Origin of the sequence: Kineosporia rhizophila (assembly GCF_021277265.1) — a bacterium.
In the GTDB taxonomy this organism is placed as follows: domain Bacteria; phylum Actinomycetota; class Actinomycetes; order Actinomycetales; family Kineosporiaceae; genus Kineosporia; species Kineosporia rhizophila.
The window spans coordinates 169099-224758 of the sequence record NZ_JAJSOH010000002.1; the positions used below are offsets into that span (position 1 = coordinate 169099).

Here is a 55660-nt window from a genome sequence, read left to right on the forward strand (position 1 = left end):
TTGCACGCTGCGTTGTTAAGCAGATACTCCTAGTCAGGATGTCGTGCAGATACAAGAGGGTTAACCCCTGAACCAGGTGCCCCGGCAGTGCCCTGGAGCCCCGGCAGCCCGAAAGCAGGCTGCGAACAAGCAGAATCAGGCCTGGGCCAGGATCTTCTGCAGGGTGCGGCGGGTCATGTCCGGCGGCTGGCTGTCCACCGTCAGCCGCTCCATGGTCTGCGCGTAGCGCTCCACGTGGTCCGGCTTGTCCAGGTAGTGCGCGCTGGTCAGGTGCTCCACGTAGACCGTGTCGGGCAGCTCCGGCTCGGGGAAGCGCAGGATGGTGAAGGCCCCGCCCTCCCCCACGTGCCCGCCGAAGCGGAACGGCATCACCTGAAGCGTCACGTTCGGTAGCGTCATCAGGTCGAGCAGATGCTCCACCTGCTCGCGCATCACCTTCGCGCCGCCGATCGGCCGGTGCAGGACGGCCTCGTCCACCACCGCCCAGAAGTGCGGCGGGTTCTCGCGGCGCAGGATCGACTGCCGCTGGATGCGGAAGTTCACCCGGCGCTCCACCTCGGCCACCACCGCACTGGGGGCGCCGGCGCTGATCACCGCCCGGGCGTAGGCCTCGGTCTGGAGCAGGCCCGGCAGCAGCTGGATCTCGTAACTGCGGATCAGGCTGGCGGCTTCCTCGAGGCCGACGAACGTCTCGAACCAGTTGGGCAGGACGTCGTCGTAGCTGTGCCACCAGCCCGGGTTGTTGGCCTCCCGGGCCAGGGCGACGAGCGCCTCGCGCTGCGCCTCGTCCTCGACACCGTAGTACTCGAGAAGATCGGCGATGTCGCGGTCCTTGAATCCGACCCGGCCCAGCTCGAGACGGCTTATCTTGGACTCGGACGCACGGATGCGGTACCCCGCCGCCTCCCGGGTCAGGTTCCTCGACTCCCGGAGACGTCGTAACTGGGCGCCCACCAGAATTCGCCGGACCGTCGGTCCACCCGGCGTCGTCACAGTGTGTGCACCTCACAAGAAGTCAAGAGGATCCGATCGCCGATGAGCGTGGCTCTTCGTGTCCGTTTGCCGCGACCCCGTGCCAGTGTGCCACCTCTGAGACGCCAAGTCCTAGCGGAAGCCACTTTCGTCGGATTTCGGACTGCTCACACATTTACGCCCGATGCACGTGCATCCGCACGAACCAATCGGATACTCTCGAGATGCACGTGCATTTGGCGGTAGCATTTGCACCGGCACATTGCGTGGCCTGAGGAGACCGGTCCGGCGAAAGGCCGAGTCTCTGCGGGGTCGGGAACGAGGTATGGGGCCTGTCGTGGTGATTGCACAGCCGCAGTCCGTGAACGTCGCACCGTCGCCTGATCAGGACGGCACCGAGAACGCCGTCGTGCTCGAGGCCGGCTCTGCCACCTGCCTGCTGCCGGCCACACCCCAGGCCGTGCCCCAGGGGCGCGCCATGGTCAGACGTGGTCTGGCCCATCTCGGGGCCGAGTCGGTCGCGGACGACGTGGCCCTGGTGGCCACCGAACTGCTCGCCAACGCGCTGGAACACGGTGTGCGTGATGCCGCCACCCGCGCGGGCGACCCGGACGAACTGCACCGCCGTCGGATCGACGGCGTTCGCATCAGCCTGGTCAGCAGCGGCGCCCACGTCGTCCTCTCGGTCACCGACCCCAGTCCCCGGCCGCCGGTGCGCCGTCCGCGCGACACCGCGGCCGGTGGGGGCCGGGGCATGCAGCTGGTCGAGTCGCTGAGCCTGTGCTGGGGCTGGACGCTGCTCGACGAGCAGGACGGTCAGCGGGCTCCGGGTAAGTCGGTGTGGGCCATGTTTCCCAAGACGGCCGCACACAAGCCCGCCCCCCAGGTCCGGATTCAGGGCGCCGCCTGAGGTCGAGGGCGGGCCTTGAGTCATTGAGGACGTTTGTGGGCACCAGTGCGGGCCCGCTCGCCGACGCGGTTGGTCACCTGGGGCGGGCCGGTCGGCCAGGGTAGGCGTGTTCCTGCGGCAGATCAGCTGATCTGCGCGACCCCGCCGAGAATGCGGACGGGGAGCGGCTTCTCGTTGTTGCGCCACTGCGTCACGTCGACCACGCCGGGCTCGAGCGGCCGGGTGCCGTCGAACAGCTGCTCCACCTGAGAGGCCGAACGGGCCACGAACGGCGTGGTGGAGCCCTGGAACACCTGCTCCAGACGTTCGACCACGCCCGGCGCCGTGCCGTCGGCGCAGACCACCGAGATGGCCAGGTAGCTGCCCTCAGGCAGGAGCCGGCGGTACTGCTCGATCACCTTGACCGCCATCTCCCGCCGCACGAAGTGCAGCACCGCGACCATCAGCAGGCCGATCGGACGGTCGAGGTCGAGGTGGTTGCGCAGCTTCGGCTCGTCGATCAGCGACTGCGGCCGGCGCAGGTCGTGGTCGAGCGCGAGCACCCCGGTGCGGGGCTCGCGCAGGGCCCGGTTGTACGTCATCACGATCGGGTCGTTGTCCACGTAGACCACCCGCGCCCCGGGCCGGAACACCTGGGCCACCTCGTGCACGTTGGGCGAGGTGGGGATACCCGAGCCGAGGTCGATGAACTGGTCGATGCCGAGCTCGGCCATCTCCCGCACCGCGCGGATCAGGAACCCGCGGTTGGCCAGGGCGACCGTGCGGAAGTCGGGCACCAGCCGGGCGACCTCGTGCACCGCCTGCCGGTCGACCTCGTAGTTGTCCTTCCCACCGATCGCGTAGTCGTACATCCGCGCCGCACTGGGCCGGGACGTGTCGATCTCGGGCGGGATCCAGTCGTCGTCGGACGACGTCCAGGACCAGTCGACCTCGATCTGGCCGGCCTGGGAATCGTGGGGCTGCGTCGTCATCGTCGGCGTTCTCTCCGCGGTCGAACCGCCAGGACCAGACCAATCTAATAGCTGGCGCATAACCACCTGAATGGATGAAAACCCCCGCGCGCCGAATCCATCTACGCACTTCCATCCCACTGCGCCGCGGGTGCCGGACCGGTACTACGCTGAGGCCGTGATCACCTCGTTCGTGCTGCTGCAGGCCAGGCCCGACCGGATCCCCGAGGTCGCCACCGAGATCGCCGCCATCGAGGGGGTGCGCGAGGTCTACTCGGTCACCGGCGACGTCGACCTGGTCGCGATCGTCCGGGTGGAGAAGCAGGACGATCTCGCCGACATCATCGCCGACCACCTGGGCAAGGTGGAGGGCGTGGTCTCGACCCGCACCTACCTGGCCTTCCGCACCTACGCCCCGGACGCGGTGGACGACGCGCTCACGTCGGGCTTCGACGTCTAGGTCCCGTCCTGGTTCTGCGCCCGAACCCCACCAGCTACGGACGGGTGGGTCGCCTCGAGTAGGCGGGTCCCCCGTCCATAGTCGGTGACCTGGCACCAAAACGAGCCCGGCACCTGGAGCCGAGCGGTCACGAAAGTCCGGTTCCCTCCGGTTCGTCTGGTTAGCCTGAGGCGTGAGTGACGCGAAGCAACTGCGCGACCAGGCCGAGCGGGTGATCCGGTCGTGGCACGCCTACGAGATCAGCCGGAACGGGCGCCCGGTGATCGACTTCGAGTGCACCCCGCAGACCGAACCGGTCCCGCCGGCCACCAGTCGCATCGAGGTGTACCGCGAACTCACCCGCCTGCGCGCGGTGGCCGCCGAGTCAGGTGCCGCCGCCCGCGACGTAGGCGATGTGGTGCGAGCCCATCGGGCCTACGTCGGGGCTCTACTCGGGCGCCGCGACCCTCTGCAGACCTATCTGCGCGAAACTCAGGGATGCGCGGCGGAGGGCTGGCCGGAGCAGCACATCGGGCAGGTGTACGACCGGGCGGTGTGCGCCCTCGAGGACCTGGGCCTGACCTGGGGGCGGGACCTGAATCGCGAACTGTTCGAGTTGGAAGGGCCGATCAGCGCCGACCAGGCTGCCGAGCTGATCCCGACCATCGCCTCGGAGCTGAAACCGGCTGTGCAGGAACTGGTCCGGACGTCGGCGGACTACGCGCTGCGGGTGGAGCAGACGAGCGTCGACGACTACTGGGCCTACTGGCTCGACGGCTCGGGGACCGATGTACGCCTTCGCCTGAACCGGCGCTCCTCCACCTTCACCGAGGTGCAGGCGCGGCAGTTCGCCCTGCACGAACTGCTCGGCCACGCCCTGCAGTACGCCGCCTACAGCCAGGCCTGTACCGAAGACCCGGATGTGCCCTGGGTGCGGCTGCTTTCGGTACACCTGCCCTACCAGTTCATGCTCGAGGGCCTGGCCCAGGCCCTGCCCCTCGTCACCACCCCGGACGACGCCCAACTGACCGCCCGCGTCCGGCTGGCCCACTACCTGAACCTGGTGCGGGCCGAACTGCACCTGGCGGTGAACGCGGGTGTGCCGCTGGTCGAGTGCGCCAACCACGCCCGGGCCCGGGTGCCCTACTGGACCGACGCCACGATCAGCGACACCCTTTCCGAGCGCAGCACCAATCCCCTGCTGCGCTCGTATCTCTGGGCCTACCCAGCCGGAATCGACTGGTGGGTCTCGCTGGTCGACGACACGGACGTCCAAACTCGTGATCGTGTACTGCAGGCCGCCTATCGCCGACCGCTTACGCCTTCTCAGCTCGACCGCCTTCGTGAGGGCTGAACGCGTGCAGCGCAGCAACGTCGAAGTGGTCGTAGCTCACCGCCAACGCGCAACCCTTCGCGTGGGCGAGGTGTTCCTGAAGGTCGACGGCGACCCGGCCCACGCCGACATCGAGGTGCGGGCGATGGCCTTGGCCCCGATCCCGACCCCGGCGGTTCTCTGGCACCAACCGCCGGTGCTCGCGATCGCCGCCGTGCCCGGCCAGGCGCTCGGCGTGCTCGGTGAACCCTCGCCCGCACCATCCTCGGCCTGGGCAGCCGTGGGTGCTGCCATACGAAAGCTGCACGATGCGCCACTGCCGCCCTGGCCGGGCCCCGAACCGGCCTCGCTGGCAGCCGATCTGGACAAGGAATGCGCCTGGTTGCTCGACAATGCGGTGCTACCGGCCGCAGTTGTCCGGCACAACCGCGAAATCGCCCAGGCGGCACTGCAACCCCGGAAGAAGGTCTTCGTTCACGGCGACCTACAGATCACCCACGTGTTCGTCGACGGCGACGAGGTCACCGGCGTGATCGACTGGTCCGAGGCCGGCCCGGGCGACGCCCTGTCCGACCTCGCCACCCTCACCCTCGGACTCGAGGAACGGCTGGACGATCTCCTCGCCGGCTACGGCCCCGACGCCGACCGGGAGGTGATCCGCGCCTGGTGGTCGCTGCGCAGCCTGCTGGCCTCACGCTGGCTGATCGAGCACGGTTTCGACCCGGACGCCCCGGGCTGCGAGTTCGACGTGCTCCGGGCCCGGATGCCGTGACCGCTCGGCCTCAGGCCACGTCGGCGTCGAAGTACCGCACCGAGTACTTCTTGGTGATCTTCTTCTTGGTCAGGGCGGTGTCGGCCTGGTTCCAGACCCGGATACCGCTGACGGTCACGTCGAGCCGCCGCGAGCGGGTGCCGGTGGGCAGCGCGAAACCCGTTACCTGCCAGACCAGGGCGGGCGAGCCGTAGTTGGGCCGGCCGTGCGCGATGGGCTTGTGGCGGCGCACCTCGAGCGCCTTGCCGTCGGCGGTGCGCACACTGACCTTGGCCCGGGCGAAGTCGATCTTCTCGTTCGAGGCGCTCAGCGACCAGCGCCCGGCCGGATCGAGCTCGTTGGGGAAATAGCCCGGCGTGGGCCAGGAGACCCAGGCCGGGCTCTTCGCCCTGACCCGCTCCCCCGGAATGACCCACAGCGCCCCGGCCCCGCTCGTGATGCCGCTCCCCATCTCGCCGACGAACGGGAACAACAGCCAACGCCGGTGCCCGGCAGCGGTATTGCCGGGCCCTTCATCGGTCATGTACTCCAGCACGGAGGCCGCACCGGTGCAGTCCAGGCACAGGTTGGAACGCCCGGCCGCCTCAGCCCCGGCCTTGCTCCAGCACTTCCAGCTGCGCGGCGGGAAATGGTTCAGCGAGTTCTCGGCGTCCATCATCAGCGCCGCCTTCTGCGCCTTGGCCGAGAGCCCGGCATCGAACGTCACCGGATCGAGCTGGGCCATCGCCCGGAAGAAGTTCACCGCCTTGAGCGTGGCCTGCTGCGTGCTCCGAGCCGGCTTCCCTGCCACGCAGCCGGAGACGGAGCCGCTCCACTTCACCTTGGCGGCCAGGGCCGGGCGCAAGCGCTTGAGCACCGCCTCGCGCACAGCGGCCCGGTCACCGGTGTCGATCGGCCGGAACGCCGCTGCCTCTACCGACGGCGGCCCCGGATCCGCTTGGGCCGGCCCGCCCGGCAGGAACGAGACCAGCGCGACCGTGACCCCCGCCGCGGTCAGGGACAGACCCTGCTTCATCTGCCGCAGGCTACCCCTGCCTAGGCCCTGACCTGCACTAACAAGGTCGGCCGCGCGTCTGCCCGCATCCCGGGCCAGACCCGTCCAGAAACCGCACAGCCAGCACCTGGGGCATCTGCGGTCAAACGACCATTGACATCCGCCCCACCCGCCTCACATCATCGAGCCATGTCCAATCAGTGCCGAATGGATATTCATCCACGGCTGCGTCTCCTCTCGAGGGCGCTGGCGGCCGCCGCAGTCGTCGGGTTGCTGGGTGCCTGCTCGCAGGTGCCCGGCGTGTACACGATCGAGAGCAAGAGCGACGTGCAGGCCGCGGGGGCCAGTCAGGCGTTCGACCCGGCTGCCTACGTGGACGGCATCTGGGAGTCGAAAGTGCTTCCGACGGTGCAGGAACAGGCAACGGACGCCGCGACCCTGGTTCCCGCGGTCGCGGACGACCCGGAGGCGGCGGGCGAGCAGTACGGTCACCGGGCCGGGGTCGGCAGTCCGTTCTCCTACCTGGTCAAGGGGTCCGGCACGGTCACCGAGGTGGACGCGGACAGCCCCACTGCGCCGCTCACCGTGCGGCTCGACGGCAGTGACACCGAGGTCAGCATCAGCACGGGCGAGGTGATCGCCGGGACGGCGCTGCGCGACGGGCTGGGGTTCGTCAGCTTCAACGAGTTCAGCAACCAGCTCGACTACGCCGACGTGGCCACCGAGCTGAACCAGCGGGTGCGCGCTGACGTGCTGGACACCCTACCGGCCGACCGCAAGGAGCTGGAGGGGGCGAAAGTCAGTTTCAGTGGTGCTTTCTCGGCGCTCGTTCCGGGCACCGTGCTGATTGTGCCGGTCACGCTCGAGGTGGCTTCGTGAGCGACGACGTGGTGCTCAGCGCGCAGAACGTGAGCAAGAACTACGGCGGGGTGCACGCCCTGCGCGAGGTCACGTTCAGCGCCTACCGCGGCAAGGTCAACGTGCTGGTCGGGGAGAACGGCGCGGGCAAGTCCACGCTGATGAAGATCCTGTGCGGGGCCGAGCGGCCGAGTTCGGGCACGATCCGGCTGGACGGCGAGCCGGTGGAGATCGACGGCCCGCGGACCGCCATGGCCCACGGCATCGGCATCATCCACCAGGAACTCAGCCTCTTCCCCAATCTCTCGATCGCCGAGAACCTCTTCGCCGGGCGGGAACTGCGCAGCCGCGGGTTCAGCGACCTGCGCACGCAGCGCAGCCGGGCCGCCGAGGTGCTGAACCGGCTCGGCCAGGGCCACCTGAGCCCGAACCGGCTGGTCGGGGACCTGCCGATCGGTCAGCAGCAGCTGGTCGAGATCGCCCGGGTGCTGCTCGCCGACGTGCGCATCCTGATCATGGACGAACCCACCTCGGCGTTGTCGAACCACGAGGTGGACGTGCTGTTCTCGGTGATCGCCGACCTCCTGGCGGACGACGTCACGATCATCTACATCTCGCACAAGCTGGACGAGTTCCGCCGGATCGGCGACCACGTCACCGTGCTGCGCGACGGCCGGCTGGTGGCCCAGGAACGGATGGACCGTACCGACACCGCCTGGATCGTGCGGCAGATGGTCGGGCGCGACCCGGACAGCCTGTTCACCCGCAATCGCAGCGAGGTCGGGGAAACTTTGCTCGCGGTCGAGGGTCTCACCGTGGCCGGCCCCACCCGGCCCCTGGTCGACGACGTCAGCTTCGAGGTGCGGGCCGGCGAGGTGGTCGGCATCTACGGCCTGATGGGGGCCGGGCGCACCGAGCTGATGGAGGCCCTGATGGGCCTGCGGCCCACGGCCTCCGGCACCGTGCGGATCAAAGGACGGGTGGAGGCGGGCGGGACGGTCCGGGCCCGGTTGGCCGCGGGGTTGGCTCTGGTACCGGAGGACCGGCAGCGCGACGGCCTGGTGCAGACCATGTCGGTGGGCGACAACATCGTGCTCTCCACCCTGGGCCGGCTCACCCGCGGAGGGCTCTTCCGGCGCGGGGCCGAACGCCGTACGGCCGAGGGCAAGGTGTCCGAGCTGGCCATCAAGGTCGGCGAACTGGGCCTGGCCATCACCTCGCTGAGCGGTGGCAACCAGCAGAAGGTGGTGCTGGCCCGGGCCCTGCTCACCGATCCGGTGGTGCTGCTGCTGGACGAGCCGACCCGGGGTGTGGACGTGGGCGCCAAGAGCCAGATCGCCGAGGAGATGGCCGGTCTGGCCCAGGCCGGGTTCGGCGTGCTGTTCATCTCCTCGGAACTGGCGGAGGTGACCGCGATCGCCGACCGGGTGCTGGTGATGGCGGTGGGCCGGATGACCGCCGAGTTCGACGCCGACCAGCTGACCGAGGAGGCCCTGGTCGCCGCGTCGGCGTCCGAACCGGCCATGAATGTGGAGGTCAAGTAATGAGCGACACCGACGTCGCCGCTCCGGTGGCCAGGACCGGCCCCACCCCCGGGAAGCCGCCCAGCTCGGCCGCCAGGGCGGCCCTGCTCCTGCTGCGCGGCCGCACCGTGGTGGTGCTGGTCCTCCTGATGATCCTGTTCGGCTCGATCTCCGGCGAGTACCTGAGCTCGAGCAACCTGATCGTGATGACCAAGCACGTGGCGATCAACGCGATCCTGGCGATCGGCGTCACCTTCGTCATCCTGACCGGCGGCATCGACCTGTCGGTCGGCTCGATCGCCGGGCTGGCCAGCATGATCTGCGGCGGTCTGCTGTTCGGCGGTCTGGCCCTGCCGGGCGAGAGCACGCTGTTCTTCTCGGTCGGCATGGTGATCCTGATCGGCATGCTGGTGGGTGGGGCGGTCGGCTGGGTCAACGGGATCCTGGTGACCCGGTTCAAGGTGGCGCCGTTCATCGCCACCCTGGGAATGCTCTACGTGGCCCGTGGTTTCGCCCAGCTGCGCAGCGAGGGCGGCACCTACCCGAACCTGGCCGGCACCCCCGAGCGCGGCAACACCGGCTTCCACGTGATCGGGGTGGACCGCTGGCTGGGCATCCCGGTGGCGGTCTGGATCATGCTCCTGGTGGCCGGGGCGGCGATCGTGGTGACCACCCGCACCCCGTTCGGCCGCCGGGTCTACGCCGTCGGCGGCAACGAGCGGGCGGCCGAACTGGCCGGGATCCGGGTGAACCGGGTGAAGATCGCGGTGTACGTGATCAGCGGGGCCTGCGCCGCGCTGGCCGGGCTGCTGCTCACCTCCGAACTGGGGGCCGCCTACCCGGACACCGCCACCACCTACGAGCTGAATGCCATCGCCGCAGCGGTTCTCGGCGGCACGGCGCTGTCCGGCGGACGCGGCACGATCATCGGCACGGTGCTCGGCGCGTTCGTCATCGGCTTCCTCGCCGACGGCCTGGTCCTGGTCGGTGTCTCGACCTTCTGGCAGTCGGTGGTCAAGGGCGCGGTCATCGTCTTCGCCGTGATCACGGCGACCGCCCAGCAACGCCTGGAAGCCTCGCTGGCCGAGCGCGCCGCCTGAATCCCCCCACTCGCAATGACGCGAAAGGACCCTCCCATGGCCCACAGACGACTCCTGCCGGTGATCTTCGCCGCCACCCTGCTGTTCACCGCGGCCTGCGGCTCGGACTCCGAGGACGAGACGGCCGGCGCCTCGGCCGAGACCAAGGCGAACCTGGTGGTGATCATCACCCCCTCCCCCGACAACGTCTTCTTCAAGGCCGAGCAGGACGCCGCCGACGCCAAGGCCAAGGAACTCGGGTACGAGACCCTGGTGATCAGCCACGACGACGACCCGACCAAGCAGAGCCAGGCGATCGACACCGCCATCTCGCGCAAGGCCGGCGCGATCATCCTGGACAACGCCGGGGCCGACGCCACCGAGGCCGCCGTGCAACGGGCCAAGGACGCCGGCATCCCCTCGTTCCTGATCGACCGGGAGATCAACTCCACCGGTATCGCGGTGGCCCAGATCGTCTCGAACAACGCCCAGGGCGCCGCGCTCGGCGGCCAGGAGTTCGCCACTCTGATGGACGGCAAGGGCCAGTACGCCGAACTGCTGGGCAAGGAGACCGACACCAACGCGGGCGTCCGCTCCAAGGGCTACCACGACATCCTCGACCAGTTCCCCGACCTGGAGATGGTGGCCCAGCAGACGGCCAACTGGGACCAGGCCGAGGCACTCAGCAAGACCCAGACCATCCTGCAGGCGCACCCCAAGATCAAGGGCATCATCGCCGGCAACGACACCATGGCGCTCGGCGCCCAGGCCGCCCTCGACGCGGCCGGCCGCGACGACGTGATCGTGGTCGGGTTCGACGGCAGCCCGGACGTGGTCGAGTCGATCAAGGGCGACCAGATCAAGGCCACCGTGCTGCAGCCGGCCAGCCAGATCGCCGAGATGGCGGTCGAGCAGGCCGACCAGTACATCAGCACCGGCAAGGCGAGCCAGCCCGAGAAGCAGTCGGTCGACTGCGTCCTGGTGAACGCCGAGAACGCCGCTTCGGTCACGAACTTCGCAGTCGCCAACTAGAGCTGGGAGAACATCCATGCTGGTCGCCGACCCCATCGGTGCCGAGAACTGGCGCCGGTTCCGTGCGGAACTGGCCGAGGCCGACGACCCGGGCAAGGCCCACCTGCTGGCCGGCCAGGCCGCCCGCCTGCGGGCCACCGACATCCGCATGATCAACCGGGCCGGGCTCGGGCACGTCGGCGGTGACCTGTCGGTGCTGGACATCCTGACCACCCTGGTGTTCGGCGTGCTACGGATCGACCCCGAGCAGCCTGGGCTGCCCGACCGGGACCGGCTGATCCTCAGCAAGGGCCACAGCGCCGGGGCGCTCTACGCCACGCTGGCCGCGGCCGGGTTCTTCGCCGAGGCCGAACTGGAGAGCTTCGCCCAGCCGCGGTCGGCGCTGAACGGGCATCCGAACCGGACCAAAGTGCCTGGGGTGGAGACGAACACCGGGCCGCTGGGGCACGGTCTGCCGGTCGCGGTCGGGATGGCCGTGGCCGGCGTGCTGGCCGGGTCGGCGCGCCGGGTGTTCGTCGTGCTCGGCGACGGCGAACTGCAGGAGGGCAGCAACTGGGAGGCCGCGATGACCGCGGGGCACCGGAAGCTGGCCAACCTCACCGCCGTGGTCGACCGGAACGGTCTGCAGCAGGGGGCCCGCACCGAGGACACGGTCACGCTGGAACCGCTGGCCGACAAGTGGACGGCGTTCGGCTGGCGGGTGCTGGAGGTGGCGGGGCACGACCATCGGCAGCTGCTGGACGCCTTCACCGTCCCCAGCGACGGGCGCCCGACCTGTGTGATAGCGAACACAGTGAAGGGCAAGGGTGTTTCGTTCATGGAGGACCGGGTGGAATGGCACCACAAGGTGCCCAGCGGTGAGCAGGTCGCCGTCGCGCTGCAGGAACTGGAGGGAACCCCGGCATGAGCGCCGTAGTCGAGACCCCGCAGACGCACGACTGCCGGGTGGCTTTCGCCGAGGAGCTGATCGCGCTCGCCGAGCAGGACCCCCGGATCGTGGCGGTCTGCAACGACTCGGTGGGCTCGAGCAACCTGACCGCCTTCCGGGAGCGCTTCCCGGAGCGGCTGATCAACGTGGGGATCGCCGAGCAGGACATGGTCGGGGTGGGGGCCGGGCTGGCGCTGAGCGGCTACGTGCCGTTCGTCTGCGCGGCGGCGCCGTTCCTGACCGGCCGGGCCCTGGAGCAGATCAAGGCCGACGTGGCCTACAGCCAGGCGCCGGTGGTGCTGTGCGGGATGAGCCCGGGCCTGGCCTACGGCGAGCTCGGCCCCACGCACCACTCGATCGAGGACCTGGCCTGGCTGCGGGCGGTGGCGGGGCTCGGCATCGTGGTTCCGGCCGACCCGGCCCAGACCCGGGAGGCGGTGCGCTGGGCGGCTTCTGCGGCCGTTCCGGTGTTCCTGCGGATCGGGCGGTTCAAGGTTCCGGCGGTCACCCCGCCCGGCCAGAGTTTCCAGTTCGGGGTGGCCCAGGAACTGCGCGACGGAGACGCGGTGACGCTCGTGGCCACCGGCTCGATGGTCTCCCGGGCGCTGCAGGCCGCGGAGATCCTGGCCGGGGAGGGCATCGGGGCCCGGGTAGTGAACATGTCCACGATCGCCCCTCTCGACGAGGAGGCCGTACGGCGGGCGGTTCTACAGACGCGCGGCATCGTCACGGTCGAAGAGGCGACGATCACCGGCGGACTGGGTGCGGCGGTCGGCGAGATCAACCTGCGGCAGCCGCGTCCGGTGCCGATGCGGATGCTGGGTTCGCCCCGCGAGTTCGCCCCCACCGGTGACACCGCCTTCCTGCTGGAGCATTTCGGCCTGACCGCGGAGGGCATCGCCGCCGCGGGGCGTGAGCTGGCCTGATGTCCACCGGCTACGTTCTGGCCATCGACCAGGGCACCAGCGCCACCAAGGGCGTGCTGCTCGACGGGACCGGGCGGATCGTGCGCGCCGCCTCGGCCCCGGTCCCGATCTCCTACCCACAGCCCGGCTGGGTGGAGCAGCGCGCCGAGGACGTGCTGGAAAGTGTCGCTGTCGCTGCGGCTTCAGTGCTTGAAGACGTCGGTGCCGGCGAAGTCTCGGCCGTCGGGTTGAGCACGCAGCGGGAATCGGCACTGCTCTGGGACCTCTCGACCGGCAAACCGGTGGACGCCCTGCTCGGCTGGCAGGACCAGCGCGCGGGTTCGGTCTGTGGTCACCTTCAGGACCGGCGCGAACGCGTACGGCAGATCACCGGGCTGCCGTTGGACCCGATGTTCAGCGCGGCCAAGCTGAGCTGGCTGCTGGACCGGCACGATCCGGACCGGTCGTCGGCCCGGGCCGGGCGGCTGGCGGTGGGCACCGTCGACTCGTGGCTGCTGTGGTCACTCACCGGGCAGCACCGGATCGAGGCCGGGAACGCCTCGCGTACGCAGCTTCTCGACCTGAGGACGGGCAGCTGGAGCCCGGAGCTGCTGGAGATCTTCAACATTCCGGAAGCGGTTCTGCCCGAGATCATCCCGTCCGAGGGTGAGCTGGGCCGGATCACCGGCGGGCCGATGGGCGGGCTGAACCTGCGCGCCGTGCTGGGCGACTCGCACGCTGCCCTGTATGCGCACGGAAACGTGGGCACGGCGGCCAAAGTCACCTACGGCACCGGTTCATCAGTGATGCAGCCCGCCACCGATCCTGAAGGTGACGACCGACCGACTGTCTGCCGCACACTGGCCTGGGCGGACCCACGTCCACAAGTGGCTCTGGAAGGCAACATCCGCTCCAGCGGATCCACCCTGACCTGGCTCGCCGAACTGTTCGGGACCACTCCCGAGAACCTTTCCCGACTGGCCGGTGAGTCGAGCAGCGACGGCGTGCACATCGTCCCTGCTTTCGGGGGTCTGGCCGCCCCCTGGTGGGACGAGAACGCCCAGGGCCTGCTCAGCGGGGTGACCCTGGGCACCCGGCTCCCCCAGCTCGCCCGGGCCGCCGTGGAGTCGATCGCCCTGCAGGTGGACGCGGTGGTGCGGGCGATGGGCGGGGCCGGCTCGATCCTGGCCGACGGCGGCGCCACCAGCAGCGACGTGCTCATGCAGTTGCAGGCCGACATCAGCGGTGTGCCGGTGCGGCGGGCCCGGGAGCGCGACCTCTCTGCCATCGGGGCCGGCCTCCTGGCCGCCCGCTCCGCCTGGGGTGTCCTGCACCCCCTGTCGTACGACGATTTCCACCCGGCCGGGTCGAGTGCCGACCTACGGGCCGCCTGGCTGGGTGCCGTCCGCAGATCCCGACTCGCCCGACTCGATGGAGAGTGACACCTTGACCGCATACCCCCGCTTCGGCGCCGGACTCTGGCACTTCGCCTCCTACCTCGACCGCTACGCGGTGGACGGTTACGGCCCGGCCCGCACCACGCTGGAGGCGATCGAGCTGGCCGGTTCGGTCGGCGAACTGTCGGTGGTCGACCTGAACTACCCCTTCACCCCCGGGGTGACCCTGTCGGAGGTGAAGGACGCGCTCAAGGCGGCCGACCTCACCGCGATCGGCATCACCCCGGAGATCTACCTGCGCAAGCACTCTCGCGGTGCCTTCACCAACCCCGACCCGGCCGTGCGGGCCTCCGCGCTCGACCTGATGCACGAGGCCGCCGGGGTGGTGCGCGAACTCGGGGCCGACTACGTGAAGATCTGGCCCGGCCAGGACGGCTGGGACTACCCGTTCCAGGTGAACCACAAGCAGCTGTGGGCCCTGGCCGTCGACGGCATGCGCGAGCTGGCCGGCGCCCACCCGGACCTGAGGTTCGCGATCGAGTACAAGCCGCGCGAGCCCCGGGTGAAGATGACCTGGGACTCGGCCGCCCGGACCCTGCTCGGGATCGAGCAGATCGGCCTCGACAACGTCGGTGTGCTGCTCGATTTCGGTCACTCGCTGTACGGCGGGGAGTCGCCCGCCGACGCCGCCCAGCTGATCATCGACCACGGCCGGCTGTACGGCATGGACGTCAACGACAACCTCCGGGGCTGGGACGACGACCTGGTGGTGGGCTCGGTGCACCTGATCGAGATCCTGGAGTTCTTCCACGTGCTGCGGCAGAACAACTGGGACGGGGTCTGGCAGCTCGACCAGTTCCCGTTCCGGGAGGACCCGGTGGACGCGGTGAAGACCTCGCTGCGCACCCTGAAGGCCCTGCACCGGGCGCTGGACCGGCTCGACGTGCCGGCCCTGCTCGAGGCTCAGGACCGCCAGGACGCGATGGCCTCGCAACGCATCGTGCAGGATGCGTTGCTCTCCGTCGGTACTGGCGACTGAGCAGTTCAGGGGTGCCCGGGTGGCCTCGGTAACGCTTCGGTTTCACTGTGCGATTACCGAGGCCTGAAGGGGTCTTAGGTACGGAAAGAGGCTCCTGGGGCTGCGATGATCTGGGCGATGAGTACCGTCCAGCCGCCCCTGACCGGGTACTACCGCGCCCTGCTGCGGTCGTACCTGACGACGGCGACCCCCGACCTGGCCGGCACGGTGCACGCCTTCGCCACGCCGGTGGAGAAGGCCGCCGACCCGCAGGAGCGGCTGTGGACGGCCTGGGGCGAGGTGATCCGCCAGGCCAGTGTGCGTGCCCCGGAGGAGCACACCCGCCTGGTCGAGCTGGTGGTGGCGCTGCGCGACCGCGGGTTCAAGCCGAACGCGAGCAACCCGCACATCATCTGGGGCCAGGTGCTGTGGACCGGGCTGCCGATGCTCAACGCCCAGATGCGCGAGGCCTGGAACTGGGCCGCGCCGCCGCAGACCTCGGACTACACCTGGCGCAACGTGAACGGCTTCGCCGCCCGGCTGACCGTGGCCGGGGTGGACTTCTCGCTGCTGGGGCTGTGGACGATCCGCTCCAGCCTGGAGGAGAAGACCCAGGTGACGGCCACCGAACTGATGGCCGCGGCCGAGTGGTTCCGCTACCTGACCCGGTCGCTGGTGCAGTGGTCGGAGGCCGACCGGCAGTTCGACGGCCCGGACGACCCGGCCTCACGCCCGGGCCGGCTGCTGCTGGAGCAGGGGTTCGCCCAGTCCGGCTTCAGCGCCCGCCGGCTGGCCTACTGGCAGCACCGCATCCAGCAGGGCTCGAGCCAGCAAAAGGCCGTCTGAGCACTGGTAGCGGATAATCGGCGCATGCCCTCGCAAGAGCAGTCCGCGCTGATCGTGCCCATCCCCGAGACCGAACCGGTGGTCGGGCCGCTGCGCGCCGAGCTCGACCGCAGCGCCGTCAAGGGCGTCCCGGCCCACGTGACCGTGCTCTACCCGTTCCTGCCGCCGGTGTCCCTGACCGAAGACGTGCGCTCCACCCTGCGCGACCTGTTCGCCACCCAGGCCCCCTTCGCGGTCGACTTCACCGAGGTGCGCTGGTTCGGCAACGCCGTGGCCTGGCTGGCCCCCGAGCCGAGCATGGCCTTCCGGCAGCTCACCACCACCGTGTGGAACAGCTTCCCGGACACCCCGCCCTACGCCGGTGAGCACGACGGCGACCACCCGCACCTGACGCTGGGGCAGGACCACCCGGTGGAGGTGCTGCAGCGCGCCGCCGACGAGGTGAGCGAGCGCCTGCCGATCCCGGCCGCGGTCGGCGCGGTGCACCTGGTGGCCGGCTCGGACGAGCCGGGCTCGTGGCGCACGCTCGAGGTGTTCACCCTGGGCAACCAGGACTGAGCCGTCCGGGCGGTGCTCGTTGAGTAACCGGCCGGGGGACACGATGAAGCAGTCGTGGACCACTCACGCGATCAGCGGGACCGGGGGCGAGGGGGCCCGGTCGCGAAGTTCGTGCTGGCTCTGACGCTGCTCTCCCTCGTCGTCGCCGCGCCGATGCTGGCCTGGAACCTGCCGGGGCAGAAGAAGACCGCGCTCGGGATCAACTACACGTTGCGCAGCGCCGAGCTGGCCAGCGGCAAGAGCACCACCGCACGCTGGAACCCGTGTCAGACCGCGATCACCTGGCAGGCGAACCTCAGCGGCTGGCCGGCCGCCAAGCGGGCGGCCATGCTCAAGCAGATCCAGACCGGGGTGGCCAAGGTGTCGCAGGTGACCGGGATGAAGTACCGGTACGCGGGGAACACCACGTTCACCCCGCGGCAGGAGAACCTGGTCTCGGCACCGGCCGACATCGTCGTGGCGGTGATCAACCCCAAGACGACGAACTTCTCGTTCAGCGAGAACTCGCTGGGCTACGGCGGGGTGCTGTGGGCCACCTGGTACGGCGGGGACGGTGAGGGGGCGGCCGTGGTGCGGGGTTACGCGGTGCTCATCCCGGCCGGGATGAACAAGCTCAAGGCCGGGTTCGGCAAGGGCAACACCCAGGGCAACGTGATCCTGCACGAACTGGCGCACGCGGCCGGGCTGGACCACGTGCGCAGCAACAAGCAGCAGATGTTCCCCGACCTGACCGCCAAGTCGCCCAACGGGCTGGCCTCGGGCGACGTGCAGGGCCTGACCAAGGTGGGCAAGAAGGCCGGCTGCATCACCGTGCCGGAGCGGGTGAACATCCCCGACTACAGCTGACGGCCGGATGAGAGCCCTTTCATGGAGTTCTCCTGGAAGCCTCACGCGCGCTCGGAAAAGTACTCGTCATCGGCACCGAGGAAGTGCCGGACGATCCGAGAACGACGGAGGCACGGAGATCATGAAGGTTCGCAAGAGCTGGGTCGTGGTGGGTACGGCTGCGGTGCTGGGCGTCGGTGCGGTCACCGCGGGCGGTGCGCTGGCCGACGGGGTGGACCTGAACGACCGGGCTTCGGTGAGCTCGACAGTGACGCCGGGCACCGGCTCCGGTGAGTCGGTGCAGAACAGCTCGGACGCCGCTCAGGGCGAAGGCAACGCGGTGAACACCGCCAACACCTCGAACACGGCCGACACGCCGAACGACACCGACAACACGCCGAACACGCCGAACGACACGCCGAACGACACGGACGACGACTCCGACGGCAACGACACGGCCAACACCTCGAACACGGCCGACACCCCGAACGACACCGACAACACCCCGAACACCCCGAACGACACCGACACCGCCGACGACGTGAACACCGCCGACGACTCGGACACGGCCAACGACTCGGACACGGCCAACGACTCGGACACGGCCGACGACCGTGACGAGGACGAGTAGGCCGACCGGCCGCGCAGAAGATCTTCGCCAGGGGTTCAGTCGGATGGCTGAATGCCGATGTCCAGGCCATGGGGGCGAAGTGGCTACGGCTACGGCAGTGGTGGGGATTGCACGCGGGGGCCCGGTTCTTCGTCGGGCTCGCCGTGATCAGCCTGGTCCCGGTACTCGCGCTGGGCACGGTGATGGCCACGCAGTACCGGACCGAGCTGCGCGACCGCGGCGTGGCCCAGGGCCGGCTGCAGGCCGCGCTGATCTCCCGCCTGATCACCGACACCCAGCTCGAGCAGGTCACCCTCAAGAACGGGGTGAGCGTGGTGGAGCGGGCCCGGCTGGACCGGCTGGCCGACACCCAGGTGGACAGCGGGATCATCACCCGGTTCCGGCTGCGCGGGCCCGACCTGCGCATCGTCTACAGCTCCGACGGCTCCGGCCTGCGCTACGGGCCCGCCGTCGGTGACAGCACCGAGCTGACCGGCCAGTCGGCCGCCGACGTGCTGACCGCGCTGCGCGGCGACCCGACCGCGCTGATCATGAAGGTCGCCCAGGGGGACGAGCAGGTCGAGGTCATCGAGGCGTTCGCCCCGATGTACAACGTGCGCACCAACGAGCTGATCGGGGTGCTCCAGGCCGAGCTGCCCTACGGGCCGATCGCCGAGCAGATGAACGCCGGCCTGAACCGGCTCTACGCCGCCCTGGGCACCGGCCTGCTCATCCTGTACCTGGTGCTGGCCTCGCTGGTCTGGTGGTTCACCCGCGAACTGGCCCGCACCGCGGCCCGGTTCGAGCACCAGGCCCTGCACGACGCCCTCACCGACCTGCCCAACAAGGCCCTGTTCGCCGACCGGATCTCGCAGACCGCCACGCTGGTCGAGCGCGGCGGCGGGATCCACCTGGGCCCGGGCCGGCGCGGCGGCGGCGCGGCCGTGGTGCTGCTCGACCTCGACGGCTTCCGCGACATCAACGAGGCGATCGGCCCGGTCAACGGCGACATCGTGCTGACCACCGTGGCCGAGCGGCTGCGCACCACGGTGCGGGCCGTGGACACGGTGGCCGGCCTGGGCGGCGACACCTACGGCCTGATCCTGGCCGGGGTGGAGAAGCAGGACCAGATCGAGGCCGCCGCCGAGCGGATCAACCGCTCGATCGAGGAGGACATCCTGCTCGACGACTTCGACGTGCCGGTGCGGGTCTCCGGGCGGATGGGCGTGGTGTTCATGCCCAGGAACGGCACCAACGCCGAGGTCCTGCTGAACCGCGCGGACGTGGCCCTGAACGTGGCCAAGACCTCGCACAGCAAGCTGGTCTGCTACGACGACGAGCAGAACAACTACAGCCCGGACCGGCTGGCGATGATCGGCCAGCTGCGGGCGGCGATCGACAACAGCGAGCTGCGACTGCACTACCAGCCCAAGGTGGGCCGGCCCGACGGTCACGTGACCTGCGTGGAGGCGCTGGTGCGCTGGCAGCATCCGGACCGGGGACTGCTCTCGCCGGACCAGTTCGTGCCGCTGGCCGAGCAGACCGGGCTGATCGACGACCTGACCCGCTGGGTGCTGACCACCGCGCTGCGCCAGCTCACCGTCTGGCGCCGGGTGCGGCCGGACCTGAGCGTCGCTATCAACATCTCCGAGCGCAGCCTGAACCATCTCGACCTGCCGCAGATGGTGTTCGACGCGCTGAGCGAGACCGGCGCTGCAGCCTCCGCCCTGGTCCTCGAGATCACCGAGGCCGCGCTGGTCTCCGACCAGGAACGGGCCGGGCTGGTGCTGCAGCACCTGTCCGGGGCCGGGGTGCAGCTCAGCCTGGACGACTTCGGCGAGGGGTACACCAGCCTGAGCCAGCTCTCCGGGCTGCCGCTGAACGAGCTGAAGATCGACCGGATCTTCGTGAAGGACGTGCTGAACGGCCCGAACGACGCGGCCATCGTGCGCTCGGTGGTGGAGCTCGGGCACAACCTCAACCTGCAGGTGGTGGCCGAGGGCGTGGAGAACACCGAGGTCCTGGCCGTGCTCGACGAGATGGGCGTCGACGGGGCGCAGGGGTACCTGTTCAGCCCGCCGCTGCCGGCCACCGAGATCATGGACTGGATCGCGGCCAACACACCGGCGAACGATCGCGCGGAACCTCCGGGCGAGCCCCTGTAACAGCCCTGACGGTGCCAAGATGTGACGTATGAGCGACGGCGTCCCCGCAGAACCCATCCGGATCGGTCACGGCGAGCGTCAGGCCGCGGTGGAGGCGCTGAGGCACCACCACGAGGCCGGGCGGATCGACTCGCAGGAGTACGAGGAGCGCTCGGTCCGGGCCGAGGGCGCCCGGTCCCAGGGCGACCTGGACGCGCTGTTCACCGACCTGCCGCAGCCGCACGCGGGCCGGCCCACCCCCACCGCCGTGGTGGGCGAGACGCACAGCACGCTCACCCCCGGCGCACCGGCACCCGAGGCGGTGGCCAAGTCGCAGACGCCCGGGCGGGGAGTGCTCAACATCGGAGAGCCGTGGGGCACGACGATCGTGTCGGTCGCGCCCATCCTGGCCGTGGTGCTGTTCTTCGTCACCGACTCGTGGCTGTGGTTCCTGGCCATCCCGGTGGTGGCGGTGCTGGTCTACGGGCCCGACGGCCGTTACGGCGTGGGCCCGGACTCCCTCAAGGACAAGGACAAGAAGGACAGGAAGAAGGGTTAGCTGCTGCGTTCGCGGTGCGAGGTGAGCCGGTTGCGCAGCGTGCCCGCGAACGACTCGGCGATGCGCAGCTGACCGCGCAGGGCGTCGCACCGGGCGTCGGCGGCCACCCGGTACATGGCCAGGCGCTCCAGGATCTGCTCGTGCCCCTCGGCCGAGGTCTCGTCGTCCAGCTTGTCGAGCACGCCGAGCAGGTCGCGCATCTCGTCGAGGCTGAAGCCGAGCGGCTTCATGTCCTTGACCAGCTGCAACCGGGCCACGTCGGCCTCCAGGTACAGCCGGAAACCACCCTGGCTGCGGGCCGAGGGGGCGATCAGGCCGATCTCCTCGTAGTACCGGATGGTGCGCAGAGACAGTCCGACCCGCTCGGCCACCTCGCCGATGTGCATCGTGGGCTCGGACATCTCTCCCCTTCGCACCGGTCCGCCAGTTGAGTCCAGGCCGAACGGCGCTGGTGCGCGGCCGGTGCACCGGCCGCGACGGGTCAGTTTACGCAGGACGGCCCGGCTCCTGCCGGGCGTATGGCAGAAATGCCCTGAGACGCCGCTGAGAGACACTCACGCGGCGCAACTTCCCCAACGGTCTCACCCCGGAGCTGACCGGGATGGCACCTCACCCACCGGCCCCGGGACGAACGGCAAGGGGCCGGGACCGACCCGTCCAGGTCGATCCCGGCCCCACGTGCGGGCACTGCTGCTCAGGTGGTTCAGGCGGGCTTGCCGAACACCTGCGTCCAGTAGTTGCCGTTGCTGGCGTAGCCCAGGCCCATCTCGGTGTAGGTGCAGTTGAGGATGTTGGCCTTGTGACCGGAGGAGTTCATCCAGCCCTCGACCACCGCGGAGGCCGAACCGTAGCCCTGCGCGATGTTCTCGGCGGCAGCCCCGAACTTGTAGCCGGCGTCGGACATCCGGTCGAACGGGCTGCGGCCGTCCTTGCCGGTGTGGTCGAAGTACTTCTGGGTGGCCATGTCGTCGCTGTGGCCCTGGGCCGCGGCGTTCAGCTTGGAGTTCAGCTTGAGCATGGTGTTGCAGCCTGCGCTCTTGCGCTCCTCGTTGGTGAGCTTCAGCACCTGCTCGGCCTGCGAGCCCCCGCCGGAACCGCCCCCGCTGCTGGGCGGCGTGGTGGTGCTCGGCTTGTCGGCCGGGGTGGTCGGCTTCGGCTTGTCCGGCTTGGGCGAGGCGGTGCCGGTGGGCTTGGCGGTCGGCTGCTTCTTCGGGTTGCTCACCGTCATCGTGTAGGTGGACACGGCGGCCGACTTACCGGCCTTGGAGGTGAGCACGTTGACCGTGTACTTGCCGTTCGGCAGCTTCTTGGTCTTCAGCGAGAGCGCGTAGGGCGCCTTCTCGTCCTTGACCACCTGGCGCTTCTTACCGTCGACGACGAACACCACCAGGCTGCCGGCCTTGACCTTCTTGGGGCCCTTGATGGTGACGGTGCCCTTGACCGTGCCCAGGTCCTTCGGCGCCTTGGCGACGGCGGAGGGGGTGGGCGCGGCGGTGGGGGTGACCTCGGCCGGCGGCGCGGTGGTGGCCGAGGTGGGCGGCGTGGTCTTCGAGGAGTTGAAGTTGGCCGAGGCCAGCTTCGTCTCGTCGGTGGAGGGTGAGGAGGACCCGAACAGCGACGGCCCGACGAAGACGGCCAGGAGCGCGATCAGGGTCAGCGGAGCCAGGACGAGGATGGCGTTCCGTGTCCAGTTCGTTGACTGACTGGGCATGAGGACAAGACTCCCGAAAGTGCTCGCAGTGGCCGATTCCGATATGGACGCTAGCACCGCCCCGAGTGCGGCGAGAATGCCGAAAAGTGCCTCTGACCTCGTCACCTGCACTGTTCCGGCGAGGCTTAACACTGACTTGCCGGTGCCTTGTGACCGGCAGGCGGCTCAGAGCTTCGGGAGGATCACCAGGTCGGGCGACTCGGTGTCGTGCAGGGCGGCCAGGGTGGGGGCCCACAGCCGCTGTTTGATCACCGCCAGCGTGGGCCCGGCCTTGGGCGCCAGCTCGGCTGCGTATTTCACTGCGGTGGGCAGCACCTCGGTCTCGGCCACGGCCAGGTCGACGATGCCCGCCGCCTGCGCGTCGGTACCGCCGTAGCGCCGGCCGGTGACCATCGCCTCGTGCGCCGCGTGGGGGGTGAGCCGGCTCTGGATCAGCGAGGACATCGCCACCGTGAAGGGGATGCCGATCTCGACCTCGGGCAGGCAGAAATACCCACGGTCGGCCCGCATCACCCGGAAGTCGTGGGCCAGGGCGAAGATCCCGCCGGCGGCGAAGGCGTGGCCCTGCAGGGCGGCCACCGTGGGCACCGGCAGCTCCAGCAGCTTGGCGAAGAGCTGGTGCACGGCGATCACGTAGTCGGTGAAGCGCTGGTCGTCCTGCTCCCGCAACCACTGCAGGTCCAGACCGTTGGACCAGATCTTGCCGGTGGCGGTGGTGACCAGGGCCCGGGGACCCTCGGTGTGGGTGACGTCCTCGAGCAACCCGCTCACCGACGTCATCCATTCCGGACTGAACACGTTCTCGCCGTCTCCCAGGTCGAGCAGGAAGACGTCCTCGGTCCGGGTCAGGCTGGGCATGCTGGCGGATCCTCCTCAACGGCCGGTGAACTCGGGACGGCGGCGCTCGGTGAACGCGGCGACCGCCTCGATCAGGTCTTCCGAGGACATGAACGCCGCGTTCCAGGCCGCCACGTGCTTGAGCCCGATTTGCACCTTACTCGCCCGCTCCGCGTCCAGGACCCGCTTCACCCCCTGAACCGTCAGCGGCGGGTTGGCGGCCACCTCACCGGCGAACCGGCGGGCCGCCTCCAGGGCCTCGTCCGGCCCGGGCAGCACCTCGTTCACCAGACCGATCCGCTCGGCCCGGGCGGCGTCCACGTCCTTGCCGGTGAGGGCCAGCTCGCGAAGGTGGCCCTCACCGATGATGGCGGGCAGCCGGTGCAGGCTGCCCAGGTCGGCCACGATCGCCATCCGCACCTCCCGCACGCTGAACCGGGCCTCGGCACTGGCGTAACGCACGTCGCAGGCGGCGATCACGTCCACCCCGCCCCCGATGCACCAGCCACTCACCGCGGCCGCCACCGGTTTACGGCACTCCGCGACCGCGGTGACCGCGTCCTGCATGGCGCGGATCTCGTCGTGCAGCTCGGTGCGCGGCCCGGCCATCCCCGGGCGGCCGCTGAACATGTCCCTCCAGCGCTCGGCGAAGGCGCCGAGGTCGAGGCCGTAGGAGAAGGTGCCGCCGGCTCCGGTCAGCACCACCGCACGCACCGACTCGTCCTGGTCCAGGGCCGCGAACACCCGGGGCAGCTCGGCCCAGAAGTCCGGCCCCAGCAGGTTGCCCTTGCCCGGGCCGACCAGCGTCACCTCGGCCACCGGCCCGTCCTGCCGGACCCTCAGCGACACCAGTTCCTCGGTTGCCTCGGTCATCGCCACACCTGCTCCCCGTCGTCGGAAAACCTGTGGCCACTGTAGGTCGCGACCACCTGCCCCGGCGCCGGTGGTGCGGCAGGATGAGGCCCGCAGAAGCCCGATCTTCACCGAAGTGGCCGGGAGGCACCGATGGCAGGCAGTGGCAGCGCACCGGACCGGGACCCGGTCACCGACCTGCGCCGGATCGCCTTCCTGCTGGAGCGCTCGCTGGCCTCCTCCTACCGGGTCAAGGCGTTCCGCGGGGCCGCCTCGGCCCTGCTGCCGCTGGAGCCCGGCGAGATCCGGCAGGCCGCCGCCGACGGCAAGCTCACCGCGCTCAAGGGGGTGGGCGAGAAGTCGGCCGCGGTGATCGAGCAGTCGGTGGCCGGGCAGGTCCCGGACTACCTGGCCGACCTGGAGCAGCAGGCGCAGGAACCGCTGGCCACCGGCGGCGAGAAGCTGCGGGCAGCGCTGCGTGGCGACTGCCACAGCCATTCGGACTGGTCCGACGGCGGCTCGCCCCCGGCCGAGATGGCCTGGACGGCCAAGGAACTCGGCCACGAGTACCTGGTGCTCACCGACCACTCCCCCCGGCTGAAAGTGGCCAACGGGCTGAGTGCCGAGCGGTTGCGGCGTCAGCTCGACGTGATCGAGGTGATCAACCAGCAGCTGGCCCCGTTCCGGGTGCTCACCGGGATCGAGGTGGACATCCTCGACGACGGCAGCCTCGACCAGGACCCGGAACTGCTGGCCCGGCTCGATCTGGTGGTCGCCAGCGTGCACTCGAAGCTGGCGATGCCGGGCAAGGCGATGACCCGGCGGATGCTGGCCGCGATCGAGAACCCGCACACCGACGTCCTCGGGCACTGCACCGGCCGGATGGTGCGCCCCCGCGAGGGCCGCAACCCCAAGGGCCGCGCCGAGTCGGAGTTCGACGCGGCCGCGGTGTTCGCCGCCTGCCAGGAGCACTCCACGGCGGTCGAGATCAACAGCCGGCCCGAACGACTCGACCCGCCGCGCCGGTTGCTGCGTCAGGCGGTGGAGGCCGGCTGCATGTTCTCGATCGACACCGACGCGCACGCCCCGGGGCAGCTCGACTGGCAGATCATCGGCACCTCACGGGCCGAGGAGTGCGGGGTGACGGCCGACCGCGTGATCAACACGCTCGGGGCCGAGGAACTGCTGGAGTGGACCCGCTCGTGAGGCGCATAAAAAAGACCCCGCCGGGAGTGACCCGCGCTGCGTCCCTGACACGCAGCCCGCATCCGCTCCCGGCGAGGCATGAGAAGCCTCTCCCATGAGCGCCTCACTCGGCAACGCACTGGGCACTAAAGCAGCAAATGTTGTGAGTCCGTGACGTTGATCCACTCGGGAACCGAGGGAAACAGTCGATCTGAGGCCGACATTCCACGGATTCCGCAGATCGGGCGATTCAGCTGCTGCGCGGGACCAGGGACATCGGCAGACCGTTCTTCGGCCGCAGCGTGACCAGAGCCTCGACCTTCGGCGACCGCACCCCGGCGGGGCGGCGCACGGCCCGGTCGCGCAGCAGCCCGGCCAGCAGGAGCACCGACTCCAGCAGGGCGAAGTCACGGCCGATACACAGCCGGGGCCCGGCTCCGAAGGGCAGGTAGGCCGGGTTGCGGTCGCCCTCCCCCGGGCCCGCCCCGAGGAAGCGTTCCGGATCGAAACGCTCCGGATCGGGCCAGCTGTCGGCCCTCCGGTGCAGCAACCAGGGGCTCACGATCACCAGCGTCCCCTCGGGCACCTCGACGCCGTCGATGGTGTCGGGCCCGCTGGAACGCCGGGTGATGACCCAGGCCGGCGGGTAGAGCCGGAGCGCCTCGTCGATGACCGCGCGGGTGTAGCTGAGCTGGGGTATGTCCTTCCAGCCGGGTGGCCGGCCGCCGAGCACCTCGTCGAGCTCGGCGTACAGCCGCTGCTGCACCGCCGGCGCATCGGCGAGCAGGTGCAGGGTCCAGACCAGGCTGGAGGCGACGGTCTCGTGCCCGGCGATCACCAGGGTGACCAGCTCGTCACGCACCTCCTGGTCGGTCATCCACGGCTCGGCCGCCTCGTCGCCGTGCCCGGCGGCCCGCAGCAGAACGCTCAAAAGGTCTGTGTCGGAGGACGTTATCGGCCGGGTCAGGCGACGACCGACGATCTCGGTGATGGTCCGGTCGAGAGTCGCCACGGCAGAACGCATCCGGCGGGCCGAGAGCGTGGGCAGCCGGCCCAGGGGCCCGGCCGCCAGGGGCGAGGTGGCCCGGGCGATCACCTGCCGCAGTGCCCGGTCGACGGCGTGGACCAGCGGCTCGCCGGCATCGGCCAGGTCGTCGGCGAACAGCGTGCGGCCGACCACGGTGACCATCGCCCGCATGATCGCGGCCTCGGCGTCGATCGGGACGTAGGGCGCGGCCTGGTCCCAGGCCGCCCGCAGGTCCTCGGCCGCCCCGGCGGTGGCCGCCGCGACCTGCTCGAGACCGCCGTGGTGGAAGGCCGGCTGCATGGTGCGGCGGTGCCGGCGCCAGACCTCGCCGTCGGAGGTGAGCAGACCCGAGCCGGTGACCAGCGACAGGGCGCCGTACTGGATCGTGGCCTTGGTGTAGTTGCGGTGGTTGCGCTGCAGCACGTGCCGCGCCCCGGCGGGGGTGTTGACCAGCAGCACCGGCGTGGTCGGCATCGGGAACGCGACCAGGTCGCCGTGCCGGGCCACCGCCTGTTCCAGCCATCCCGGCGGGTTGCGCATGATCCCCGGGATGCCGGTGATCATGTCCAGCGGCAGTGGCCCGTCCGCGTCCAGCGGCGTGTAACGGGCGTTGCGGCGGGCCGTTGCGGAGCTCAGAGGTACAACCCCGTACGGTCGTCCTCGACCCGCGGGGCGGCCACCGCGTGGATGTCGCGCTCGCGCAGCAGGATGTACTGCTCGCCGTGCAGCTCCACCTCGGAGAGGTCCTCGGGGTCGTAGAGCACCCGGTCGCCGACCTGCACCTGACGCACGTGCTGACCGATCGCCACCACCTCGGACCAGGCCAGGCGCTTGCCCATCGAGGCGGTGGCCGGGATCACGATGCCGGCCCCGGAGCGGCGCTCGCCCGCGTCCTTGTCGACCGAGACCAGCAGACGGTCGTGCAGCATCCGGATCGGGAGCTTGCCGGAGTCCGGCCCGGAGGGGAAGGAACTCACCTCAGCCACGGCCCCGCACGAGGATCAGGACGCCCGCGATCACCACGAACGCCCCGGCCACGGCGGCCAGCCGCTCGGTGCGCAGTTCGCCCTCGGGGGTGTGGGTGACCGCCTGCAGCCGGGCCGAGACCAGCGCGGCGCCCTGCTGGGCGATCGCCTTCGGCTGGGCGCGGCTGCTCAGCTCGTCGATGGTGGCGGCCAGCCGCTCGCGCCGCTGCTGGATCTGCTGCTCCAGCTCCGAGGGCGTGCCGCCCGGGGCCTCGCCCGCACCGGCCGGGCCGGGGGGCCGGTTGTTGCTCGTGTTCTCGCTCACTGCAGCCTCTTTCGCCTTCTGACCGATGTCGGTGTCGCCGGGGGCGGGCGACGTCTCAGACCTGCAGCGCCTTGCGCAGCGCGGCGACGTGCCCGGTCGCCTTCACGTTGTACCGGGCCAGCTCGACCTTGCCGTCGGCGCCGACCACCACGGTGGAGCGGATGACCCCGACCACCGTCTTGCCGTACAGCTTCTTCTCGCCCCAGGCGCCGTAGGACTCAAGCACCTCGTGGGCCGGATCGGACAGCAGGGGGAAGGTGATCGCGTCGCGCTCGACGAACTGGGCCAGTTTGGCCGGCTTGTCCGGCGAGACGCCGACCACCGCGAAGCCCTCGGCCTGCAGCGCGTCCAGGCTGTCGCGGAAGTCGCAGGCCTGCTTGGTGCACCCCGGCGTCATGGCCGCCGGGTAGAAGTAGACGATGACCCGCCGGCCGGCGAAGTCCGACAGGGAGACCTCCGACTCGTCGGCGGCGGTCAGGGTGAAGGGCGGGGCGGTCTCGCCGACCTCGAGCTTGGCCACTTTTACTCCTCTGCGCAGATCGCCCAACCCTACCGGCAGGCCGGTCGCGGGCAGCATGACGTCGCCCGGTGCGCAACGGGCGTTCCGCACCACCCCCGGCACCCCCTAGGCTGGGCACCGTCGCGCGAGTGGTGTAACTGGCAGCCACGCAGGATTTAGGTTCCTGTGCCTTCGGGCGTGGGGGTTCGAATCCCCCCTCGCGCACTCTCCCCTTCTCGATCTGCCCCTTTGCGCGGAATCGGCAAATTCTTCGCCGGAAGTGACAACCAGATCGCCCGGCCCGGCGTCCTATAGGTGGCCACGGGTCCTGCCGACTCGTTCGCCACGGGCACTTCCGTTCGAGAGACAAAGGGCTGGCGGTTTGACGACGCTACGGGTGGGGCGCCTCAGCGTGTCCCGGATGCAGGCCGAGAACTGGCTGCTCGACCACACCGCGGGCGGCCGGACGGCCCTGGGCTACCCGGCCTACGACGAGTACCGGGCCGACGTCCGGAGCGCGCCGCTCGACGAGGCCGACCTGCTCGCCCCGGCCCTGCTGGCCGCCCCGCCCGCACCGAGCGACTACTACTGGCTGCGGCAGCGTCTGCCGGTGCTCAACCAGGCCCTGGAGTCGATCGCCCCGAACGCCCGGATCGCCGACGGCTCCACCCCCGCAGGCCTGATCGAACCGCTCTTCGCCGTGCTCGACGAGGCCGGCGGGGCCGAGGTCGGCCCAGCCACCCTGAGCCGGATCCTGCACCGTAAGCGCCCCTGGTTCATCCCTTTGTGGGACCGGCAGATCGGCTCCTGCTACCTCGCCGACGACGCGCCCACCACCGGCCCGGCCGGCGGTTCGGCCGTACGCCTGGCCGTCGCCGTGCAGCAGGATCTGGCCGCCGCCCCGGAGGTCTGGGCCGGGTTGGCCGGCATCGCCGACCGGCCACCGATCAGCCCGCTGCGAGCGCTGGCCGTGGTGGCGGCGCACCTGGGCGGAGCCGCCGGCGGCGTGCCGGAACCGCGCGACCGCAGCGGCGCCCAGGTCTGACATCCCCCTCGCGCACCGTCGCGCCTCGCCTGCTCTGCGTGACTTGCACCACAGAACCGATTGCGGACGTCGGTAGGCCTGTGTGGACGTCGGCCCACCACAGCGGGTTTCGGGGTCCGCTCGAACGATGTCTCGCAGGGCGAGACCCCAGCGATCACCTCTTGAGCGTTTCTGGGACGTGACTTAACGTGGACGCAGGTCATGAGCGCCAGCGACAAGCCCCGGCTCGCTGGCCGGCAACCCTCCTCCGCGGTGGGGTGCTCCGGGTGAAGACCTGGCGGCGGCCAAACGGTCCGCCGCAAGCGCGGACCCGTGCATTCGGGTCCCTGAACCAAGGAGCCCGGCATGTCCGCATCCTTCCGTAACACCCGCTACCGCCAGGCCCACCAGGGTGTCGCCACCCCGGCCGGCGGTATCGCCACCTTCTCCTCGCCCGAGGTCGCCCGACCCGGCGCACCGACGGCAACGTTGACACCGGCCCGCCTGCCGATCGGCCCGCTGCTGCCGGTGGTCGGCGGCAACCTGGCCGCCCCGCTGGCCGGGGGCCGCACCGCCCGCGCGGTCAACCTCGACTACGCGGCGAGCGCCCCGGCGCTGCAGGCGGTGGCCGACCACGTGGCCGAGGTCCTGCCCTACTACGCCAGCGTGCACCGCGGGGCCGGCTACGCCTCCCAGGTCAGCACCGCGCTGTACGAGAGCGCCCGGCAGACCGTGGGTGCGTTCGTCGGCGCCCGCCCCGGCGACCTGACGATCTTCACCCGCAACACCACCGACGCCCTGAACCTGCTGGCCCACGCGGTCCCGGCCGACGGCGAGGTGATCGTGCTGGACGCCGAGCACCACGCCAACCTGCTGCCCTGGACCAGCCGCCCGCATCGGCTGATCCCGACCGCCGGCACGATCGCCGACACGGTCGCCGCGCTGGAGGCCGCCCTCGCCGAGCGCCCGGCCGCGCTGGTCACGGTGACCGGCTGTAGCAACGTCACCGGTGAGATCCTGCCGATCGCCGAGATCGCCCGGATCGCCCACGCCCACGGCGCCCGGATCGCCGTCGACGGCGCCCAGCTGGTGCCGCACCGCAAGGTCGACATCGCCGCGCTCGACGTGGACTACCTGGCCTTCTCCGGCCACAAGATCTACGCGCCGTTCGGCTCGGGCGTGCTGATCGGGCGCTCCGACTGGCTCGACGCGGCGCCGCCGCACCAGGCCGGCGGCGGGGCCGTGCGCTCGGTGAACGCCGAGGGCCAGGCCGACTGGACCACCGGCGTGGCCCGGCACGAGGGCGGCACCCCGAACGTGGTCGGCGCCGCGGCCCTGGCCGCCGCCTGCCGGGCGATCGCCGAACTGCCGGAGGACGCGATCGAGGAGCACGAGGCCGCGCTGTCGGCCCGGCTGCTCGAGGGCCTGACCCAGATCCCCGGTGTGCGGGTGCTGCGGGCCTGGTCCGACAGCACCGACCGGGTCGGCGTGGTCGGCTTCACGATCGAGGGCCACGAGGCCGCCCGGGTCGCGGTGTACCTGTCCGCCGAGCACGGGGTGGGGGTGCGCGACGGCAAGTTCTGCGCTCACCCGCTGCTCAACCGGCTCGGGGTCACCGGCGGCGCGCTGCGGGCCAGCCTGGGCCTGGGCTCGCGCAGCGAGGACGTGGAGCGCCTGGTGCACGCCGTGCGCACGCTGGTCACCGACGGCGAGAAGCTGGACTACGAGCTGATCGACGGCGCCTGGGCCCCGGTGAACGACGACCGCCCGGCCCCGAGCTGGTCCACCTGGGGTGCCACCAACCCGGTGGACAAGGGCTCGGAGTGCGGTTTCTGAGTCAGCGGCGGCGGCACCTCGTGAGCGGGAACGCTCACGGGGTGCGCAGCCCGGGCTCCGAGGTCTGAGCCACCACCTCGGCGACCTGAGGCCAGGACATCGGCCGCCCGTACAGCCAGCCCTGCCCCCGGTCGGCGGCCACCGCCCGGCAGCGCTCGGCCTCGGCCTCGTTCTCGATGCCCTCCATCACCACCCGGATCCCGAGCCGGTGCGACATCCGGATCACCCCGTCGACGATCGCCACCGTCTTGGCCTCCGACAGCAGGCTCTGGGTCAGCGTCTTGTCGAACTTCAGCACCTGCACCGGCAGCCGGCGCAGGTAGCCCAGGGCCGAGTAGCCGGTGCCGAAGTCGTCGATCGCCAGTTCCACCCCCAGCCCGCGCAGCTCGGCCAGCACCCCGATCGCCGGGTCGCCCTCGTCGACCAGGATCGCCTCGGTGATCTCGACGACCACCAGCCGGGCGGGGATGCCGAGGTGGCCCAGCTGCGAGCGGATCAGGTCGACGAAGCCGGGGGCGCGCAGCTGGATCGGTGAGGCGTTGACCGAGAGGCTGAGCCCGGCCCGGAACACCCCGGCCCGGGCGGCCGCGGCCAGGGTCTCGCCGATCAGGTGCTCGCCGAGCGCCACCACCATCCCGGTCTGCTCGGCCACCGCGATGAACTCGTCCGGCGGGATCGGGCCGAGCTCCTCGTCCTTCCAGCGGGCCAGCGACTCGAAGCCGCTGAGCCGGCCGTCGGTCAGGTCGACGATGGGCTGGCCGACGGTGTGCACCGAGCCGGCCGCGATGGCCAGGCGCAGCCGGTGCTCCAGCCGCAGCCGGCGTTCGCGCTGGGCGGCCACCGGGCCGGTGTAGACCTCGACCGAGGCGCGCCCCGAAGCCTTGGCCGCGACCAGGGCGGCGGTCGACTCGGCCAGCCCCTCGATCCGATTCCCGTCGCCGTGGGCCCGCACCCCGGAGTCGGGTTCCGGCAGCAGGCGCCCCACTCCCACACTCGCCGACAGGCCCGCCCCGGGAGCTTCACCTTCCAACGCCGTCCCCACCGCCGTCCTCAATCTCTCACCCAGCACCGCACCCGCGGCGAGGTCGCCGGGGGCGAGCACGACGAACTCGTCGGCCCCGGTACGCGCCACCATCACCTCGGCCGGGCCGAACTCCCGCAGGGCCCGGGCGGCGGCGACCAGCAGCCGGTCTCCCCCGCCCTGCCCGAGCCGGTCGTTGATCTCCTTGAAGCCGTCCAGGTCGAGGGTGAGCACCGCCCACGGCCGGTGCCCGAGGTGCAGCTCGCCGATCCGTTCCATCAGCGCCCGCCGGTTCGGCAGGCCGGTCAGCGCGTCCCGGAAGGCCTGGCTGCGCAGCCGCTGGGTGAGCCGCAGACGCAGGTAGGCGCTGATCAGCTCGCGGGCCAGGAGCAGCAGGCCGAGCACCCCGCCCAGCGCCAGGCTGCCGCGGGCCAGGGCGTCCTGGCCGTCCGAGCGCGCCAGCAGCATCGCGGCGGCCACGGCCAGGAAGGTGAGCACCACCGTGACCTGGGCGGCGACGACCTCCTGGCGGTCGCGGGTGCCGTCCGAGTCTGCGGTGGGGTTGGAGCGGCGGTAGCGCACCAGGGCCACGGCCATCAGCGGCCAGGCCAGCGACCACAGGGCCATCGCCTGCCAGGGCACCGGCCGGGCCACCTCCCCCGCGGCGAGCAGCATGACGCTGAGGTCGGCCAACCCGTGGAAGATCACGCCGGGCACGGCCGGCCACAGCCGGCAGCCGGTGTCGCGCAGGCAGACCATCAGGACGATGCCCAGGATCGAGCAGTCGGTGAAGACGATGACCCCGTTGATCACCGCGTCGCCGGTGAGCTCCTGACCCGCCCCGACCAGTCCGGTGCGCCAGCACAGCAGGGTGATGCCGCAGGCCAGCAGCAGGGCGTCGAGGCCGAGCCGGACGCCCGGCCAGTCGGCGCGGGAGCTGCGCGGGGCCCGGATCAGCGCGTACACCCCGAACGGGGCGGCCAGTGCGGAGATCGCGTCGCCCGGGGCCGGGTAGCCCATCACGTCGTCCAGATGGTCCACGGCGAGCACCACCTCGCCCGCACCCCAGATCATCATCGCCGTGCCCAGCAACAGCCGGAACGCTTCGTAGGGCATCCCGCGGACACGCCCGCTGCCGGCCACGGCCACCACGGCCCCGGACGCCAGCGCGCTGAGGCCCGATGCCCAGAGGCCGAAGCCTTCGGTGAGCCGGCCGGAGACGGTGAGGCCGAGGACGGCCGACCCGAGCGCGGCGATCAGGCCGAGGGCCAGCAGAACGCCGAGGGCGGTCGTCAGGACCGGCGGCTCGTCGGCGCTCCGGTGCGGGCGAGGCGAATTCTCGATGTCCGAACTCTAGCCAATTTTGGCCACTCTGCGTGCCCGTTCGATTGCTTTCAGGTAACCGTCACCAAGATCCAGTGCCAGCCGGTGGCTCCGTCCGGAGCAGGCGGAGCGGTCTCGCCGACCTGGACCGCCCCGTCACGGTCGGTAGCCCGCACGTCGATCCGGTGGGAGCCCGGGGTGGCGTCCCAGGCCAGGTACCACTGCCGCCAGGTGTCCACACTCGCCTCCGCGGCCAGGGTGGCCGGCTGCCACTCGCCCTCGTCGATCCGGACCTCGACCGCGTCGATCCCCCGGTGCTCGGCCCAGGCGATCCCGGCCACCATCACCTTCCCGGCCGGGATCTCGTCGCCGGTGGCGGGCACGTCGATCCGCGACGACGTCTTCACCGGCCCGAGCGCCGACCAGCCCCGCGGGGTCCAGTAGCCCTCGGCCCGGTCGAAGCGGGTGACCTCCAGGTCGACCACCCACTTGGTGGCCGAGACGTAGCCGTACAGGCCGGGGACCACCATCCGGACCGGGAAGCCGTGCTCCAGCGGGAGCGGCTCACCGTTCATCCCGATCGCCAAGAGCGAGTCCCGGCCGTCGGTCAGGGCCTGGATCGGGGTACCGGCCGTCCAGCCGTCCGAGCTCTTCGACAGCACCATGTCGGCCTGCCCGTCGACCCCGGCCCGTTCCAGCAGCGGCTCGATCGGCAGCCCGAGCCAGCGCGCGGTGCTGGTCAGGTCGCCGCCGACCTCGTTGGACACGCACATCAGGGTGAGATCGCGCTCGACGAGGTCCGAGCCGATCAGCTCGTCCCAGGTCAGGGTGACCTCCTGCTCGACCATCCCGTGGATGCGCAGCGACCAGTCCTCGGCCCGCAGCAGCGGCACGCTGAGCGCGGTGTCGATCCGGTAGAAGTCGTCGTTCGCGGTGATGAACGGCTCGACCCCCTTCACCCCGACCTCCACCCCCGAGGGCAGCGCCGGGGCCGGATCGGCGGCGGTCGGCAACCGGACCGCCTCGCGCGAGGTCTCGGCCCCCCGCAGCCGCGCCCCCAGCCAGTTGCCGATGCCCCCGGTGGCCACCCCCACTGCGAACACGGCGCCCAGACCGAGCGCGGCCCGACGGCCGGTGAGCTCCCGGGAGGCCGTGGCCGGCGGGGCGGCCTGATGCTCGCGGACCAGACGGGCCAGCGTCTTGAGCACGAACATGCCCGCGGCGGCCCCGGCCAGGCTGGGCAGGGCGGCGAAGGCGGTGGACTCGGGCCGGGTGGCGGCGGCGAACGCGGCCAGCGCACCGAGGCCGAGCACCAGCCAGGTACCGGCCACCCCGGTGCGGCTGCGCACCGACAGCACCCCGGCCAGGGCCGACAGCAACGCGGCGACCAGGTAGGCCACGCCCAGCAGGACCTGCTTGTCGTGGCTGCCGAAGGTGCTGATTGCGAAGTCCTTCAGCCCGGCCGGCACGTTGTCCACCACCACGTCGCCGAGCGCGATGATCGGCGCCGCGGGCGGTGCGACCAGACCGGCGATCACCTCGGCCAGACCCAGCGCGAACACCCCGGCGGCCAGGCCGGCCGCGGCCCCGAGACCCAGAAGCCTGTTCACCGGTCCTCCCCGGCCCGGACCAGCCCGCTCTCGTAGGCCAGCACCACCGCCTGGGCCCGGTCGCGCAGGTCCATCTTGCTCAGGATCCGGCCCACGTGGGTCTTCACCGTCTGCTCGCCCAGCACCAGGTGGGCGGCGATCTCGGCGTTCGACAGGCCGCCGGCGATCAGGGCCAGCACCTCGGTCTCGCGCGGGGTGAGCGCCCGCAGCTTCTCGGCCGGGCGGCCGTCGGCGGCCGGGCGCCGGGCGAACTCGGCGATCAGCCGCCGGGTCACGGTCGGCGCCAGCAGTCCCTCCCCCGAGGCCACCACCCGCACCGCCTGCACCAGTTCGTCGGCCCGGGCGTCCTTCAGCAGGAATCCGCTGGCCCCGGCCCGGAGCGCCTCGAACACGTAGTCGTCCAGGTCGAAGGTGGTCAGGATGAGCACCTTCGGGTGCCGGCCGCCGGGCAGCGCCATGATCTGCCGGGTGGCCTCGATCCCGTTCAGGTTCGGCATCCGCACGTCCATCAGCACCACGTCGGGCAGCATCGTGCGGGTGACGTGCACGGCCTCCACCCCGTCGGCAGCCGCGCCGACGATCTCCAGATCGGGCTGGGCCCCCAGCAGGGCGGAGAATCCCTCCCGCACCATTGCCTGGTCGTCGACCACCACGATCCGCGTCATCCCGGTCCTCTGCACGCCTCAGTACACCTCACCTGCCCGCACCGGGATCGCCCGGCAGGAACAGCTGCACCACGAACCCGTCGGCGGTCGGCCCCACCTGCAGCCGGCCGCCCGCGGCAGCAGCGCGCTCCCGCATACCGATGATGCCGTGCCCGCTCTCGGTCACCGCACCCACGTCGGTCCAGGCGGTGCTGCCGTCGTCCGAGCGTGGCAGAGCCGGCGCCGCACCCCCCACCAGCCCGTTCGTCACCCCCACGGCCACTCCGGAGGTGTCGGCGTGAACCTCCAGCCGGACCGGCGTGCCCGGCGCGTGCCGCGAGGCGTTGGCCAGCGCCTCCTGGACGATCCGGTACCCGGCCAGTGACCGGCCCTCGCGCAGCACCCCGACGTCGCCGGTGACCTGGGCGTCGAGCTGCACCCCGGCCCGCCGGGTGGTCTCGACCAGCTCCGGCAGCAGGTGCAGGCCAGGCTGCGGGGCGTTCTCGGGCTGGGCGTTCTCCTGCCGCAGCACCGCCAGCAGGGCGCGGGTCTCGGTGAGGGCCGAGCGGGCGGTCTCGGAGATCGACTGCATCTCGTCGCGGGCGGCCTGGTCGAGGCCCGGCACCCGGTACTGCGCGGTCTCGGCCTGCACCACCACCAGGGACATGTGGTGGGCGACGATGTCGTGCAGGTCGCGGGCCAGCCGGGTGCGTTCCTCCAGGACCACCCGCCGGGCCCGCTCGCTCTCGCTCACCTCGGTCTGCGCCCGCAGCGCCCACCCGGCCCGGAGCAGGCGCCCGCTGAGCACCCCGACCAGGGCGATCGAGGCCAGGCCGGCGGCCCAGCCGTTCCCGGCCGCCGGATCGTCCACGCCCCACCAGAAGAGCAGCGTGACCAGCAGCCAGGCCCCGGCCGCCTCGCGCAGCGAACCCCGCACGCAACTGGCGAAGAGCAGCGCGAACAGGATCAGCCCGTGCACCACCAGCCACGGCCAGGGGGCTGAGTTCAGCACCGGCAGCAGGGCCCCGAGCACGAACGCGGTCGCGGTGCTGAACACCAGGGCCGGCAGCGGGCGGCTGACCGCGAGCAGCAGCGGTGCGCACACCAGGATCGCGACGAAGAACATCGGCCCGCGGCCGGTGGCATCGATGTCGTAGGTGGTCTCGGCGCTGCCGAAGGCGATCCAGAAGAAGACGAAGGTGACCAGCACCAGCAACCGCAGCAACCAGCGCGGCACCTTCGGCCCGGCCGGTTGCAGCAGGTCCACCAGCGGGTCGGTGGCGGTGGTGAGAACCGTTCGGACGCGGCCGGGTTCCTTCTTCACACGCACGCGCTCCCGGCGCTTGCGACGGAACGGGTTCAGGGCCATGGGCCGACTTTAGGCGGGGGCGGGCGCCGGCCGCGTCACTCTGCAGAGTTACCTGCCCGCCCCCGGCTCACTCCTGGGTATCAGGGGCGATATCGCTCCTCAGCGCGATGATCCGCACCCCACCGGATTCCTACCTTCTCGGCCTACCCCGCTGCCGGAGACACCGGCCGCCGGGTCTGGAGGAGCGGTGACACAGCGGATTCTGGCCGTTCTGGCCGGCGCGATGGTGGTTTTCGCGCTCGGCGGCTGGGGGCAGACGGTCGAGGGGACCGGCTCGCCGGACGCCCAGACGGCCGCGGCGGTACGGGCCCTGGGCAGCTCGGAGCAGCAGTTGCCGGCCCAGTTCGCAGACGTCCGGGGGTACGAACCGGAAATCGTCCGCCTGCCCTCGGGTGACCTGGTCCCGGTAACGCCGCACGGCGGGTGCTCCTCACCGTTCGGCGGATCTCCCTACGGCTTCTCCGACGCCTGCCGTCAGCATGACCTGGGGTACGACCTGCTGCGGTACGCCGAGGCCGAGGGACACGCGCTCGGGCCCTGGGCCCGCAAGGCGATCGATGCCCAGTTCGCCCGTCAGACCTTCGGCACCTGCGACGACCCGGGCTGCTGGATGATGGCCTCGCTCTACGTCGGGGTGGTCGAGTTCAACTCCTGGAGACAGGGTTACGGAGCTCCGCACCCCGAGACCCTGGCCGCGCTGCTGGGCCCGGTGGTGGCCGGAGCCCTGACCGGCGCAGGCCTCTGGGTACTGCTGCGGCGGAACTGGGACGGCATCGAACTGCCCCGGCCGGTGCTGGTCGGTGCACGATGAAAAGCCGAACAATGGACGATCGGGGCCGCCGAAGCGGGAACGGCTGGGTTCGGATGCGGGGTTGGGTCGCGCGACGGGGTTGGCAGACGGCCGGGGCGGCCGGGATGCTGGCGCTCGTGCTGCCCTCCCGGCTGCTGCCCCACCCGCTGCCGGTGGACCTCGCGATCGGTGCCGTGGCTGCGCTGTTGGGGTACCTCCTGGCCGCGGGAGCGCGGTCGGCTGTGCGAGCCGTCCTCCCCCGTGCCCCGGCCCTGTCGAGGCTGGCCCTGCTTCTGACCATCACCCTGATGGTCACGGCCGGCCTGCGGACCCGGGCCCGGCTGATCGACCTACGTACGGAAATCGGGCTTCCGGGAAGCGCTTCGGACGCCACCTACCACGCTGTGGTGGCCGTACTGGGTGCTTCGCTGTCGGCGGCGCTGGTCGTGGGTCTGGTGAGCTTGCTGCGGCGCCTGTCCTGGCCGCATCTGGCCTTCCTGGCCGCGCTGCCGCTGGTGTTCGGCGTGCTGGTCTCGGCCCGTTCCGGCCCGCAGAGCCTGGGCCCCAAGGGAGCCGAGTTCCTGGCCGACGCGAGAGATGCCGCGACCATCAGCGCGATCACGCAGCGCCCGGCCAGCACGCCGCACCGGATCTACATCCCCCTCGATGCCGCGCCCAGTCACCGCGGCCGGGCTCGGGCCGCCGTCGAGGCCACCGCGGGCGACGGCGGATTCGACACGGCCGCAGTACTTCTCATCATCCCGACAGGATCCGGATGGGTGAACCCGCGGATCGCCCGCACCGTCGAGGAACTGTACGACGGAGACCTGACCACGGTGGCGGTGCAGTACGGCACCACGCCGAGCTGGCAGGCCTATCTGCGGGGCGGCGCCGGGGTGCAGGAGAGCGCCCAGGAGCTGATCCGGGACATGCGCACCCGGATCGACCAACTGCCGGCCGGACGGCGGCCGAAGCTGCTGGTCTACGGCGAGAGCCTGGGCGCCTGGGGCCTGCTGCCCGCACTGGACCGGCCGGACTCCGGGGTGGATGCCGCTCTGCTGACCGGGGTTCCGGGAAACCCACAGATCAGCAGCACCGACACGGCTGTGCTGAACCACCCCGACGATCCGGTGCCGGGGTGGTCGCTGCACCTGCCCCCGGTCTCGTTCCTGCGGGCCTCGGCCGACGCGATCGCCTCGGAGGCCGTGCCGATCGGGCACGGCCACCGCTACGGCGCCGAGACGACCGCGGCCTGGTGCGGACTTCTGCAGCTGCCCTCGTGCAGGGGCTAGTTCAGGATCGAGCCGAGTTCGGCGGCCAGCAGCCGGAAGGCCTTGCCCCGGTGGCTGATCGCGTTCTTCTCGTCGGCGCTCAGCTCGGCGGCGGAGCGGGTCTCGCCCTCGGGCAGCAGGATCGGGTCGTAGCCGAAACCGTTGCTGCCCCGCGGTTCCCGCAGCAGGGTGCCGGGCATCGTGCCGTGCCAGACCTTTTCCGTACCGTCGGGCAGGGCCAGGGCGGCGGCGCAGGCGAAGTGGGCCTGGCGGTGCTCGTCCGGCACGTCGCCGAGCTGGGCCAGGAGCAGGTTCAGGTTGGCCTGGTCGTCGCCGTGCCGGCCGGACCAGCGGGCGCTGAACACCCCGGGCGAGCCGCCGAGCACCCGCACCGCCAGGCCGGAGTCGTCGGCGATCGCCGGCAACTGCGTGGCCCGGGCCACCGCGTGCGCCTTGAGCAGGGCGTTCTCGGCGAAGGTGACGCCGGTCTCGACCACGTCGGGCACCTCGGGGAAGGAGTCCATCCCGAGCAGTTCGGCCGGCACCCCGGCAGCGCCGAGGATCTGCCGCAGCTCGACCACCTTGCCGGCGTTGTGGGTGGCCAGAACCAGCTGCCGGGTGCTCACTTCAGCCCCAGGGCGCCGAGCTGCAGGGCGGTCAGTTCGGCGCAGCCGGCCGCGCCCAGGTCGAGCAGGGCGTTCAGCTCCTCACGGTCGAAGGGGGTGCCCTCGGCCGTGCCCTGCACCTCGACGAAGCGACCGTCGCCGGTGCAGACGATGTTCATGTCGGTGCCGGCGTTGACGTCCTCCTCGTAGCAGAGGTCGAGCACCGGCCGGCCCTTGACGATGCCGACGCTGACCGCGGCGACGGAGTCGCGCAGCGGGGTGGCGTTGAACGAGCGCAGCAGCTTCTTCGGGCGGGCGAACTCGATCGCGTCGGCCAGGGCCACGTAGGCGCCGGTGATCGCCGCGGTGCGGGTGCCGCCGTCGGCCTGCAGCACGTCGCAGTCCAGCACGATGGTGTTCTCACCGAGCTCGCGGGTGTCCACCACCGCGCGCAGGCTCCGGCCGATCAGCCGGGAGATCTCGTGGGTGCGCCCACCGATCTTGCCCTTGACCGACTCCCGGTCGCCGCGGGTGTTGGTGGCCCGGGGCAGCATCGCGTACTCCGCGGTGACCCAGCCCTGCCCGCTGCCCTTGCGCCAGCGCGGCACCCCCTCGGTGAACGACGCGGCGCACAGCACCCGGGTGCGGCCGAACTCCACCAGGACGCTGCCCTCGGCGTGGTCCAGCCAGTTCCGGGTGATCTTGATGTCGCGCAGCTGGGCACTGGTGCGGCCGTCGACGCGGACGTCGGTGGTGGTCGTTGACATGGTGAGGAGCCTACGGGCTACCCACCCGGCCATCCGCCCAAGGGGCGGCCGCCACGACCGGGGCCCACCGACGTCCTCAGTTCCGGACCTCAGCGGGCCTCGACGCGCTCCAGAACGTACGACGCACCCGAGCGGGCGGCCTCCACCGGGCCGAGGTAGGCCCGCCGGGCCTCGTCGACCACCGTGTCGGTGTCGGTCCAGACCGGGATGTGGGTGAGCACCAGGCGGCGGGCGTCGGCCTCGGTGGCCGCCTCCCCCGCGCGCTTGCCGGTCAGGTGCACGTCGCGACCCTCGTCCCGGCCCTCGACGAACGAGGCCTCACAGAGGAACAGGTCGGCGTCCCGGGCCAGCTCGACCAGGTTGGAACAGGAGTCGGTGTCTCCGGAGTAGGCCACCACCACCCCGTCGTGCTCGACCCGCAGGCCGAACGCCGGGACCGGGTGGTTGACCGTGCGCGAGGTGATGGTGAACGGGCCGACCTGCACGACGCCCCCGTCGGTGAACGGCCGCACGTCGTACACCGAGGGCAGTTCGGTGGCGGCGTCCGGCCCGTAGGCGGCCAGGACGCGCTCGGCGGTACCGACCGGGCCGTAGACCGGCAGCGGCGCCGGCGGGTCGGTGAGGTCGAGGTGTGGGTCGTACCGGCGGGCCACGTAGAGGCCGCACAGGTCGATGAAGTGGTCGGGGTGCAGGTGCGAGATGAGCACCGCGTCGAGGGCCGACGGGGAGGCGAACCGCTGCAACGCCCCGAGCGCGCCGCTACCCAGGTCGAGGACGATGCGCCAGGTGCGGCCGTCGCCGTCCTCGGCCTCGAGGAGATAGCTGGAGGCGGGTGATTCCGGCCCCGCGAACGAGCCCGAGCATCCCACGATGGTGAGCCTCACCGGGGGCCTCCCGTCATTCTCAGCGCTCCGTCGACACCGGTCATGGAAATCGAGCCTACGGCCGGGCAGCAGTCAATCCCATCCGAACGACGAGTGACGCCCGCCTCTTCGTTAGAGTTGGGGTGTGTCGATCGCCCCCGTGGAGCTCGAGCAACCGGACACGGTCGAGAATCCCACCATTGACGTCCCCTGGGTCACGATCGTCTGGAACGACCCCGTGAACACCATGTCCTACGTGACCTACGTCTTCCAGTCGTACTTCGGCTACCCCAAGTCCAAGGCGGAGAAGCTGATGCGCGACGTGCACGAGAAGGGCCGCGCGGTGGTCTCCAACGGCAGCCGCGAGGAGATGGAACGCGACACCGAGGCCATGCACGAGTTCGGCCTGTGGGCAACCTTCCGCAAGGACGACTGATGGCATTCGGCAAGGCTCCGTTCCGGTCCACCCGCGCCGGGGTGCAGGTCAACCTGGACGACCAGGAGCGCGAGATCCTCGTGCACCTGCTCGGCCAGCTCCACGACCTGCTCGACGACGGCCGCTCCGACGAGGAGGTGGATCCGCTGGAGGCCCTGGTGGGTATGCGTGCCCCGGCCGACGGCGGGCCCCCGGCCCCGCCCGACGACCCGGCGGTGGCCCGGCTGCTGCCCGACGGCAATCGGGACGATCCGGAGGCCGCTTCGGAATACCGCCGGCTCACCGAGTACGGGCTGCGCTCACGTAAGCGTGAGGGTGCCCGCACCGCTGCGGCGGCGCTGAACCGCCCGGCGCCGGTGGTCCTCACTGCGCCCGAGGCGCTGTCGCTGCTCAAGGCGTTCACCGATGTCCGGCTGGTGCTCGGCGAGCGGCTGGAGCTGAAGACCGACGAGGACGCCGAGTCGCTGCACGAGCGCCTGTGGGCCGGCGAGGAACCGGAGTCGTGGCTGGCCACGGCCTCGATCTACGAGGTGCTGACCGCCTGGCAGGAGCATCTGGTGACAGCCGTCTCGAAGCAGCGCTGATCTCTTTCGTCGTCTTGACGATAACTCCCCCCGGGGTTACCGTCGTGCCATCGAAAGCGTCACCTTGACGAAATGAGCTTCTGATGAGCGATCCCGTCCGCGCGTTCCGTCCCGGCCTGCTCACCGACCAGTACGAGCTGACCATGATCCAGGCGGCCCTGGCCAGCGGTGCGGCCCAGCGCAAGTGCGTGTTCGAGGTGTTCGCCCGGCGGTTGCCGGAGGGCCGGCGGTACGGCGTGGTGGCCGGCACCGGAAGGCTGCTCGAGCAGTTGGGCGACTTCCGCTTCGGCGACGAGGAGCTGGCCGACCTGGAGCGCCGCGGGGTGGTCGACGCGCCGACCCTGCGCTGGCTGGCCGACTACCGCTTCCGCGGCGACATCACCGGCTACGCCGAGGGCGAGTGCTACCTGCCGGGCTCGCCGGTCCTCACCGTCGAGGGCACCTTCGCCGAGGCCGTGATCCTGGAGACGTTCGTGCTGTCGGTGCTCAACCACGACAGCGCGATCGCGGCGGCGGCCAGCCGGATGACCGCGGCCGCCGACCAGCGGCCGTGCCTGGAGATGGGCGCCCGGCGCACCCACGAGGAGGCCGGTGTGGCCGCCGCCCGGGCCGCCTACATCGCCGGTTTCGCGGGCAGCAGCCTGCTGGCGGCCGGGGCCCGCTACGGGGTGCCCACCATCGGTACGGCCGCGCACGCGTTCACCCTGCTGCACGACGGTGAGGTGGAGGCGTTCAGCGCGCAGGTGGCCTCGCTCGGCGCCGGCACCACGCTGCTGGTGGACACCTACGACGTGACCACCGGGGTCGACAACGCGATCAAGGCAGCGGGTACGGAACTCGGTGCGGTGCGGCTGGACTCGGGCGATCTGGTGGTGCAGGCGCACGCCGTGCGGGCCCAGCTCGACCGCCTCGGGGCCCGGAACACCAAGATCGTGGTGACCAGCGACCTGGACGAGTTCGCGATCGCCGCCCTGGCCGCCGCCCCGGTCGATTCCTACGGTGTGGGAACGCAATTGGTCACCGGCTCGGGCGCGCCCACCGCCGGGATGGTGTACAAGCTGGTGGCCCGCGAGGGGGCAGACGGCTCGATGGTTCCGGTGGCCAAGAAGAGCACCTCCAAAGCCAGCGTCGGGGGCCGCAAGTGGGCCCTGCGCCGGCGCGACGCCGAGGGGGTGGCCGACCAGGAGCTGCTCGGCCTGGGCGGACAGCCGCCGTCCGGCGACGAGTACCGCGCCCTGCAGCGCACTCTGGTGGCCGGTGGTGAGATCGTCGGCACGGCGAGCCTGGAAGACGCTCGCGCCCGGCACAAGGCCTCCCGCGCCGAACTGCCGGTGACCGCCCGGCAGCTGTCCCGCGGCGAGGCCGCGATCCCGACCGTGATGTATTCGGAGGAGACCCGATGAGCAAGGCCCTGATCGTGGTGGACGTGCAGAACGACTTCTGCGAGGGCGGGTCCCTGGCCGTGGCCGGGGGCACCGCGGTGGCCGAGGCGGTGACCGCCTACCTGCGCTCGGACGCGGCCGGCGGCTACTCGGCCGTGGTCGGGACCCGCGACTGGCACATCGACCCGGGCACGCACTTCAGCACCGCCCCCGACTACGTGGACACCTGGCCCCGGCACTGCGAGGTGGGCACGGCGGGCGCCGACTCGCACCCGGCGCTGGACGTCTCGCTGGTGCAGGCCTGGTTCCACAAGGGTGAGCACCAGGCCGCCTACTCCGGTTTCGAGGGCCACCTGGCCGAGGACGAGACCACCCTGGCCGACTGGCTGCGCGAGCGCGGCGTCACCGCAGTCGACGTGGTGGGCATCGCCACCGACCACTGCGTGCGGGCCACCGCGCTGGACGCGGTGCGGGCCGGGTTCGGCACCCGGGTGCTGCTGGGGATGACGGCCGGGGTGGCCGCCCCGACCACCCGGTCGGCGCTGGAGCAGCTCGAAGCGGCCGGGGCCGAACTCGTCGGAGCGCCCGCGTCCCCTAACTTGAGCTGACCCTCGTCCATTGTTCGAAAGGTTTGAAGGCATGCAGAGCAACGTCTCCGGACTCCCCGGCCTGCCGGGCAGCGACCACCCGGGCACCGGACCGGTGGTGGAGCCGTTGCTCGACGGCCTGCTCGCCGACGTGGTGCAGGACGACCCGGACGGCGCGCTCTCGGCGCACCGCGACCACCGCCGGGCCTGGTACGGCGACCTGGTCGGGCCGCTGTGGGTGCCGGTGTCGGCCACCGAGCAGGTGATCTACGCCCTGCACACCTCGGACGCCGGGCTGCCGGTGGTGCTGTCCACCGGACCGGCGCCCGACGGCGACGACGCGGCCCTGCTGGAGAGCCTGCGCCGGGCCCGGTTCCAGCTGCTGGACAACCACCGGGTGGAGCTGACCGCGGTCGAGCTGCCGTTCGCCGGTGCGGGAGCGGGCTCGGCCGCCGACCGGGCCCGGATCATGCTCGACTCGCTCGACTTCACGGTGCCGGCCTGGTTCAGCGTCCCGGCCGGACCGGGCTGGGAGCCGGCCTTCGACGTGCTGGCCGAGGACGGCGCCGAGAGCGTCGCGCTGCGCCTGCCCACGTTCGGGCCGGGGACCTCGCCGGAGCAGGCCGCCTCGGGGGCCGCGAGCGCGATGCGGGTGCTGATCGACCGGGACCTGCCGTACGCGCTCAGCTCCGGGGTGACCGGCCTGGTCACCGACGCGTCCGGGTTCGGTCTGCTGAACGCGATCGGGGCCACCCGGGCCGCGCTGAACGGGGCCGAGGCGGCCGAGATGGCGGTGATCCTGGCCGAGACGGACGTGGCCCCGCTGGCCGCGGCGGTACGCCGGATGAGCGAGGCCGACGCCGCCACCGCCCGGGCCTTCCTGCCGGTGGTGGTGCCGCCGTCGATCCGGCAGATGATCACCGCGCTCGAGGCCGAAGGGCTGATCGAACCGGACGCCGCCTGACCGGGCGCCCGACGGCGAGGCTGGCTAGCTTGGGGGCATGAGCCAGGAGCTGGTGGTGCACCAACGCCCGGGTGAGGGGCCTACGGTTCTTGCCCTGCACGGGATGAGCAGCACCGCCGAGGTCTGGGCCGACCTGGAGCGGCGCCTGGCCGGGCAGCACCTGGTGGCCCCGAACCTGCCCGGCCGCGGCCCGTCGCGGGGCGTTCCCGCGCGCCCAGGTATGCAGGGCCTGGCCGACGTGGTGCTGGAGCTGGCCGCCCGCTCGCTGTGGGCCCCGGCCGGCGAGCTGGTGGTGGTGGGGCACTCGATGGGCGCCTTCCTGGCCCCGATCGTGGTGCGCCGCCTGGCCGACGCCGGTTTCCGGGTGCGCGGGGTGCTGCTGCTCGACGGTGGCCCCAAGCCCGACGACTCGTTCCTGATGAACCCGCTGATCGTGCGGGCGCTGTTCACCGTGGCCGCTCTGAAGGCCCGTTCGGTGATGTCGATGCGGGCGCCCCACGACGCGGTCGACTGCCTGACCCGGCCCACCCGCCTGGGACTGCTGGCCGGGCTGGAGATGCCGGTGCACCTGATCGCCGCCGCGAACGGGGCCGGGCCGGACAAACCGGAGTTCCTTTCCGACGCGGCCATCGAACGCGGGCGGTCAGTGCTGCCGCGGATGACCTGGGAGCGCATCGACGCCACCCACGAGAGCATGCTCGAGCATCCGACGGTGGCCGAGGCCGTGCGCCGACTGAGCTGACCGCTTCAGGAACGCTTCGTGACGGCCCGATCTCCGGCCGGGGCAGGCGTGTTCGCAGGGTGACCGTGTGAAATACCTCGAACCTGCGGGGAACCCTTGGCGTGTCTGCGGGTAGCCGTGTTAGAACTGGGTTAATGCTCGGCAACGAGGCCGTGTCGCCGCGCCATCGAGAAAGTGATCGAGCTCATGCCAGAGCCGGAGGTCCAGGCCATTGTGGCCGAGTTGTCGGTGAAGTATCCACTTTTCGCCGCGGCCACCATCCAGCGATGGGTCGACCGGGAGACGGCGCGTTACGTCAACGCCTCGATCCGGACCTTCGTCCCGATCCTGGTTCGCCGGGCGGTCGAGCGCACCCTGCGTGACCTCGACACCATCGAGGTCGTCGAGCTGAACAAGCCGAACCCCTACCTGCAGCCGGCCCGCTGAGCGTCACTCCCCCTCCCCCACCTCCAGGTGGGTGCGCCGGCCGTCGTGATCCAGGATGGTGAGGATCTCGGCCGGGCCGTCCACCGCCCCGAAGGTGTGCGGCACCATCGTCGAGAACGCCGCCGCCTGACCGGTCTCGACGATCACCACCCGCTCCGCCAGCAGCAGTTCGACGGTGCCGGAGAGCACGGTCATCCAGTCCCGCCCCGGATGCACCTTCTGGGCATCGGGCCGACGCGAGGCCGGTTGGGTGAGCCGGATCCGGGCCACCGTGAACCCGTTCGGCCCGTCCTGCCGGTTCAGCGTCCAGAGCGTGCGACCTCGCTCCTCGTCGTGCTGGGGCCGGATCACCACGTCCTCGTCACCGGCCGACTCGACCAGCTCGTCGAGCGACGCGCCGAGCGCCTGGGCGATCGCGGTGAGCTGGTCCAGGCCGATCCGGCGGTGCCCGGTCTCGATCCGGCTCAGCGTCGACGGGCTCAGGTAGCAACGAGCGGCCAGATCGTCGAGCGACCACCCCATGGCCAGCCGTAGCCCCCGGATGCGGGCGCGGACCAACCGGTCGACGGCGTCTTCTTGCTTCATACGCAAGATGGTATGCCGCAGCCGCAACCTGCTCCTAGGGTTGTCGCTATGGGAGAACATCAGCACGGCGCACATGCAGGTTCGGAACCCGGCTACTTCCTGGAGATGCTGGATCTGGACGGAGTGGTGCTGGCCGACACCTTCAGTTCGGTCACCGAGTGGATCGCCGGACATCTCGGCGATCACCGGGCATCCCGGATCCTCGATCTGGGTTCCGGCACCGGCACCGGAACCTTCGCCCTACTGCGCCGTTTCACTGACGCGCGGGTGACGGCGCTCGACGCCTCGGCCGACATGCTCCACTACCTTCTCGAGCGGGCCGGGCGAGCCGGCCTGGACGGCCAGGTGGTCACGCATCAGGCCGATCTGGACTCTTCGCGCCTTCCGGCCGGACCGTTCGACCTGGCCTGGGCCTCGGCATCGATGCACCACATGGCCGATCCGGCCCGGGTTCTCGCCGATCTGCGGGCCGCCCTGGCGCCCGGCGGACTGTTCGCCATGGTCGAGTTCGAGACGTTTCCCCGCTTCCTCCCCCACGGCTTCGGGTTCGGCACACCGGGTCTGGAAGATCGCCTGAACGCCGTCGCCGACCGCAAGCGCGAGGAACACCACCCGACGGTCAATTCCGACTGGACAGCCCGTCTGACCGCCAACGGCTTCGAGGTGCGGGAAGAGCGGACCTTCCAGACCGATCTGCGGGCGCCGCTTTCCGAGGCCGCGCAGCGCTACGCCCGGGTGACTCTGTCCCGATTGCGTGAAGGCATGGGCGAGACGCTCTCGGACGAGGACCGGCACACGCTGGATGCCTTGCTGAGCGAGCACGGGCCGGAGCGCCTGGAGACACGCGCCGATCTCACGGTGCGCAGCTCCCGGCGGGCCTGGATCGCCGCCCCGGCCGGGTGAGGAGTTCGGCCGGGCGGTCAAGGAGGCGGGGCCGGACGCCGAGAAACGGGATCATCCGTTAGTCCGGAGGCTGCCGCATGTCCCTCTCCAACTCCCCCACGCCACTGGTCCCGATCACCGGTGTGGTCGGTGTCTTCCTGAACAAGCGCACCGGCGACCAGCTCCAGGTGCCGATCGTCGCCTTCTCGCCGGACTCCGGCATGACCTTCTACGTGGACCGCAACGGCAAGGTCGTGGACTACCGGCTGAGCCGCGAGGACGACGTGTGGAGCGTGGGGGTGTTCGCAGCCGCCGACACCCAGGGCATTCACGATGCGGTGGTGACGGAACTGGAGACGACGGGGCTCTCGCACCATCCGCTTCCGCACGCGCCCTCGGCGTCTTCGGCTGCGGGGAACTGAGCGCCGGGCCCGCGCTGCGCCGTCGGGGCCTGGGCTGCTTCTTGGCCCGGTAATTGCGTTGCGCCGGGCGTTGCGGCGGGCGAAGGTGTGCGGCGATGAACATTGATGCGGTGCTGGCCGCCTTCGACGAGCAGTTGCGACGCACCGGTGAGGGCGAGGGGGCCGAGAACCCCGAGCCCGGACGGGCCCCGCGCGTCCTGAACACCGTGAAGCCGGAGTGGGCGGCCGTGACCTGGTCGCGGCTCGACGAGCAGGACGCCGACGAGGTGATCGCGGCCCAGATCGGCCGGATGGCCGGGCTGAACCTGGACTGGGAGTGGAAGTACTACTCCTACGACACCCCGGCCGACCTGCCCACCCGCCTCCGGGCGGCCGGGTTCGTCGACGAGGAGCCGGAGAGCCTGATGGTCGCCGCGCTCGACGAGCTGGACCTGTTCGACCCGCCGGAGGGTGTGCGGATCGACCCGGTGACCGACGCGGCCGGCGTGGACCGGATGGTGGCCGTGCACGACCTGGCCTTCGGCGACGGCAGCCACCGGGCCTGGGGCGACGCCCTGCTGCGCCAGCTGCAGACGGCTCCGGACGAGGTGGCGGCGTTCGTGGTGATGGCCGGCGACGAACCGGTCTCGGCCGGACGCATGAACTTTCACGAGGGAAGCGACTTCGCCAGCATCTGGGGCGGGGGCACGGTGCCGCAGTGGCGCCGCAAGGGGATCTTCCGCGCGCTGGTGAGCCATCGGGCCCGCTACGCGATCGACCGGGGCTTCCGGTACCTCCGGGTCGACGCTGCTCCGACAAGCCGACCGATCCTGGCCCGGATGGGCTTTCACGAGATCGCCAGCACGGTGCCGTTCATCCACCACGCGTAGCTCCGCGCCCGGCCGCATCGAGAGGCCAGGCTCGAAGGGCCAGGCCAGGCGGGCCATTTCGCGGGCGACCTGCCCACGAACCCCGGGCACTCCATGCCTTATCGAACTCGCCCCCCTGGGATTGCGGCCAGACCGCGAGGGGCCCGGCGGCCATGGCAGCCAATTGGCGCCGACGCCCGCACGAGTCAGCTTCCACCAGCGATGCCCGACAGTTGGGGTGGCCCTGGAGGGGACAGAGGGAGTTTGTCGAGACAACGCTTGGACGTCCAAGGGTTCTCTCGACAAACTCCCTCTGTTCTTTGCGGGTGCTCAGCGTGATTCGGGCAGACACACGGTGAGGGTAGGGAGGCCGAAGGCTCCCGACTGAGGTGCTATTAGGCAGCGAGCTAGCGGCGGGTTGGCAGCGGCGGGCCGGCGGCAGGTCGGCGACGGCGGGCCGGCAGCAGGTCGGCAGCGGCGGGCCAGCTGCGGCAGGTCTGCGGCAGGTCTGCGGCAGGTCTGCGGCAGGCCAGCGGCGGCAGGTCGGCGGCGGCGCGGCGGCGGCGCGGCGGCGGCGCGGCGGCGGCGCGGCGGCGGCGGGTCGGCGGCGGCGGACCTTGCCTTCCTTTCAGGCAGGAGCCCCAGACGCTGATGTGTTGCGGCGTGCCGCTAATGGTTCGCCGGACGCGCTGGATGCTTGGGTTCCAGCAACGCTGCGTACGGCGCTGCTGATGGTGGGGTCGGCGGGTGGCGTCGGGGAGCAGGAACTGGCTGCTCTGAGCGCAGCTGTGCGAGGCCGAGTCGTAGGGCTTGTGGATTGGGGCCGTCGGGCGCGTCTACACGTCTTTCTCGGCCAGTTCGCGGAACTCGTCGGGGCCTCCGCGCCGTGACATGGCGGGCAGGTAGCCGACGGAGTTGCGGCCGTATTTGGCACGTACCGCGTCCATCGAGGTGTCTACGGCCAGCCGCGCCGCGCCCGTTTCGGTGCCTTCGCGGCGGGGGTCGTCGGGGGCGACCGCGAGCTCTTGCTGCACCACGTGCCGCACCACGAGGTTGGACACCGAGATGGCGAGCAGGCTTATCTGCACCTGAGGCAGGTCTTCGGGGCGGCGTGGTCGCTCCTCCTTCTCGCCCGCCGCCTGGTCGCGAAGGGCCTGCCAGGCCAGTTGCTCGGCAATCTCGGTGAGGGTGAGGGTGGCGGCCACCGGCTCGTTCAGGGTGAGCGAGCGGGTGACCGAGCGCAGGTCGGGGAAGCGCACCCGCACCGTGACCGTGCGCCCGGCGCGGTGTTTCGCGCGTGGCCGCACGGCCACTCGCTCGGCCAGGTGGTTGAGCACCGCCCGGACCATCTCGGGGGTGGCCTCTTTGCGGCCCATGGCCGACTGCGCGCCCACCGACCGGGCGCGGGTGGCCGAGGTGACGCGGCGGGCATCCTCGTTGTGGGCCAGGGCGCTCAGCTTCTGGCCGGCGGCCTGGCCGAGCAGCCGCTGCACCGAGCCGGGTGAGGCCTCGGCCAGCTGGCCGATGGTGCGGATGCCCTCGGACTTCAGCTTGGCCTGCGCGACCGGGCCGATGCCCCACATCAGGCCGACCGGCAGCGGGTCGAGGAACTCGCGCTCCCGCTCGGGAGCCACCACGACCAGCCCGTCCGGCTTGGCCACCTGCGAGGCCACCTTGGCCAGGTGCTTGGTGCGGGCGACGCCGACCGAGATGGGCAGGCCGATCTCGCGCCGCACCCGGCGGCGCAGCCGGTCGGCGATCACGTCGGGTGGGCCGAACAGGTGCACCGAACCCGAGACGTCGAGAAAGGCCTCGTCGATGGAGATGCGCTCGAGCTCGGGCGTGACGTCGTTCAGGATCGCCATCACCCCGTCGGCCAGCTGCTGGTAGCGGTCGAAGTGGCCGCGCACGAACGTGATGTGCGGGCAGAGCTCGCGGGCCCGGCGACCGGGCATTCCGCCGGAGACGCCGAAGCGTTTGGCCTCGTAGGAAGCGGCCAGCACGACACCACCGGCTGCGCTGCCACCCACCGCGATCGGGCGGCCGCGCAGCGAGGGGTCGAGCAGTTGCTCGACCGACGCGTAGAACGCGTCCAGATCAGCGTGCAGAATCGCTGCCCCCTCGTACATGCCCCGATTCTATTCGAACATTTGTTCGAACACCAGGAGTGGCGGGGTATAGGGGCAAGAACGCAAGGCCGCATAGGCGTAGACCGCTGGGGCCCGGGGTGGTGCGGCGCGCAGCGCGTTCGGCAGACGGGCCGGTCGCGTGCTTGGAGGCGGGACAGGCGGGAGCGCGCAGGCCGACACAGCGCCGACACCCAACTCTCACAGGCCTCACAATCATGCTGTGACCAGCACTGTTGACCCCCGCGACCCGCTCGGCCTGGCCGCCGACGCACCTCTGTTCGCGGCCTGGCTGAAGATCACCGCCGAGGTCGAGCAGGGCGACACCCGTTTCTTCAGCATCCCCGGCCACAAGCAGCGCACCGAACTGACCGGGACGATCGTTGCGGGCGATGTGCCGCTCTACGCCGGCCTGGAGTCTCCCCAGTTGAGTAGCGGCCTGCTGGCCGAGGCCCAGGCCCGGGCGGCGACCTTGTGGGGAGTCGACTGGTGCCGGTTCTCGGTGGGCGGCTCCACTCACGCCAACCAGGCGGTCGCCCTGGCGCTGGGCGAACCGGGCGACACGGTGATCGTGTCGCGCACGCTGCACCGTTCGATGCTGACCGGGCTCATTCTGGCCGGGCTGCGTCCGGTGTGGGTCTATCCGGAACTCGACAGGAGGCAGGGGCTTCCGTTGCGGATCGCCCCAGAAGCAGTTACTGACGCGCTGATCGAGCACCCACAGGCCAAAGCCGTTCTTGTCGGCGACCCTTCATACGTCGGAACAACCGGGGACGTGGCGGGGCTGGCTGCCGCTGCACACTCCAGGAACGTGCCACTGGTGGTGGACGGAGCCTGGGCGGCGCACTTCGGTTTCCACCCGGCTTACCCCGAGCACGCCTTGGCCCTGGGGGCCGATGCGCTGGTGATCAGTGCGCACAAGACACTGCCGGCGATGGGCCAGGCCGCGCTGTTGCTCGCCCGCACCACCACCGGGCTGCTCGACCCCTCCCGACTGGAGCGCGGTTTCGAGGCCGGGCACACCACCAGTCCGTCCGGGGCGATCCTGGCCAGCATCGATGCGGCCCGGGCACTGCTGGAAACCCACGGTGAGCGGCTGCTGGGCGACCTACGCGACCTGCGCACCCACGTCCTCAAAAGACTCTCGGGCACAGCGGGTCTGGAGGTGCTCGACGGACCGGGCCTCGACCCGGCCAAGCTGGTGATCCGACTGCCCGGCACCGGCGCGCTCGGTGGCCGGGTGGACCAGCGTCTGCGCAGTCAGGGGTTTCTGCTGGAGATGTCCGACCGGGACACCCTGATCCCGATGCTGACCGTGGCCGACGATCTCGCCGGAGTAAATGCCCTGGTCGATGCCCTGATCACCGCGGTCGAGGCCGAACGCGGGCCCGCACGCCCGGATTCCGGAGCTCTGGCCTGGCGCACGGTTCCGGTGACCGGCCTGCCCCCGCGCGAGGCCTTCTTCGCCCGGCACGAAACGGTTTCCGCACAGCAGGCCATCGGCCGGATCAGCGCGGAGCTGATTGCGCCCTACCCGCCCGGGATACCGGTGCTGGCCCCGGGCGAGGTGATCACCCCGGAGATCGTGAGCGGGCTGCAGCAGGTCCGGGCCGACGGCGGGCGGATCGCCTACGCCGAGGACCCGGACCTGGCCACGTTCCAGGTGGTGGCCGGGCCGTGAGGCCCTACTTCTGCCCGACGAACCAGCGCCGCAGCGTGTCGATGCGCTCCTGAAGCTGCTCGGCACTGGCCTTGGCCACCTCGGGGCCACCGCACGCGTCGCGGACGTTGCTGTGCACCACCCCGTGCGGCTGGCTGGTGCGTCGCGACCAGGCCCCGACCAGGCTGTGCAGTTCTTTGCGCAGCGCGGTGATCTGCCGGTGCCCGGTGACCTCGGTCGGTTCGGGAGCGGCCGCGGCCGGCTTGTTCTTGCTCCGGGCCAGCTGGTCGGCCTGCCGCTGCCGCAGCAACGTGGTGACCTGGTCGGGCTCGAGCAGGCCGGGGATGCCGAGGAAGTCCTCCTCCTCCTGGCTGCCGACCTCGGCGTGGGTGCCGAACTCCTGCTTGTCGAAGAGCACCCGGTCGAAGGTGGCCTGCGACTCCAGCGCCTCGAAGGGGGTCTTCTCCAGCTCGCCGGAGGCCTTCTCCTCGCGGTTGGCTGCGGCGAGCAGATCCTCCTCCGGGTACTCGTCCTCGGCGGTTTCCTTCTTCGGCCGGTCGAGCGCGTGGTCGCGCTCCACCTCCATCTGGGCAGCCAGGTCGAGCAGCACGGGAACGCTGGGCAGGAACACCGACGCCGTCTCACCGCGCTTGCGTACCCGGACGAAGCGCCCGATGGCCTGCGCGAAGAACAGGGGTGTGCTGGTCGACGTGGCGTACACGCCGACCGCCAGCCGGGGCACGTCGACGCCTTCGGAGACCATCCGGACCGCGACCATCCAGCGCGAGGTCCCGGCCGAGAACGCCTCGATCTTGTCCGAGGCGCCGTCCTCGTCGGAGAGCACCACGGTCGGCGACTCGCCGGTGATCTCCTTCAGCGTGCCGGCGTAGGCGCGGGCCGTCTCCTGGTCGGTGGCGATCACCATGGCCCCGGCGTCGGGCACCCCGCGGCGCACCTCGGTGAGCCGCTTGTCCGCGGCCGCCAGCACCGACGGGATCCACGAGCCCTGCGGGTTCAGCGCGGTGCGCCAGGCCTGGCCGATCATGTCCTTGGTCAGCGGCTCGCCCAGGCGCGCGGCCACCTCGTCGCCCGCGCTGGTCCGCCAGCGCATGGCCCCCGAGTAGGCCAGGAACATCACCGGCCGCACGACTCCGTCGCGCAGCGCGTCGGAGTAGCCGTAGGCGTGGTCGGCCCGGGAGCGGCGGATGCCCTCCGCGTCCTCCTCGTACTCCACGAACGGGATCGGGCTGGTGTCGGACCGGAACGGGGTACCGGTGAGCGCCAGCCGCCGGGTGGCCGGGTCGAACGCCTCGCTGACCCCGTCACCCCAGGTGAGCGAGTCACCGGCGTGGTGGATCTCGTCGAGGATGACCAGCGTCTTGCCGGCCTCGGTGCGCGCCCGGTGCAGCAACGGCTTCATCGAGACTTGGGCGTAGGTGACCGCGACCCCGTCGAACGAGGCGCCGTGGGCGCCCTGGGCGTTGCTGTAGTTCGGGTCGAGGTGAATGCCCACCCGCTGGGCCGCATCGGCCCACTGCCGCTTCAGGTGCTCGGTGGGGCAGACCACGGTGACCCGCTGGACGACCCGCCGCTGCAGCAGCTCAGTGGCGATGCGCAGGGCGAAGGTGGTCTTACCGGCGCCCGGGGTGGCCACCGCGAGGAAGTCACGGGGGTTGGTGGCCAGGTACTTGTCCAGCGCCTCCTGCTGCCAGGCGCGCAGCTTGGACGAGGTGCCCCAGGCCGCCCGGGCCGGGAACGCCGGGGGCAGCTGCGAGGCCGCGGCCGAGCTGGCGTGGGCCGGGCTGGAGGGGCCCGGGCCGGTGTCGAAGAGCGATGCCGGGTTGGAGCCGGGGGTCACGCCGCCGTCCTCTCTGGTGTTCTGCGGATCTGCCGGTGCCCCGACGGATTTCGGACCTGCGGAGTGCCGCTGCCGGCCCATGATCGGCTCGTGGTGGGTCTCGTCATCGGCTCACGAGGCTACCTGCTGCCGGCCGTCCCGGTGCGCCGCCGGCACGATGACGCAGGCCACGACGAACCTCACACAGGTGCTGAGGCCGGCCTCGCGCGGAACCCGGCCAGGGCCACCAGCAGGGCGAACGCCCCACTACAGACCCACATCACGGTGAACAGCCGGGCATCCCCGCCGACCGGGTCGTGCCAGGCGGCGAATGCGGCCCCGGTCAGCCCGATGCCCAGCGCCGCGCCGAGTGCGTCGGACAGCTGCAACGCAGAGGAGTTGCGGCCCTCCTGACCGGCCTCGCTGTAGCGCAGGGTGAGCACGCCGGTGCTGGACATGGCCAGGCCCATGCCTACGGCGCAGCAGGCCCACAGGGGTAGCACCAACCAGCCGGAGGCGGGCGGGCGGATGAGCAGGGTGAGGCAGAACAGCGCTGCGGAGATCAGCAGCGCGCCGGAGACGAAGAGCAGATGCCGGGGTATGCGCATAGAAGGCCGCCCCTGGATGTACGAGCCCACCGTCCAGCCCGCCACACCGCCGGTGAGCACCAGCCCCGCATGGGCGGCGGAGAAGCCGTGCTGACTGGTCAGCATCAGGGGCAGGAACGACTCCGCCCCGAAGAACATGCCGGCGAACAGCCCGCGCAGGGCGATCACCGTGGGCAGGCCGCGCCCCAGGCGCAGCGTGCCGCGCGGCGCCAGTGGCCGGAACCCGGCCACCACCAGCGCCAGGCCGACCGCCACCGCGAGCACGGTCAGCACCGCCCCCAGGCTCTGCGCCTCGCCCAGACTCCACTGCAGACCGAGCACCCCGGCGGTGACGGCCACACCGCACAGCGCCCGGCGGCGCAGGTGGGAGCGGGTCAGCCCGGCCGGGTCTCCCG

Annotated in this window: 56 protein-coding genes, 1 tRNA gene and 1 riboswitch (1 of these 58 cut by a window edge); of the genes, 35 read left to right on the plus strand and 22 right to left on the minus strand. The window is 71.1% G+C overall.

Annotation, left to right across the window (positions count from 1 at the left end):
- Positions 1-135 precede the first annotated feature (135 nt).
- Complete coding sequence (locus tag LWF15_RS04205; RefSeq protein ID WP_232809014.1) at positions 136-993, minus strand: helix-turn-helix domain-containing protein; 858 nt, start codon at positions 991-993, stop codon at positions 136-138.
- 340 nt (positions 994-1333) lie between these two features.
- Between LWF15_RS04205 and LWF15_RS04210 the strand changes: the two genes are divergently transcribed.
- The gene (locus LWF15_RS04210) at positions 1334-1882 is read left to right on the plus strand and encodes an ATP-binding protein (protein WP_232809015.1); all 549 of its coding nucleotides are present in this window, start codon (positions 1334-1336) and stop codon (positions 1880-1882) included.
- 122 nt (positions 1883-2004) lie between these two features.
- Here LWF15_RS04210 and LWF15_RS04215 read toward each other — a convergent pair whose 3' ends face one another.
- Positions 2005-2853, minus strand: a complete 849-nt coding sequence (locus tag LWF15_RS04215; protein ID WP_232809016.1) for an SAM-dependent methyltransferase — start codon at positions 2851-2853, stop codon at positions 2005-2007.
- Positions 2854-3010: 157 nt separating this feature from the next.
- Here LWF15_RS04215 and LWF15_RS04220 point away from each other — a divergent pair, with 157 nt between their 5' ends.
- The 3 genes from LWF15_RS04220 (at position 3011) to LWF15_RS04230 (ending at position 5376) form a co-directional block, all read left to right on the plus strand.
- Positions 3011-3292: an Lrp/AsnC family transcriptional regulator gene (locus LWF15_RS04220; RefSeq protein ID WP_232809017.1), complete on the plus strand. Its 282-nt coding sequence runs from the start codon at positions 3011-3013 to the stop codon at positions 3290-3292.
- A gap of 172 nt (positions 3293-3464) precedes the next feature.
- On the plus strand, positions 3465-4625 hold the full coding sequence (locus LWF15_RS04225) for a hypothetical protein (RefSeq protein ID WP_232809018.1): 1161 nt from the start codon (positions 3465-3467) through the stop codon (positions 4623-4625).
- Positions 4615-5376, plus strand: a complete 762-nt coding sequence (locus tag LWF15_RS04230) for a phosphotransferase family protein (RefSeq protein ID WP_232809019.1) — start codon at positions 4615-4617, stop codon at positions 5374-5376. Before LWF15_RS04225 ends, LWF15_RS04230 begins: the two co-directional genes overlap by 11 nt.
- A gap of 10 nt (positions 5377-5386) precedes the next feature.
- Here the strand turns inward: LWF15_RS04230 and LWF15_RS04235 are convergent, their stop codons facing one another.
- Positions 5387-6391, minus strand: coding sequence for a CAP domain-containing protein (locus LWF15_RS04235; protein ID WP_232809020.1), 1005 nt, complete (start codon positions 6389-6391; stop codon positions 5387-5389).
- Between the two features lie 186 nt (positions 6392-6577).
- Between LWF15_RS04235 and LWF15_RS04240 the strand changes: the two genes are divergently transcribed.
- The 14 genes from LWF15_RS04240 (at position 6578) to LWF15_RS04305 (ending at position 20652) form a co-directional block, all read left to right on the plus strand.
- Positions 6578-7249, plus strand: coding sequence for a DUF2291 family protein (locus LWF15_RS04240; protein WP_232809021.1), 672 nt, complete (start codon positions 6578-6580; stop codon positions 7247-7249).
- The gene (locus tag LWF15_RS04245; protein WP_232809022.1) at positions 7246-8772 is read left to right on the plus strand and encodes a sugar ABC transporter ATP-binding protein; all 1527 of its coding nucleotides are present in this window, start codon (positions 7246-7248) and stop codon (positions 8770-8772) included. Before LWF15_RS04240 ends, LWF15_RS04245 begins: the two co-directional genes overlap by 4 nt.
- A complete protein-coding gene (locus LWF15_RS04250; RefSeq protein ID WP_232809023.1) occupies positions 8772-9851 on the plus strand; it encodes an ABC transporter permease in 1080 nt (359 codons plus the stop codon). The genes LWF15_RS04245 and LWF15_RS04250 overlap by 1 nt, the downstream gene beginning before the upstream one ends.
- A gap of 36 nt (positions 9852-9887) precedes the next feature.
- Positions 9888-10862, plus strand: coding sequence for a D-ribose ABC transporter substrate-binding protein (locus LWF15_RS04255; protein ID WP_232809024.1), 975 nt, complete (start codon positions 9888-9890; stop codon positions 10860-10862).
- A 16-nt stretch (positions 10863-10878) separates the two neighbouring features.
- On the plus strand, positions 10879-11769 hold the full coding sequence (locus LWF15_RS04260) for a transketolase (RefSeq protein WP_232809025.1): 891 nt from the start codon (positions 10879-10881) through the stop codon (positions 11767-11769).
- Complete coding sequence (locus LWF15_RS04265) at positions 11766-12716, plus strand: transketolase family protein (protein ID WP_232809026.1); 951 nt, start codon at positions 11766-11768, stop codon at positions 12714-12716. Before LWF15_RS04260 ends, LWF15_RS04265 begins: the two co-directional genes overlap by 4 nt.
- A complete protein-coding gene (locus LWF15_RS04270) occupies positions 12716-14137 on the plus strand; it encodes an FGGY family carbohydrate kinase (RefSeq protein WP_232809027.1) in 1422 nt (473 codons plus the stop codon). Before LWF15_RS04265 ends, LWF15_RS04270 begins: the two co-directional genes overlap by 1 nt.
- A 4-nt stretch (positions 14138-14141) precedes the next feature.
- Positions 14142-15131: a sugar phosphate isomerase/epimerase family protein gene (locus LWF15_RS04275; protein ID WP_232809028.1), complete on the plus strand. Its 990-nt coding sequence runs from the start codon at positions 14142-14144 to the stop codon at positions 15129-15131.
- Positions 15132-15248: 117 nt separating this feature from the next.
- Entirely contained in the window at positions 15249-15956 is a 708-nt protein-coding gene (locus tag LWF15_RS04280; protein ID WP_232809029.1) for a DUF3632 domain-containing protein, read from the plus strand.
- Between the two features lie 24 nt (positions 15957-15980).
- Positions 15981-16514, plus strand: coding sequence for a 2'-5' RNA ligase family protein (locus LWF15_RS04285; protein WP_232809030.1), 534 nt, complete (start codon positions 15981-15983; stop codon positions 16512-16514).
- Between the two features lie 54 nt (positions 16515-16568).
- Positions 16569-17360 (plus strand): zinc metalloprotease, encoded by a 792-nt coding sequence (locus LWF15_RS04290; RefSeq protein ID WP_232809031.1) that lies wholly within the window; start codon positions 16569-16571, stop codon positions 17358-17360.
- Positions 17361-17481: 121 nt separating this feature from the next.
- The gene (locus LWF15_RS04295; RefSeq protein ID WP_232809032.1) at positions 17482-17970 is read left to right on the plus strand and encodes a hypothetical protein; all 489 of its coding nucleotides are present in this window, start codon (positions 17482-17484) and stop codon (positions 17968-17970) included.
- Between the two features lie 68 nt (positions 17971-18038).
- Positions 18039-20114 carry a putative bifunctional diguanylate cyclase/phosphodiesterase gene (locus LWF15_RS04300; RefSeq protein WP_232809033.1) on the plus strand — a complete coding sequence of 692 codons (2076 nt, stop codon included), beginning with the start codon at positions 18039-18041 and terminating at the stop codon, positions 20112-20114.
- A 28-nt stretch (positions 20115-20142) separates the two neighbouring features.
- Positions 20143-20652: a DUF1707 SHOCT-like domain-containing protein gene (locus tag LWF15_RS04305; RefSeq protein WP_232809034.1), complete on the plus strand. Its 510-nt coding sequence runs from the start codon at positions 20143-20145 to the stop codon at positions 20650-20652.
- Here the strand turns inward: LWF15_RS04305 and LWF15_RS04310 are convergent.
- From LWF15_RS04310 to LWF15_RS04325, 4 genes are all read right to left on the minus strand, one after another.
- Positions 20649-21053: a MerR family transcriptional regulator gene (locus LWF15_RS04310; protein ID WP_232809035.1), complete on the minus strand. Its 405-nt coding sequence runs from the start codon at positions 21051-21053 to the stop codon at positions 20649-20651. The two genes, LWF15_RS04305 and LWF15_RS04310, sit on opposite strands and share 4 nt — an antisense overlap.
- Before the next feature lie 302 nt (positions 21054-21355).
- The gene (locus LWF15_RS04315) at positions 21356-22363 is read right to left on the minus strand and encodes a CAP domain-containing protein (RefSeq protein WP_232809036.1); all 1008 of its coding nucleotides are present in this window, start codon (positions 22361-22363) and stop codon (positions 21356-21358) included.
- A 165-nt stretch (positions 22364-22528) separates the two neighbouring features.
- Positions 22529-23221, minus strand: coding sequence for an enoyl-CoA hydratase-related protein (locus LWF15_RS04320; protein WP_232809037.1), 693 nt, complete (start codon positions 23219-23221; stop codon positions 22529-22531).
- A 15-nt stretch (positions 23222-23236) separates the two neighbouring features.
- Positions 23237-24073 (minus strand): crotonase/enoyl-CoA hydratase family protein, encoded by an 837-nt coding sequence (locus tag LWF15_RS04325; RefSeq protein ID WP_232809038.1) that lies wholly within the window; start codon positions 24071-24073, stop codon positions 23237-23239.
- Between the two features lie 132 nt (positions 24074-24205).
- On the opposite strand from LWF15_RS04325, the gene LWF15_RS04330 reads away from it, so the two are divergent.
- Complete coding sequence (locus LWF15_RS04330) at positions 24206-25258, plus strand: PHP domain-containing protein (protein ID WP_232809039.1); 1053 nt, start codon at positions 24206-24208, stop codon at positions 25256-25258.
- Positions 25259-25487: 229 nt separating this feature from the next.
- Here LWF15_RS04330 and LWF15_RS04335 read toward each other — a convergent pair whose 3' ends face one another.
- From LWF15_RS04335 to bcp, 4 genes are all read right to left on the minus strand, one after another.
- The gene (locus LWF15_RS04335; RefSeq protein WP_232809040.1) at positions 25488-26828 is read right to left on the minus strand and encodes a cytochrome P450; all 1341 of its coding nucleotides are present in this window, start codon (positions 26826-26828) and stop codon (positions 25488-25490) included.
- 68 nt (positions 26829-26896) lie between these two features.
- Positions 26897-27193, minus strand: coding sequence for a GroES family chaperonin (locus LWF15_RS04340; protein WP_269809639.1), 297 nt, complete (start codon positions 27191-27193; stop codon positions 26897-26899).
- Positions 27194-27242: 49 nt separating this feature from the next.
- Complete coding sequence (locus tag LWF15_RS04345; RefSeq protein ID WP_232809042.1) at positions 27243-27554, minus strand: DUF3618 domain-containing protein; 312 nt, start codon at positions 27552-27554, stop codon at positions 27243-27245.
- Positions 27555-27609: 55 nt separating this feature from the next.
- A complete protein-coding gene (gene bcp / locus LWF15_RS04350) occupies positions 27610-28074 on the minus strand; it encodes a thioredoxin-dependent thiol peroxidase (protein ID WP_232809043.1) in 465 nt (154 codons plus the stop codon).
- 122 nt (positions 28075-28196) lie between these two features.
- Between bcp and LWF15_RS04355 the strand changes: the two genes are divergently transcribed.
- The 3 genes from LWF15_RS04355 (at position 28197) to LWF15_RS04365 (ending at position 30913) form a co-directional block, all read left to right on the plus strand.
- Positions 28197-28278: transfer RNA gene (locus tag LWF15_RS04355), tRNA-Leu, on the plus strand.
- Positions 28279-28474: 196 nt separating this feature from the next.
- Positions 28475-29098 carry a DUF6308 family protein gene (locus LWF15_RS04360; protein ID WP_232809044.1) on the plus strand — a complete coding sequence of 208 codons (624 nt, stop codon included), beginning with the start codon at positions 28475-28477 and terminating at the stop codon, positions 29096-29098.
- A 197-nt stretch (positions 29099-29295) separates the two neighbouring features.
- Positions 29296-29409, plus strand: a riboswitch (SAM riboswitch).
- Between the two features lie 34 nt (positions 29410-29443).
- Complete coding sequence (locus LWF15_RS04365; protein ID WP_232809045.1) at positions 29444-30913, plus strand: aminotransferase class V-fold PLP-dependent enzyme; 1470 nt, start codon at positions 29444-29446, stop codon at positions 30911-30913.
- A gap of 34 nt (positions 30914-30947) precedes the next feature.
- Here LWF15_RS04365 and LWF15_RS04370 read toward each other — a convergent pair whose 3' ends face one another.
- The 4 genes from LWF15_RS04370 to LWF15_RS35970 form a co-directional block, all read right to left on the minus strand.
- A complete protein-coding gene (locus LWF15_RS04370) occupies positions 30948-33050 on the minus strand; it encodes a putative bifunctional diguanylate cyclase/phosphodiesterase (RefSeq protein ID WP_232809046.1) in 2103 nt (700 codons plus the stop codon).
- A 278-nt stretch (positions 33051-33328) separates the two neighbouring features.
- Positions 33329-34867 (minus strand): molybdopterin-dependent oxidoreductase, encoded by a 1539-nt coding sequence (locus LWF15_RS04375; protein WP_232809047.1) that lies wholly within the window; start codon positions 34865-34867, stop codon positions 33329-33331.
- Complete coding sequence (locus LWF15_RS04380) at positions 34864-35532, minus strand: response regulator (protein ID WP_232809048.1); 669 nt, start codon at positions 35530-35532, stop codon at positions 34864-34866. The genes LWF15_RS04375 and LWF15_RS04380 overlap by 4 nt, the downstream gene beginning before the upstream one ends.
- Positions 35533-35560: 28 nt before the next feature.
- Positions 35561-36880 (minus strand): sensor histidine kinase, encoded by a 1320-nt coding sequence (locus tag LWF15_RS35970; RefSeq protein ID WP_269809576.1) that lies wholly within the window; start codon positions 36878-36880, stop codon positions 35561-35563.
- A 187-nt stretch (positions 36881-37067) separates the two neighbouring features.
- On the opposite strand from LWF15_RS35970, the gene LWF15_RS04390 reads away from it, so the two are divergent.
- Positions 37068-37691, plus strand: coding sequence for a phospholipase (locus LWF15_RS04390; protein WP_232809049.1), 624 nt, complete (start codon positions 37068-37070; stop codon positions 37689-37691).
- Between the two features lie 104 nt (positions 37692-37795).
- Positions 37796-38962 (plus strand): alpha/beta-hydrolase family protein, encoded by a 1167-nt coding sequence (locus LWF15_RS04395; protein ID WP_232809050.1) that lies wholly within the window; start codon positions 37796-37798, stop codon positions 38960-38962.
- Here the strand turns inward: LWF15_RS04395 and rdgB are convergent.
- The 3 genes from rdgB to LWF15_RS04410 all read right to left on the minus strand — a co-directional run bounded on the left by rdgB (position 38959) and on the right by LWF15_RS04410 (position 41197).
- Complete coding sequence (gene rdgB / locus LWF15_RS04400; RefSeq protein ID WP_232809051.1) at positions 38959-39567, minus strand: RdgB/HAM1 family non-canonical purine NTP pyrophosphatase; 609 nt, start codon at positions 39565-39567, stop codon at positions 38959-38961. The two genes, LWF15_RS04395 and rdgB, sit on opposite strands and share 4 nt — an antisense overlap.
- Complete coding sequence (gene rph / locus LWF15_RS04405; protein WP_232809052.1) at positions 39564-40313, minus strand: ribonuclease PH; 750 nt, start codon at positions 40311-40313, stop codon at positions 39564-39566. Before rph ends, rdgB begins: the two co-directional genes overlap by 4 nt.
- Before the next feature lie 89 nt (positions 40314-40402).
- On the minus strand, positions 40403-41197 hold the full coding sequence (locus tag LWF15_RS04410) for an MBL fold metallo-hydrolase (protein ID WP_232809053.1): 795 nt from the start codon (positions 41195-41197) through the stop codon (positions 40403-40405).
- Between the two features lie 124 nt (positions 41198-41321).
- Here LWF15_RS04410 and clpS point away from each other — a divergent pair, with 124 nt between their 5' ends.
- From clpS to LWF15_RS04445, 7 genes are all read left to right on the plus strand, one after another.
- On the plus strand, positions 41322-41612 hold the full coding sequence (gene clpS / locus LWF15_RS04415) for an ATP-dependent Clp protease adapter ClpS (protein ID WP_232809054.1): 291 nt from the start codon (positions 41322-41324) through the stop codon (positions 41610-41612).
- Positions 41612-42196, plus strand: a complete 585-nt coding sequence (locus tag LWF15_RS04420) for a DUF2017 family protein (RefSeq protein ID WP_232809055.1) — start codon at positions 41612-41614, stop codon at positions 42194-42196. Before clpS ends, LWF15_RS04420 begins: the two co-directional genes overlap by 1 nt.
- Positions 42197-42279: 83 nt before the next feature.
- The gene (locus LWF15_RS04425; RefSeq protein WP_232809056.1) at positions 42280-43599 is read left to right on the plus strand and encodes a nicotinate phosphoribosyltransferase; all 1320 of its coding nucleotides are present in this window, start codon (positions 42280-42282) and stop codon (positions 43597-43599) included.
- Positions 43596-44186: an isochorismatase family protein gene (locus LWF15_RS04430; protein WP_232809057.1), complete on the plus strand. Its 591-nt coding sequence runs from the start codon at positions 43596-43598 to the stop codon at positions 44184-44186. The genes LWF15_RS04425 and LWF15_RS04430 overlap by 4 nt, the downstream gene beginning before the upstream one ends.
- 31 nt (positions 44187-44217) lie before the next feature.
- Positions 44218-45129, plus strand: coding sequence for a hypothetical protein (locus tag LWF15_RS04435; RefSeq protein ID WP_232809058.1), 912 nt, complete (start codon positions 44218-44220; stop codon positions 45127-45129).
- A gap of 37 nt (positions 45130-45166) precedes the next feature.
- Positions 45167-45871, plus strand: coding sequence for an alpha/beta fold hydrolase (locus tag LWF15_RS04440; RefSeq protein ID WP_232809059.1), 705 nt, complete (start codon positions 45167-45169; stop codon positions 45869-45871).
- Between the two features lie 186 nt (positions 45872-46057).
- Complete coding sequence (locus LWF15_RS04445) at positions 46058-46297, plus strand: three-helix bundle dimerization domain-containing protein (RefSeq protein ID WP_232809060.1); 240 nt, start codon at positions 46058-46060, stop codon at positions 46295-46297.
- A gap of 3 nt (positions 46298-46300) precedes the next feature.
- On the opposite strand, the gene LWF15_RS04450 is transcribed toward LWF15_RS04445, so the two are convergent.
- Entirely contained in the window at positions 46301-46882 is a 582-nt protein-coding gene (locus LWF15_RS04450; RefSeq protein WP_232809061.1) for a helix-turn-helix domain-containing protein, read from the minus strand.
- Positions 46883-46930: 48 nt separating this feature from the next.
- Between LWF15_RS04450 and LWF15_RS04455 the strand changes: the two genes are divergently transcribed.
- The 3 genes from LWF15_RS04455 (at position 46931) to LWF15_RS04465 (ending at position 49055) form a co-directional block, all read left to right on the plus strand.
- Entirely contained in the window at positions 46931-47785 is an 855-nt protein-coding gene (locus tag LWF15_RS04455; RefSeq protein ID WP_232809062.1) for a class I SAM-dependent methyltransferase, read from the plus strand.
- A 77-nt stretch (positions 47786-47862) separates the two neighbouring features.
- The gene (locus LWF15_RS04460; RefSeq protein ID WP_232809063.1) at positions 47863-48186 is read left to right on the plus strand and encodes a hypothetical protein; all 324 of its coding nucleotides are present in this window, start codon (positions 47863-47865) and stop codon (positions 48184-48186) included.
- A gap of 95 nt (positions 48187-48281) precedes the next feature.
- The gene (locus LWF15_RS04465) at positions 48282-49055 is read left to right on the plus strand and encodes a GNAT family N-acetyltransferase (protein ID WP_232809064.1); all 774 of its coding nucleotides are present in this window, start codon (positions 48282-48284) and stop codon (positions 49053-49055) included.
- 815 nt (positions 49056-49870) lie between these two features.
- On the opposite strand, the gene dinB is transcribed toward LWF15_RS04465, so the two are convergent.
- Complete coding sequence (gene dinB / locus LWF15_RS04470; RefSeq protein ID WP_232809065.1) at positions 49871-51163, minus strand: DNA polymerase IV; 1293 nt, start codon at positions 51161-51163, stop codon at positions 49871-49873.
- A gap of 220 nt (positions 51164-51383) precedes the next feature.
- On the opposite strand from dinB, the gene LWF15_RS04475 reads away from it, so the two are divergent.
- Positions 51384-52841: an aminotransferase class I/II-fold pyridoxal phosphate-dependent enzyme gene (locus LWF15_RS04475; protein ID WP_232809066.1), complete on the plus strand. Its 1458-nt coding sequence runs from the start codon at positions 51384-51386 to the stop codon at positions 52839-52841.
- 4 nt (positions 52842-52845) lie between these two features.
- On the opposite strand, the gene LWF15_RS04480 is transcribed toward LWF15_RS04475, so the two are convergent.
- Both LWF15_RS04480 and LWF15_RS04485 read right to left on the minus strand, forming a co-directional pair.
- Positions 52846-54588, minus strand: coding sequence for a DEAD/DEAH box helicase (locus tag LWF15_RS04480; RefSeq protein ID WP_269809646.1), 1743 nt, complete (start codon positions 54586-54588; stop codon positions 52846-52848).
- A 269-nt stretch (positions 54589-54857) separates the two neighbouring features.
- Positions 54858-55660 carry the 3' portion of an MFS transporter gene (locus tag LWF15_RS04485; RefSeq protein ID WP_332879881.1) on the minus strand. 622 nt of this gene lie beyond the right edge of the window, so only the last 803 of its 1425 coding nucleotides appear in the window; its start codon lies off the right edge, out of view; the stop codon is at positions 54858-54860.

Bases quoted from the DNA above. Each gene is read 5' to 3' on its own strand.
- LWF15_RS04215 (WP_232809016.1), bottom strand. From the start codon at position 2,853: ATGACGACGCAGCCCCACGATTCCCAGGCCGGCCAGATCGAGGTCGAC.
- LWF15_RS04235 (WP_232809020.1), bottom strand. From the start codon at position 6,391: ATGAAGCAGGGTCTGTCCCTGACCGCGGCGGGGGTCACGGTCGCGCTG.
- LWF15_RS04240 (WP_232809021.1), top strand. From the start codon at position 6,578: ATGGATATTCATCCACGGCTGCGTCTCCTCTCGAGGGCGCTGGCGGCC.
- LWF15_RS04250 (WP_232809023.1), top strand. From the start codon at position 8,772: ATGAGCGACACCGACGTCGCCGCTCCGGTGGCCAGGACCGGCCCCACC.
- LWF15_RS04255 (WP_232809024.1), top strand. From the start codon at position 9,888: ATGGCCCACAGACGACTCCTGCCGGTGATCTTCGCCGCCACCCTGCTG.
- LWF15_RS04260 (WP_232809025.1), top strand. From the start codon at position 10,879: ATGCTGGTCGCCGACCCCATCGGTGCCGAGAACTGGCGCCGGTTCCGT.
- LWF15_RS04265 (WP_232809026.1), top strand. From the start codon at position 11,766: ATGAGCGCCGTAGTCGAGACCCCGCAGACGCACGACTGCCGGGTGGCT.
- LWF15_RS04270 (WP_232809027.1), top strand. From the start codon at position 12,716: ATGTCCACCGGCTACGTTCTGGCCATCGACCAGGGCACCAGCGCCACC.
- LWF15_RS04280 (WP_232809029.1), top strand. From the start codon at position 15,249: ATGAGTACCGTCCAGCCGCCCCTGACCGGGTACTACCGCGCCCTGCTG.
- LWF15_RS04285 (WP_232809030.1), top strand. From the start codon at position 15,981: ATGCCCTCGCAAGAGCAGTCCGCGCTGATCGTGCCCATCCCCGAGACC.
- LWF15_RS04295 (WP_232809032.1), top strand. From the start codon at position 17,482: ATGAAGGTTCGCAAGAGCTGGGTCGTGGTGGGTACGGCTGCGGTGCTG.
- LWF15_RS04300 (WP_232809033.1), top strand. From the start codon at position 18,039: ATGGGGGCGAAGTGGCTACGGCTACGGCAGTGGTGGGGATTGCACGCG.
- LWF15_RS04305 (WP_232809034.1), top strand. From the start codon at position 20,143: ATGAGCGACGGCGTCCCCGCAGAACCCATCCGGATCGGTCACGGCGAG.
- LWF15_RS04310 (WP_232809035.1), bottom strand. From the start codon at position 21,053: ATGTCCGAGCCCACGATGCACATCGGCGAGGTGGCCGAGCGGGTCGGA.
- LWF15_RS04315 (WP_232809036.1), bottom strand. From the start codon at position 22,363: ATGCCCAGTCAGTCAACGAACTGGACACGGAACGCCATCCTCGTCCTG.
- LWF15_RS04320 (WP_232809037.1), bottom strand. From the start codon at position 23,221: ATGCCCAGCCTGACCCGGACCGAGGACGTCTTCCTGCTCGACCTGGGA.
- LWF15_RS04325 (WP_232809038.1), bottom strand. From the start codon at position 24,073: ATGACCGAGGCAACCGAGGAACTGGTGTCGCTGAGGGTCCGGCAGGAC.
- LWF15_RS04330 (WP_232809039.1), top strand. From the start codon at position 24,206: ATGGCAGGCAGTGGCAGCGCACCGGACCGGGACCCGGTCACCGACCTG.
- LWF15_RS04335 (WP_232809040.1), bottom strand. From the start codon at position 26,828: ATGATCACCGGCATCCCGGGGATCATGCGCAACCCGCCGGGATGGCTG.
- LWF15_RS04340 (WP_269809639.1), bottom strand. From the start codon at position 27,193: ATGCTGCACGACCGTCTGCTGGTCTCGGTCGACAAGGACGCGGGCGAG.
- LWF15_RS04360 (WP_232809044.1), top strand. From the start codon at position 28,475: ATGCAGGCCGAGAACTGGCTGCTCGACCACACCGCGGGCGGCCGGACG.
- LWF15_RS04365 (WP_232809045.1), top strand. From the start codon at position 29,444: ATGTCCGCATCCTTCCGTAACACCCGCTACCGCCAGGCCCACCAGGGT.
- LWF15_RS04370 (WP_232809046.1), bottom strand. From the start codon at position 33,050: ATGCCCTACGAAGCGTTCCGGCTGTTGCTGGGCACGGCGATGATGATC.
- LWF15_RS04380 (WP_232809048.1), bottom strand. From the start codon at position 35,532: ATGACGCGGATCGTGGTGGTCGACGACCAGGCAATGGTGCGGGAGGGA.
- LWF15_RS35970 (WP_269809576.1), bottom strand. From the start codon at position 36,880: ATGGCCCTGAACCCGTTCCGTCGCAAGCGCCGGGAGCGCGTGCGTGTG.
- LWF15_RS04395 (WP_232809050.1), top strand. From the start codon at position 37,796: ATGCTGGCGCTCGTGCTGCCCTCCCGGCTGCTGCCCCACCCGCTGCCG.
- rph (WP_232809052.1), bottom strand. From the start codon at position 40,313: ATGTCAACGACCACCACCGACGTCCGCGTCGACGGCCGCACCAGTGCC.
- LWF15_RS04420 (WP_232809055.1), top strand. From the start codon at position 41,612: ATGGCATTCGGCAAGGCTCCGTTCCGGTCCACCCGCGCCGGGGTGCAG.
- LWF15_RS04425 (WP_232809056.1), top strand. From the start codon at position 42,280: ATGAGCGATCCCGTCCGCGCGTTCCGTCCCGGCCTGCTCACCGACCAG.
- LWF15_RS04430 (WP_232809057.1), top strand. From the start codon at position 43,596: ATGAGCAAGGCCCTGATCGTGGTGGACGTGCAGAACGACTTCTGCGAG.
- LWF15_RS04435 (WP_232809058.1), top strand. From the start codon at position 44,218: ATGCAGAGCAACGTCTCCGGACTCCCCGGCCTGCCGGGCAGCGACCAC.
- LWF15_RS04440 (WP_232809059.1), top strand. From the start codon at position 45,167: ATGAGCCAGGAGCTGGTGGTGCACCAACGCCCGGGTGAGGGGCCTACG.
- LWF15_RS04445 (WP_232809060.1), top strand. From the start codon at position 46,058: ATGCCAGAGCCGGAGGTCCAGGCCATTGTGGCCGAGTTGTCGGTGAAG.
- LWF15_RS04450 (WP_232809061.1), bottom strand. From the start codon at position 46,882: ATGAAGCAAGAAGACGCCGTCGACCGGTTGGTCCGCGCCCGCATCCGG.
- LWF15_RS04455 (WP_232809062.1), top strand. From the start codon at position 46,931: ATGGGAGAACATCAGCACGGCGCACATGCAGGTTCGGAACCCGGCTAC.
- LWF15_RS04460 (WP_232809063.1), top strand. From the start codon at position 47,863: ATGTCCCTCTCCAACTCCCCCACGCCACTGGTCCCGATCACCGGTGTG.
- LWF15_RS04465 (WP_232809064.1), top strand. From the start codon at position 48,282: ATGAACATTGATGCGGTGCTGGCCGCCTTCGACGAGCAGTTGCGACGC.
- dinB (WP_232809065.1), bottom strand. From the start codon at position 51,163: ATGTACGAGGGGGCAGCGATTCTGCACGCTGATCTGGACGCGTTCTAC.